At 40.8% G+C, this 57,671-nt stretch carries 44 protein-coding genes (1 of these 44 only partly in view); 17 read left to right on the forward strand and 27 right to left on the reverse strand.

Going from position 1 to position 57,671, the window contains the following annotated elements; genetic code table 11:
• Positions 1 to 461 carry the end of an ATP-binding protein gene (locus H6G69_RS13815; protein WP_190687604.1) on the forward strand. 832 nt of this gene lie to the left of the window's left edge, so only the last 461 of its 1,293 coding nucleotides appear in the window; the start codon falls outside the window, past its left edge; its stop codon occupies positions 459 to 461.
• Complete coding sequence (locus tag H6G69_RS13820; RefSeq protein ID WP_190687607.1) at positions 451 to 1,953, forward strand: tetratricopeptide repeat protein; 1,503 nt, start codon at positions 451 to 453, stop codon at positions 1,951 to 1,953. Before H6G69_RS13815 ends, H6G69_RS13820 begins: the two co-directional genes overlap by 11 nt.
• On the opposite strand, the gene H6G69_RS13825 is transcribed toward H6G69_RS13820, so the two are convergent.
• The 3 genes from H6G69_RS13825 to H6G69_RS13835 form a co-directional block, all read right to left on the reverse strand.
• Positions 1,884 to 2,204 (reverse strand): hypothetical protein, encoded by a 321-nt coding sequence (locus tag H6G69_RS13825; RefSeq protein WP_190687609.1) that lies wholly within the window; start codon positions 2,202 to 2,204, stop codon positions 1,884 to 1,886. The genes H6G69_RS13820 and H6G69_RS13825 overlap by 70 nt on opposite strands.
• Before the next feature lie 78 nt (positions 2,205 to 2,282).
• Positions 2,283 to 2,675, reverse strand: a complete 393-nt coding sequence (locus H6G69_RS13830; RefSeq protein WP_190687612.1) for a type II toxin-antitoxin system VapC family toxin — start codon at positions 2,673 to 2,675, stop codon at positions 2,283 to 2,285.
• Entirely contained in the window at positions 2,675 to 3,079 is a 405-nt protein-coding gene (locus tag H6G69_RS13835) for a type II toxin-antitoxin system Phd/YefM family antitoxin (RefSeq protein WP_190687615.1), read from the reverse strand. Before H6G69_RS13835 ends, H6G69_RS13830 begins: the two co-directional genes overlap by 1 nt.
• Positions 3,080 to 3,929: 850 nt before the next feature.
• On the opposite strand from H6G69_RS13835, the gene H6G69_RS13845 reads away from it, so the two are divergent.
• The 3 genes from H6G69_RS13845 to H6G69_RS13855 are packed head-to-tail and all read left to right on the forward strand — an operon-like array spanning position 3,930 to position 7,382.
• Positions 3,930 to 6,041, forward strand: coding sequence for a TIGR00300 family protein (locus H6G69_RS13845; RefSeq protein ID WP_190687621.1), 2,112 nt, complete (start codon positions 3,930 to 3,932; stop codon positions 6,039 to 6,041).
• A 43-nt stretch (positions 6,042 to 6,084) separates the two neighbouring features.
• Positions 6,085 to 6,606: a DUF2085 domain-containing protein gene (locus H6G69_RS13850; protein ID WP_190687624.1), complete on the forward strand. Its 522-nt coding sequence runs from the start codon at positions 6,085 to 6,087 to the stop codon at positions 6,604 to 6,606.
• Positions 6,603 to 7,382 carry an Rpn family recombination-promoting nuclease/putative transposase gene (locus tag H6G69_RS13855; RefSeq protein WP_190687626.1) on the forward strand — a complete coding sequence of 260 codons (780 nt, stop codon included), beginning with the start codon at positions 6,603 to 6,605 and terminating at the stop codon, positions 7,380 to 7,382. Before H6G69_RS13850 ends, H6G69_RS13855 begins: the two co-directional genes overlap by 4 nt.
• Positions 7,383 to 7,575: 193 nt before the next feature.
• Here the strand turns inward: H6G69_RS13855 and H6G69_RS13860 are convergent, their stop codons facing one another.
• The gene (locus H6G69_RS13860; RefSeq protein WP_190687629.1) at positions 7,576 to 8,481 is read right to left on the reverse strand and encodes a pentapeptide repeat-containing protein; all 906 of its coding nucleotides are present in this window, start codon (positions 8,479 to 8,481) and stop codon (positions 7,576 to 7,578) included.
• A gap of 409 nt (positions 8,482 to 8,890) precedes the next feature.
• Positions 8,891 to 10,717, reverse strand: coding sequence for an N-acetylmuramoyl-L-alanine amidase (locus H6G69_RS13865; RefSeq protein ID WP_190687633.1), 1,827 nt, complete (start codon positions 10,715 to 10,717; stop codon positions 8,891 to 8,893).
• Between the two features lie 225 nt (positions 10,718 to 10,942).
• Here H6G69_RS13865 and H6G69_RS13870 point away from each other — a divergent pair, with 225 nt between their 5' ends.
• The 3 genes from H6G69_RS13870 to H6G69_RS13880 all read left to right on the forward strand — a co-directional run bounded on the left by H6G69_RS13870 (position 10,943) and on the right by H6G69_RS13880 (position 14,437).
• Positions 10,943 to 12,583 (forward strand): CTP synthase, encoded by a 1,641-nt coding sequence (locus H6G69_RS13870; protein WP_190687637.1) that lies wholly within the window; start codon positions 10,943 to 10,945, stop codon positions 12,581 to 12,583.
• Between the two features lie 115 nt (positions 12,584 to 12,698).
• Positions 12,699 to 13,121 carry a hypothetical protein gene (locus H6G69_RS13875; RefSeq protein WP_190687639.1) on the forward strand — a complete coding sequence of 141 codons (423 nt, stop codon included), beginning with the start codon at positions 12,699 to 12,701 and terminating at the stop codon, positions 13,119 to 13,121.
• A gap of 176 nt (positions 13,122 to 13,297) precedes the next feature.
• Entirely contained in the window at positions 13,298 to 14,437 is a 1,140-nt protein-coding gene (locus H6G69_RS13880) for a glycosyltransferase family 9 protein (protein ID WP_190687642.1), read from the forward strand.
• Between the two features lie 24 nt (positions 14,438 to 14,461).
• Here the strand turns inward: H6G69_RS13880 and H6G69_RS13885 are convergent, their stop codons facing one another.
• The 5 genes from H6G69_RS13885 to trxB all read right to left on the reverse strand — a co-directional run bounded on the left by H6G69_RS13885 (position 14,462) and on the right by trxB (position 19,852).
• Positions 14,462 to 15,358, reverse strand: coding sequence for an ROK family protein (locus H6G69_RS13885; RefSeq protein ID WP_190687645.1), 897 nt, complete (start codon positions 15,356 to 15,358; stop codon positions 14,462 to 14,464).
• Positions 15,359 to 15,627: 269 nt separating this feature from the next.
• Positions 15,628 to 17,073 (reverse strand): tetratricopeptide repeat protein, encoded by a 1,446-nt coding sequence (locus H6G69_RS13890; protein ID WP_190687647.1) that lies wholly within the window; start codon positions 17,071 to 17,073, stop codon positions 15,628 to 15,630.
• Between the two features lie 16 nt (positions 17,074 to 17,089).
• Positions 17,090 to 17,287 carry a hypothetical protein gene (locus tag H6G69_RS13895; protein ID WP_190687650.1) on the reverse strand — a complete coding sequence of 66 codons (198 nt, stop codon included), beginning with the start codon at positions 17,285 to 17,287 and terminating at the stop codon, positions 17,090 to 17,092.
• Between the two features lie 68 nt (positions 17,288 to 17,355).
• Positions 17,356 to 18,252, reverse strand: a complete 897-nt coding sequence (locus H6G69_RS13900; RefSeq protein WP_190687653.1) for an ABC transporter permease — start codon at positions 18,250 to 18,252, stop codon at positions 17,356 to 17,358.
• A 229-nt stretch (positions 18,253 to 18,481) separates the two neighbouring features.
• Positions 18,482 to 19,852 (reverse strand): thioredoxin-disulfide reductase, encoded by a 1,371-nt coding sequence (trxB, locus tag H6G69_RS13905; protein ID WP_190687656.1) that lies wholly within the window; start codon positions 19,850 to 19,852, stop codon positions 18,482 to 18,484.
• Positions 19,853 to 20,094: 242 nt separating this feature from the next.
• Here trxB and H6G69_RS13910 point away from each other — a divergent pair, with 242 nt between their 5' ends.
• From H6G69_RS13910 to H6G69_RS13930, 5 genes are all read left to right on the forward strand, one after another.
• On the forward strand, positions 20,095 to 21,420 hold the full coding sequence (locus H6G69_RS13910) for a class I SAM-dependent methyltransferase (protein ID WP_190687659.1): 1,326 nt from the start codon (positions 20,095 to 20,097) through the stop codon (positions 21,418 to 21,420).
• A 119-nt stretch (positions 21,421 to 21,539) separates the two neighbouring features.
• The gene (locus tag H6G69_RS13915; protein ID WP_190687661.1) at positions 21,540 to 22,094 is read left to right on the forward strand and encodes a type IV pilin-like G/H family protein; all 555 of its coding nucleotides are present in this window, start codon (positions 21,540 to 21,542) and stop codon (positions 22,092 to 22,094) included.
• A gap of 101 nt (positions 22,095 to 22,195) precedes the next feature.
• On the forward strand, positions 22,196 to 24,439 hold the full coding sequence (locus H6G69_RS13920; RefSeq protein ID WP_190687664.1) for a tetratricopeptide repeat protein: 2,244 nt from the start codon (positions 22,196 to 22,198) through the stop codon (positions 24,437 to 24,439).
• 667 nt (positions 24,440 to 25,106) lie between these two features.
• Entirely contained in the window at positions 25,107 to 26,183 is a 1,077-nt protein-coding gene (locus H6G69_RS13925) for a M4 family metallopeptidase (protein WP_190687667.1), read from the forward strand.
• A 131-nt stretch (positions 26,184 to 26,314) separates the two neighbouring features.
• Positions 26,315 to 26,614 (forward strand): protealysin inhibitor emfourin, encoded by a 300-nt coding sequence (locus H6G69_RS13930; protein ID WP_190687670.1) that lies wholly within the window; start codon positions 26,315 to 26,317, stop codon positions 26,612 to 26,614.
• Between the two features lie 30 nt (positions 26,615 to 26,644).
• On the opposite strand, the gene H6G69_RS13935 is transcribed toward H6G69_RS13930, so the two are convergent.
• A complete protein-coding gene (locus tag H6G69_RS13935; RefSeq protein WP_190687673.1) occupies positions 26,645 to 27,571 on the reverse strand; it encodes a cobalamin-binding protein in 927 nt (308 codons plus the stop codon).
• 603 nt (positions 27,572 to 28,174) lie between these two features.
• Here H6G69_RS13935 and H6G69_RS13945 point away from each other — a divergent pair.
• Positions 28,175 to 30,286: an ATP-binding protein gene (locus H6G69_RS13945; RefSeq protein ID WP_190687679.1), complete on the forward strand. Its 2,112-nt coding sequence runs from the start codon at positions 28,175 to 28,177 to the stop codon at positions 30,284 to 30,286.
• Between the two features lie 132 nt (positions 30,287 to 30,418).
• Here H6G69_RS13945 and H6G69_RS13950 read toward each other — a convergent pair whose 3' ends face one another.
• From H6G69_RS13950 to H6G69_RS13985, 8 genes are all read right to left on the reverse strand, one after another.
• Positions 30,419 to 31,912 carry a hybrid sensor histidine kinase/response regulator gene (locus H6G69_RS13950; RefSeq protein ID WP_190687681.1) on the reverse strand — a complete coding sequence of 498 codons (1,494 nt, stop codon included), beginning with the start codon at positions 31,910 to 31,912 and terminating at the stop codon, positions 30,419 to 30,421.
• Between the two features lie 10 nt (positions 31,913 to 31,922).
• Positions 31,923 to 33,617: a histidine kinase dimerization/phosphoacceptor domain -containing protein gene (locus H6G69_RS13955; RefSeq protein WP_190687684.1), complete on the reverse strand. Its 1,695-nt coding sequence runs from the start codon at positions 33,615 to 33,617 to the stop codon at positions 31,923 to 31,925.
• 708 nt (positions 33,618 to 34,325) lie between these two features.
• Positions 34,326 to 35,858 carry a SagB/ThcOx family dehydrogenase gene (locus tag H6G69_RS13960; RefSeq protein WP_190687687.1) on the reverse strand — a complete coding sequence of 511 codons (1,533 nt, stop codon included), beginning with the start codon at positions 35,856 to 35,858 and terminating at the stop codon, positions 34,326 to 34,328.
• Positions 35,859 to 36,058: 200 nt separating this feature from the next.
• Complete coding sequence (locus H6G69_RS13965; protein WP_190687690.1) at positions 36,059 to 36,934, reverse strand: DUF4349 domain-containing protein; 876 nt, start codon at positions 36,932 to 36,934, stop codon at positions 36,059 to 36,061.
• A gap of 277 nt (positions 36,935 to 37,211) precedes the next feature.
• Positions 37,212 to 37,829 (reverse strand): hypothetical protein, encoded by a 618-nt coding sequence (locus H6G69_RS13970; RefSeq protein WP_190687693.1) that lies wholly within the window; start codon positions 37,827 to 37,829, stop codon positions 37,212 to 37,214.
• Positions 37,830 to 38,391: 562 nt separating this feature from the next.
• Positions 38,392 to 39,666, reverse strand: a complete 1,275-nt coding sequence (locus H6G69_RS13975) for a dihydroorotase (protein ID WP_190687697.1) — start codon at positions 39,664 to 39,666, stop codon at positions 38,392 to 38,394.
• A 297-nt stretch (positions 39,667 to 39,963) separates the two neighbouring features.
• The gene (locus tag H6G69_RS13980; RefSeq protein ID WP_190687700.1) at positions 39,964 to 41,316 is read right to left on the reverse strand and encodes a histidine phosphatase family protein; all 1,353 of its coding nucleotides are present in this window, start codon (positions 41,314 to 41,316) and stop codon (positions 39,964 to 39,966) included.
• A gap of 227 nt (positions 41,317 to 41,543) precedes the next feature.
• Entirely contained in the window at positions 41,544 to 42,410 is an 867-nt protein-coding gene (locus H6G69_RS13985; RefSeq protein WP_190687703.1) for a mechanosensitive ion channel family protein, read from the reverse strand.
• 134 nt (positions 42,411 to 42,544) lie between these two features.
• On the opposite strand from H6G69_RS13985, the gene H6G69_RS13990 reads away from it, so the two are divergent.
• Positions 42,545 to 43,534, forward strand: a complete 990-nt coding sequence (locus H6G69_RS13990; RefSeq protein WP_242072060.1) for a hypothetical protein — start codon at positions 42,545 to 42,547, stop codon at positions 43,532 to 43,534.
• A 197-nt stretch (positions 43,535 to 43,731) separates the two neighbouring features.
• Here the strand turns inward: H6G69_RS13990 and H6G69_RS13995 are convergent, their stop codons facing one another.
• On the reverse strand, positions 43,732 to 44,445 hold the full coding sequence (locus H6G69_RS13995) for an N-acetylmannosamine-6-phosphate 2-epimerase (RefSeq protein ID WP_397326926.1): 714 nt from the start codon (positions 44,443 to 44,445) through the stop codon (positions 43,732 to 43,734).
• Between the two features lie 117 nt (positions 44,446 to 44,562).
• Positions 44,563 to 46,557: a GAF domain-containing sensor histidine kinase gene (locus tag H6G69_RS14000; RefSeq protein WP_190687705.1), complete on the reverse strand. Its 1,995-nt coding sequence runs from the start codon at positions 46,555 to 46,557 to the stop codon at positions 44,563 to 44,565.
• Positions 46,558 to 46,693: 136 nt separating this feature from the next.
• Here H6G69_RS14000 and cobN point away from each other — a divergent pair, with 136 nt between their 5' ends.
• Positions 46,694 to 50,623 carry a cobaltochelatase subunit CobN gene (cobN, locus tag H6G69_RS14005; protein ID WP_190687709.1) on the forward strand — a complete coding sequence of 1,310 codons (3,930 nt, stop codon included), beginning with the start codon at positions 46,694 to 46,696 and terminating at the stop codon, positions 50,621 to 50,623.
• Between the two features lie 18 nt (positions 50,624 to 50,641).
• Positions 50,642 to 51,832, forward strand: coding sequence for a peptidoglycan-binding protein (locus H6G69_RS14010; protein ID WP_190687711.1), 1,191 nt, complete (start codon positions 50,642 to 50,644; stop codon positions 51,830 to 51,832).
• A 230-nt stretch (positions 51,833 to 52,062) separates the two neighbouring features.
• On the opposite strand, the gene H6G69_RS14015 is transcribed toward H6G69_RS14010, so the two are convergent.
• The 6 genes from H6G69_RS14015 to petN form a co-directional block, all read right to left on the reverse strand.
• Complete coding sequence (locus H6G69_RS14015) at positions 52,063 to 52,518, reverse strand: Fur family transcriptional regulator (RefSeq protein WP_190687714.1); 456 nt, start codon at positions 52,516 to 52,518, stop codon at positions 52,063 to 52,065.
• Positions 52,519 to 53,060: 542 nt separating this feature from the next.
• Positions 53,061 to 54,311, reverse strand: coding sequence for an RNA polymerase sigma factor SigC (gene sigC, locus H6G69_RS14020; RefSeq protein WP_190687719.1), 1,251 nt, complete (start codon positions 54,309 to 54,311; stop codon positions 53,061 to 53,063).
• A gap of 834 nt (positions 54,312 to 55,145) precedes the next feature.
• Positions 55,146 to 56,069 (reverse strand): NAD(P)H-dependent glycerol-3-phosphate dehydrogenase, encoded by a 924-nt coding sequence (locus H6G69_RS14030; RefSeq protein WP_190687722.1) that lies wholly within the window; start codon positions 56,067 to 56,069, stop codon positions 55,146 to 55,148.
• A gap of 47 nt (positions 56,070 to 56,116) precedes the next feature.
• On the reverse strand, positions 56,117 to 57,025 hold the full coding sequence (gene lipA / locus H6G69_RS14035; RefSeq protein WP_190687868.1) for a lipoyl synthase: 909 nt from the start codon (positions 57,023 to 57,025) through the stop codon (positions 56,117 to 56,119).
• 264 nt (positions 57,026 to 57,289) lie between these two features.
• Positions 57,290 to 57,454, reverse strand: a complete 165-nt coding sequence (locus H6G69_RS14040) for a hypothetical protein (protein ID WP_190687726.1) — start codon at positions 57,452 to 57,454, stop codon at positions 57,290 to 57,292.
• A 7-nt stretch (positions 57,455 to 57,461) separates the two neighbouring features.
• Positions 57,462 to 57,551, reverse strand: coding sequence for a cytochrome b6-f complex subunit PetN (petN, locus tag H6G69_RS14045; RefSeq protein ID WP_083468698.1), 90 nt, complete (start codon positions 57,549 to 57,551; stop codon positions 57,462 to 57,464).
• Positions 57,552 to 57,671 lie beyond the last annotated feature (120 nt).

Here is a 57,671-nt window from a genome sequence, read left to right on the forward strand (position 1 = left end):
TTGGTGCAAAGCCTCGACCGCAAGCAGAGAATATTTTGTGTGAAATCTTACAAAGACGAATTACCTCTGAACTTATAGAAGCACAAACGGCAGAAAAGATTGTTTTAAATAGTGGTGGTGTGTTGCGAGAGTTAGTAAGAATTGCTAATGAATGTTGTCGCATTTGTTTGCGATTAATTAGGCGTAAACCTGGACAAAAGGTGGTTATTGATGAGCAAATTTTAGATGAAGCAGTCAATAATATCCGTAATGATTTTGCTGTACCTTTGGGGAAACTAGATTATGGCATCTTGCAAACTACATATAATAACTTTATGCCCGATGATCCCAGAGATTCTGAGTTTTTAGATTTGCTCCACGGGCTTTATATTTTGGAGTATCGCAACCGCAAGAACTGGTATGATGTTCATCCAATAGTTGTAGAACTCTTGAGAGACCAGGGGTTAATCAATGACAGTTAATAAACTATTTGAAGATGCAGAAAATCGAGATGTTTATGATGATTTAATTGTTTCTATAGAGGCTAAAGCACATCAGTTAAATTTGCTGATTGCTGTTTGTGATGATGCTAGTTTTCGGGATGAGATTATTGCTCAGTATGAATCTGAATTACAGAGGGAAATCCGTCCTTATCGGGTGACATTGGCAAGGGGTGAACCGAGTTTGAGGGCTGCTGTTGCTCAACTAGTGGAAGGTGAAGAGTATTTGCAGCAACATAACCCGGCAGTAATTACGGTAACAGGGATAGAACAGCTTTATTTTCTCAAACTGGGACAGAAACGTTCAGAACAAGAGATTTTTTTCGGTTATTTGCAGTGGACTAGGGAAGGTTTGCGGGCTTTTCCTTTTGCAATTGTTTTGTGGGTGACTAATCAAATATTGGTTGAGTTAATTAAAAAAGCACCTGATTTTTGGAGTTGGCGCAATGGTGTTTTTCGGTTTGCGTCTAGAAGGAAAAACACTGTTTCTGCTAGAGAATTAGAGCCGATTCGGTTTGCATTTACAGGTAATGAATTATCAGGTTTCGATGATGACAATGATTATTTATTACCTATAGAAGATTTGCAAGGATTTATTCAAGATTTAGAACAGCGTGGTGTTAAAGATACAACTTTAGCGACTTTATACTTTAGCTTAGGAGATATTTATAGAAAAAGACTCAACCGGGGTGAGTGTCAAGATTATAAAAAAGAGCAAGAATTAGGCATTAAGTATTTAAGCAAAGCTGTAGAATTGCAACAAGAATTAGGTTTAGAAAAAGACCTAGTTACCAGCCTCAACAATTTAGCATTACTCTACGAATCCCAAGGCAGATACAGCGAAGCCGAACCTTTGTACGTTCAAGCTTTGGCACTGTGGCGCAAACTTCTGGGCGAAGAACATCCCAATGTCGCTACCAGCCTCAACAATTTAGCATTACTCTACGAATCCCAAGGCAGATACAGCGAAGCCGAACCGTTGTACGTTCAAGCTTTGGCACTGTGGCGCAAACTTCTGGGCGAAGAACATCCCAATGTCGCTACCAGCCTCAACAATTTAGCAGGACTCTACGAATCCCAAGGCAGATACAGCGAAGCCGAACCTTTGTACGTTCAAGCTTTGGCACTGAGGCGCAAACTTTTGGGGGAAGAACACCCCAATGTCGTCAGCAGCCTCAACAATTTAGCCGCACTCTACTATTCCCAAGGCAGATACAGCGAAGCCGAACCTTTGTACGTTCAAGCATTGGCACTGTGGCGCAAACTTCTGGGGGAAGAACATCCCAATGTCGCTACCAGCCTAAACAATTTAGCATTCCTCTACCGTTCCCAAGGCAGATACAGCGAAGCCGAACCTTTGTATATTCAAGCTTTAGATATTTGTGAGCGAAAATTAGGGGTAAATCATCCCAATACTATTACTGTGCGTAAAAATTTAGCATATTTACGCGATCGCCTATCCTCAGAATCATAACAGCGATCACCTAATCGCAGCTTTTCAAGTTCCAAGCAAGAATATTTTGGTTTCAAATAAGAGTGTTCCTGTTTTAAGTGAGAACATTCTTGTTTCAAGTGAGAACGTTCTCGTTTCAAACTAGAAGTTTCGTGTTCTGAAGTGGAATGATGAGGTTTTGAAGGCGATCGCTTGACCTTTTTACTCGACGTTTCGTGTTCTGAAGTGGAATGATGAGGTTCTGAGGGCGATCGCTTGACTTTTTTACTCAAAGTTTCGTGTTCTGAGGCGGAATGATGGAGTTTTGAAGGCGATCGCTATCGTTGAAAACATCCTCTGTAAACTGTCATCTATTGCAGCAATAAAATGCGATCGCCAAACTTAGCTGCTAGTTTCTGATCGTAAGTTAGCACCTGAGTATCATATTGAATTGCTGCTGCCACGAATAACGTATCGTAGAATGAATGACTTGCCTCAACTGCCAGTTTTAAAGCTGCATCTCGAATTTGAGAACTAGGAATCATCACATCAACAAGTGCCTCAGCATCTTGCAGTGTATCTAAACCTAATTGCAATGGCAGTTGCCGAAATTGTATCCACTGCCAAATCACATTTCCCAACTCGGCAAACAATGAATCTGGTACTACAATCTGATCTACAGTTTCTAACGCAGCGATCGCTTGTTCATACCTATCCTCTACGCGTAAGAGTGCATAGGCAAATACCATCGTATCAATCACCATCAGGTTTGCTCTGCTGATTTCCAAGCCTGTACCTGAATTTCTGCTTCTATCGGTAAAGCTTCCACCCGTTGACGAATACGAGCCAGTACTTCATCACGTTTTTTATAGCGTTTTGGTAACAAGTCGTGGATTTCTTGTTCTAGTTCCTGAAAAAATTCTTCTGCTTTTATCCCTTGTCCTGGTTGCATTTGTGCCAAACTAAGTTTAATTTCCTTTAAGGTTTCTACTAACTCAGCAGCATCTAAAAGTTCTTGATAAGATTCTGCATCTTGAACAACTAACTCGGCTTTTCCATTGACAGTAAGAATTAAGGGATGTTTTGTTTGTTTAATCCGTTGCAAAAACTCAGTAGTATTACGTTTAAACTCTGTAAGAGAATGTATATCTTTTGATATGTTTATCACGATATAAGCATTGAACTAGCATTTAATTAGATGCTAATAAGTATGTGCGAAGTTTGTCAACCTAATTATGAAGTGTTTGCGGTCTAATGATGAAAGCGATCTCTCTACTTGTGAACTCGGAGTTTCGTGTTCTGAGGTGGAATGATGATGTTCTGAAGGCGATCGCTTGACCTTTTTACTCAAAGTTTCGTGTTCTGAAGTGGAATGATGAGGTTCTGAAGGCGAGTTTTCAGGAGAAACGCACCTTAATTTCCTAATAAAAACTAATTAGGACTTGAAAATGGTGTACATAACGCTCTTTCATAACTCTAGATGAATGTGAAAACAATGATCTTTATCGAAGCAGAGTGAGCAAAGAGTGATAGCCAGGAGAGCGTAGACATATTTTTCTACCTAGCTATTGTTGTATTTCACTAGTTGATCAATGAGAGTGCTTACATCCTGATCCCCAGGATGATTGTCTATAGTAATTTTTAACTCTGTCATTTAGTGAACCAAATGGCGTTAAAATAACACGGAATTACAAGGCATAACTTTTTTTCCGGTAATAAAATAGGAGCGGAAGCCTCTGTAAATTCTTCAACTATCTAAAGGTAGAAGTTTGTAACAGTCCGTCAAGAACAAGGGTGTGGGGTGTTGAGGGGATAGGGTGCAGGGAAGACGGTGTTGTTAGGGGCTTGTATCCCCTACCAATACAATTGCCCTTAAAGGCAAGGAAGCTGTTAACCACTGGTTTTTGGGGCTTTTTCTTTCCAACACCCCACACCCTACACCCTACACCCGCCCCAACGGGGCTTGGTCATTTTGCCCAGATTAGGCTTGTAGCATCTATAACGCTAGTAAGATTTTTATGAATTCCCGGATTCGCTTTTTAATGTGTCCTCCTGACCACTATGATGTGGATTACGTGATTAATCCTTGGATGGAAGGGAATATTCACAAATCCTCACGAGATCGCGCCGTCGAACAGTGGCAGGGTTTATACCAAATTCTCAAAGAACACGCCATTGTAAATTTAGTAACACCCCAAAAAGGTTGGCCGGATTTAGTTTTTACTGCCAACGCAGGTTTAGTCCTCGGAGATAATGTAGTTCTAAGTCGCTTTTTACACAAAGAACGTCAAGGTGAAGAACCATATTTCAAACAATGGTTTGAAGAAAATGGTTACACAGTATATGAACTACCCAAAGATTTACCTTTTGAAGGTGCGGGCGATGCACTTCTAGATAGAGAAGGGCGTTGGCTATGGGCGGGATACGGTTTTCGCTCCGAATTAGATTCGCACCCATACCTGGCTAAATGGCTGGATATTGAAGTGTTATCTCTGCGTTTAATTGATGAGCGTTTTTATCACTTGGATACTTGCTTTTGTCCTTTAGCTAACGGTTATTTACTTTACTATCCTGGTGCGTTTGATTCTTACTCCAACCGCTTAATTGAAATGCGTGTAGCATCAGAAAAGCGCATAGCCATAGAGGAAGCCGATGCAGTCAACTTCGCTTGTAATGCGGTGAATGTAGACAGTATCGTGATTATGAACAAAACCAGCGATGCTTTAAAATCTCGTTTGACGGAAGTAGGTTTTCAAGTCTTAGAAACACCTCTGACAGAATTTCTCAAAGCTGGTGGTGCAGCTAAATGCCTAACGTTGCGGGTAACAGAACCAGTACGTGAAGAAGTTCATGCCAATGTTTCGGTAGAAAGCCGAATTATCCGTCTAGAAGGGCATTTGCTAGACTCTGGTTTAATTAATCGCGCCTTAGATTTGATTGTTGACACAGGCGGAAGTTTCCAAGTTTTGAATTTCAACTTGGGAGAACAACGGCAAAGCACCTCGGCGGCTGAGGTGAAGGTATCTGCACCATCCCACGAGGTGATGGAAGAAATCATCTCCCAGTTAATTGATTTGGGTGCGGTAGATTTACCCCAAGACGAACGAGATACCAAACTAGAACCTGTCATTTTGGCTGGTGTCGCACCTGATGATTTCTACGTCAGTACAATTTATCCCACAGAAGTGCGGATAAATGGGCAATGGGTGAAGGTAGAAAATCAGCGTATGGACGGTGCGATCGCCATTACTCAAACTGCCAATGGTATAGTCGCAAGATGTAAAATTCTCCGCGATTTAGAAATTGGCGAACAAGTTGTAGTGGATGTTCTCGGTATCCGCACCATCCGCAAAACCGAATCACGAGAACAACGCAACGCCCAAGAATTCAGCTTTATGTCTGCGGGTGTTTCTAGCGAACGCCGCGTTGAGTTAGTGGTGGAACAAGTCGCTTGGGAATTACGTAAAATCCGCGATGCAGGCGGTAAAGTAGTTGTCACAGCAGGGCCAGTAGTAATTCATACTGGCGGCGGCGAACATCTTTCCCGCTTGATTCGAGAAGGTTACGTGCAGGCGTTACTGGGCGGAAATGCGATCGCTGTCCACGACATCGAGCAGAATATCATGGGAACATCCCTTGGTGTAGACATGAAGCGGGGTGTCGCAGTGCGTGGTGGACACCGCCATCACTTGAAGGTAATTAATAGCGTCCGTCGTTATGGCAGCATTGCCAAAGCTGTAGAGGCGGGGGCAATTAATAGCGGCGTGATGTATGAATGCGTCCGCAATAACGTGCCGTTTGTCTTGGCGGGTTCTATTCGGGATGACGGGCCTTTGCCTGATACCCAAATGGATTTAATTAAAGCACAGGAAGAATATGCTAAACATCTTGAAGGTGCAGAGATGATTTTAATGCTGTCATCGATGCTGCACTCGATTGGTGTGGGGAATATGACCCCATCTGGTGTAAAAATGGTTTGTGTGGATATTAATCCAGCTGTGGTGACTAAATTGAGCGATCGGGGTTCGATTGAATCGGTGGGTGTGGTAACAGATGTGGGATTATTCCTCAGTTTGTTGATTCAGCAGCTTGATAAGTTGACAAGTCCTTATCGAGCGGTGGTAGGTTAAAAGAATAGTTTCGCGCAAAGGCGCAAAGGCGCTGAGAAAGGAAATGGCAAGAGTAGCTTTCACAAGAGAGTTGCAAGTTAATTGGGTCAGTTTTATTGCTGATTTTCTGCTGGTGGGAATGGTTTTTGGCCCGCCAGTCGCGCCTTTCTTAGCTGCATCTGGAGTATGGTTACTTGGGGGTATTGCGAACATCATCTATTTCATGGGAAATCATGTATGTCCGCAACCAGAAATGGGCTTAGATTTAGCACCCCCATTTATCATGGCTGTTTGTATGCGGTGTTATGGAACTGTGACGGGTTTGTTAATTATTCGCTTGCTGTATGTTGTGACTGGCGGTAAAGGTTTGTATTGGTTAAATCAATATGGTTGGAATGGTGCTGCTTTAGCCAGTGTGTTGATGATGGCTTACCCGTTAGAATTAGCAGCGCAGATTTTTGGCTTATGGGATTTTAATAATTATTTAGTTACGCCTTTTGGGTTAATTACAGGTGTGGCTTGGGGGCTGTTTACAATGCCAATTTTGCATGGTGGGTTAAGAAACAACAAAATCTTCAGCCGATGAAAACTGACTCTATTTTTTATCAATTATTTCAAAACTTCCCCAGTATATTTTTTGAGTTAATTGGTGAGTCAGCTGTCACTGATGAAATATACAAATTTTCTTCAGTTGAAATTAAGCAAACTGCCTTTCGCATTGATGGGATATTTTTACCGGATGTAGATTTTGTCAACCAGCTAATTTACTTTGTAGAAGTTCAGTTTCAATTAGATCCAAGATTTTATTCACGTTTCTTTAGCGAGATTTTTTTATATTTTCGGCAATATGACTTACCCAATGATTGGCGTGCAGTCGTGTTGTATCCTCAAAGAAGTTTAGAGCCACCATTACCAATTCAATATCGTGGTTTATTGCTAACCGAGCAAATACAGCGTGTGTATTTAGATGAGTTAGGCGATAATACAAACAGTTCGCTAGGTGTAGGTGTGGTGCAATTAGTTGTCGAATCAGAAGAAACAGCAGTTGCATCAGCAAGAAAGTTAATAGACAAAGCTAGGCAAGAACTTGCTGATGAATTGACTCAGGGCAAAATTATAGAATTAATAGAAACAATAGTATTCTACAAATTCCCGCAAAAAAACCGACAGGAGATAGCAGCAATGTTTGGGTTAAGTGAATTGAAGCAAACAAGAGTGTATCAAGAAATTAAAGAAGAAACTTTGCTAGAAACAGTACCCCGATTATTAGCGATGGGTCTGACTGTAGAACAAATAGCAGAGGCTCTTAGTTTGTCGGTTGAGCAAGTTCAGCAAGCTGCCACTAAGCAAACTTCTGATTGATATAGCAGGCAATAGGGAAAAGGGAACAGGTTTTAAAGTTTCTTAGTGTCTATGTTTGATAATTAGTCTTTGTCATTATCTATGCTTTGACTGCTATGTAAGTTTAGATATTGTTTTGGCGTTTCACGAACCTTAAATACGCCAATTTACTGAGTTTGGAAGTTAGTCAATACAGTTATTTCAAGACAACCTATCAATTAGGAGATTTAGCATCATCGGGCAAAATAGCCCCAGCCAAGTCTGCTCCTTCTAGGTTAGTATCAGATAAGTCAGCACCTGTCAAATCAGCACCGCGCAAGTTGGCAGTTCTTAAATTCGCGCCTTTGAGGTTAGCACCACGTAAGTTGGCTCCTTGTAAGTCAAAAAATGCACAACTACGGCTAAAACCACGTAGGTCTGCACCACTAAGATTAGCTCCGTTGAGACGAACACAACCACGAGCGCCTCTCAGATTAGCACCTGACAAATCAGCCCTTTCTAGGTTTTCACTACCCAAATCAACACCAACCAGATAACATTTTGAGCATTTCTTAGTTTTGAATAAAGTTTTTAGATTCTTATCTGCATCATCAGGTGAACCATTAGTCGTATTTGCAAAAACTGATGGTGAAGAAGTAATTTGAGGCTGTGTTGAAACAGATGGAGTTGAAGAAGCAGGAGCAATTGCTTTAACTTCTGGCACACCTGATTCTTGAAATCTTATACTTCTGGTTCTGGTTTGATCATTTGCTAAATTAATCGTAAAGTTTTGAGTTGGGTAATTTGGTTTACTCAGAATGACATCAATATCCCCTTTACTGGGAATTTGAACTTTGGCATAACCATTATTATCTGTCCATTGAACTTCAGGCGCGCCTTGACCAATAAATTGAATTTTTACTCCCTCTAAAGTTTCTCCTGTTTCTTTTTTTGTAATAAGTTCCACTACTTCTTTTGGAACTACACAAGCTTCAGATTTTAGCCCCACAGAACACCTAAACTCTGGAACTGTCAGTACAGCAGCCATAGTTCCAGCAATAGCAATTGGAGTTCCTATAACAAAGCCCCATTTAGTAAAGTTAAACTTCTTTTTGTTTTGATTACTGGCATTTTGGCTCATGTTTTGTTTTGCTTTTAAATTACAGTTTTAAAATCTAAAAGTTAGGCATCAGCTTTATTTTCAAGGCTGGGATGTGGTTTTTCTTAATAGTTAACTCTTAAGCATTAAGTAAGACACACTGAACTAATACTACTGATAGTTTTTGATTTTTGTTACTTTATAAAAAGTGTATAACGAACTATATTTCCTGTAAATCCTATGAAATATTAGTTATGATTCATTCATTAACTAATATTTCAGTATCATCGGATACATAAATTCAGGATTTAGAGTTAATAGGAAATCGCCTTTACTTTCAATACAAAGTTTGAGTATTAATTGAGTTAAAAATCAACGTTAAGAGTTAACAGTCATTTTGTATGAGTTATTGATTCATCTGTTTTGCTCGTCCTTGTCCCACTTGATGCTTTTACTTAACACTACTAAACCACTCAACGATTCCGTCTGCTAAAACTTTCGCTGTCTTTTGCTGTTCTTGGGGATTTGTCACTAACTCAAATTCACTCGGGTTACTCATAAAACCTAACTCTAGTAAAACTGATGGTGCAGCGGCTGGACGTGTCAAGGCTAAGTTATCCCAAAATACACCGTAGGAAGGTCTACCGAGTTTTTGCACAACATAGTTCTGCAAAAACATGGCTAAACTATGAGCTTGAGTTTGATACCAAAAAGCAGCAAATCCTTTGGTATTTTCTGCATCGCCATCATCTGGTAAAGAGTTATGGTGGATGGAAATTGCGATCGCTGGGTTTTCTTGACTGATAATTGCTTGACGCTCTGCTAAAGAAACATCTTTGTCAACATCTCTTGTCATGACGACTGTTGCACCAAGTTGCGTCAAATTGTCTCGCAATAGCTTGGATACTGCCAAATTCAAGTCTTTTTCCAGATATCCCGTCGGCCCAGACGCACCAGATTCTTTACCACCATGTCCTGGATCAAGTACAATCTTGATACCAGATAAAGGCTGTCGTCTGCGATTTCCAATTGTCGGTGGATGACGCAAGCTTAAAACCAGGGTTGTACCCTCATATCTCAACTGATATCCCCACTGTTGAGATTTTTTGAGGTTAAAAGTGTATTGCACTTGTCCAGGAGCTACCTGTTGCCAATCGAGGCGAGAAATTATAGGGTCATCATCCAAACGAATAATATCTGTTTGGGCAGTAGTGTTATAAAGTGTCAGGGTAAATGTGTTATCTCCCTGCTGCACGCTTGTTGGGACAGGAATTTCTAGTGGGAAAACCATCTCTGTCGCCCCAGCAACTCGCCGATAGCCAACACTGCGAATAATTGTTCGTGGTGGGGTAGAACCTGGTAAAATACGAATTTCCTTACTATTAATCCAAGCACCGTAGTCCAAGCGCAACCACTCACCTTCTTTCCCTGTAACTGTAGCTTGTGTTCCTTTAGGTAGCGGGGTAAGCCTCGAATAATCGGTACTAGGGCCAGTGCGTGCTACACCTGCATCTACAGTCACCTCAACAACTGGTAACTGTGCAGGTGAGAGGATGGCAATTTTGCCAGTTCCTGGTTGAGTAATCGTCTTCCCATTCAGAGATAGTTTAAACTGAGGTTGGCCTAAATCTATCTCTTTATTAGCATCTGCCACAACAGCACCAGAAATGATGTTGTTACCGTACATTAGGCTCATAACAGTAGGTTCAGGTTGTCTAACTGTTGTACAACCCGCGTATTTTCCTGCTGCTTGGGCGGTGGGTTGATTTTGCCCCGTGAGTGCTGCCAAATTACTCGGTAGTTGTACTTGCTGGGGTTGGGGTGCTAGGGCAACAGTTTGATTCGCTAAATTCACCCAAACGCTAGCATTAGGGGGAGCAACAGCACTAAAACAAATTAGTTCCCCTGGTAGTCTGGCAATATCCACTGCTGGAGTCAAGGAATTTTTAGCAAAACCTACCCCCTGCGGTAGTTCCGGTTGACTCGCAAGCCTTGTGACTTTGATTTGAAGGGTTTGATTTTTGTGGCGTACAGTAAAAAGATTCTCGCCCAATTGCAAAGGAAAACTTGGGGAAAAATGACCAGCCTTGCTGCGGTTAATTAGCTTACCATTGATCAGAACTTGCCCATCGGGTGATGCTGTACCAATAAAAAAGATTTTTTCTGCACTGGTTTGGTAGTTGGATGGAGGAAAAACAACTAATACAGATGAGTCTGCCAATGCTACAGAGGAGGTGGCAATTAAGCTGATTAATATTAATCCTAGAAATTTTTTCACGGCAAAATCACAGAAAATTTCACAATAGTGACTGTGGCACAATGACCAGGATAAGGATAAATCAAGTATGAAGTATGAAAGATGAAGTCTGAAACTTGAAGGAGAAAAACTAAAGATTTAATTAAATTTATATTGATTACTTCCCATGTCAGACTTCACACTTTATACTTCACACTTTCGACGATGTACTTTGAGAAGGCGCAAGAGAGAAATTCAAAAATTACTATGACTAAGTTTATTTTCGTCACTGGAGGTGTAGTTTCCAGTATCGGCAAAGGAATTGTAGCAGCAAGTCTAGGCCGTTTACTCAAATCGCGCAATTATTCGGTGTCGATATTGAAATTAGACCCCTATATCAATGTTGATCCTGGTACTATGAGTCCCTTTCAACATGGGGAAGTTTTTGTTACCGAGGATGGTGCTGAGACAGACTTAGATTTAGGGCATTATGAACGTTTCACCGACACTTCCATGTCGCGCCTCAACAGTGTAACGACAGGATCAATTTACCAGGCGGTGATTAACAGAGAACGGCGTGGTGAATACAATGGTGGCACGGTACAGGTAATTCCTCACATCACCAATGAAATCAAAGACAGAATTTTGCTGGTAGCCCAAGATGCCAAACCTGATGTGCTGATTACAGAAATTGGTGGAACTGTGGGCGATATTGAATCACTGCCATTTATGGAAGCAATTCGCCAGTTACGTAAGCAAGTGGGACGACAGAATGTTTTATATATGCACGTTACCCTACTACCTTACATTGCTTCGGCAGGGGAGATGAAGACTAAGCCGACTCAGCATTCTGTTAAGGAACTGAGATCGATTGGCATTCAACCAGATATTTTAGTTTGTCGCAGCGATCGCCCCATCCCCACAGGCTTAAAGCAAAAATTGTCTGAGTTTTGTGATGTTCCCGAAAAATGCGTGATTACTTCGCAAGATGCGCTCAGTATTTATGAAGTACCACTGATATTAGAACGGGAAGGATTAGCAGAACAAGCACTATCCCTACTACAAATGGAACCACGCCAACCTGATTTAACTCAGTGGCGGACAATGGTAGAAAGGCTGTACAGTCCAAAACGGACGATGGAAATTGCCATTGTCGGTAAATATGTGCGCTTAAGTGATGCTTATTTATCGGTTGTAGAAGCATTGCGTCATGCGGCAATTGCCACCCACGCTGATTTGCGTTTGCGATGGGTAAATTCCGAAATTTTAGAAACTGAACAAGCGGAAAATTACCTTGATGGCATTGATGGCTTGGTTGTGCCTGGGGGCTTTGGCACACGGGGGATAGATGGTAAAATTGCTGCCATTAAATATGCCCGCGATCGCCATATTCCATTCTTGGGTTTATGCTTAGGAATGCAATGCGCTGTGATTGAATGGGCGAGAAATATATGTGGATATACAGATGCCAATAGTGCAGAATTTGACCCTTATACTACCAATCCAGTGATTAACCTCTTGCCTGACCAACAGAATGTAGTTGATTTAGGCGGAACAATGCGCTTAGGTAAGTATGCTTGTCACATTTTGCCTGATACTTTAGCTGCCAAACTTTATCAAGCAGAAGTAGTGGATGAAAGGCATCGTCATAGATACGAATTCAACAATAATTACCGCAAACTACTCTTAGCATCTGGCTACGTCATTAGCGGCACATCTCCTGATGGGCGCTTAGTAGAAATTGTGGAATTACCAAATCATCCTTTCTTTTTGGCTTGTCAATTTCATCCTGAGTTTAAATCGCGTCCTAGCCAACCGCATCCTTTATTTAAAGGATTTATGGAAGCTACGATCGCACGTATCCATCCTAATGCTAGTCTACAAACACCTGTAGAGGTGTTGAAATAAACTCAAAGTCAAATTTTGGCATTTTGAGTTCGCCCACAGCAACATTCACTTATAATTTACAGATTTCGTTATACAGGGTAAGCATCATTTTTCAATTTGGACTTAAGGAGATGTTGTGGCGTACTGGATAAAAATATTTTACGAGAGGAAAGAATATGTGATTAATATTGACCGTGTGAATGCTTTTTGCTACGAAAAAAACGGTAGAGTAACCTTCTGGTTGCCTGATAGCGCAATTCCCATTGTCATTAGCCCCCAAAATAACCTCGAAGACTACCAAAAAGTTCTGCAATATCTCGAACAAGTCACTGATTTAGAAATAGAAAATGCCCACTGGGTAAAAATAGTTGACGATAAAAATGAATATATTGTTAACCTCTATTGTATTAGTTCCTTTTGTCGAGAAGCTAACGGTAGAATAACTTTTTGGTTGCCTGATGGCACTATTCCTATTATCATCAACCCCTCAAATAACCCAGATTCTTATCAAAAAGTGGCACAATTTGTCCAAAAAACCACAGGCTATTCTCTTTCGTAAAAGTATTCAGTAATTTCAAATCATATCCACCAATTAAGCGCATCTACCTCCAGAACATTATTAGTCAAGTATTCTGTTCTCTAGACATTTCGTGGCTCTTGACATTATCTCAAACAACTGCCAAGGTGTTGGAGAAAAATTCCATTCTTGGTATAAATTGAGCGAGTGTCCACGAGATGCAGATTTTTACGAATCAATCTCTACGAGCTAAACCTCATATTGCTGTGTTTTCTTCCACAAAAGTGGGCAACTTCGTTGTTACTACACCGCTATTAAGAGGGCTAAAAGAGAAATATCCTGATTGTACGCTAGATTTTTTTGGTAGTGAAACTACTAAGGATTTTGAAATTCATTGTCCTTATATAGACTGGCGATTTTCCATATATACGCAGCGTCCTGATTTTTTAGATGCCCTAGCACAAGCAGTGCGGCAACGTCAAGAATTAGCAGGAATTTATGATTTAGCGATTAATTGTGATGGATTTAGCGAAATCAATTTAGTTATGATTAGTGCTATCCGTCCGACTTACATTGCTGGAGTTGCTTTATCTCTAGATTTTCGTGACAAACTCAAAGTAGAAAATCATCCAATTCACAAAATCTTACTCGACAAAGATTGGAATAGTAAAGAGTTTCTGCACAGACATCAAGATATCTTACAAAGCAACTATATCAGCGAAATATTCTGTCGAGTTGCATATATAGAAACTGATTTTTATAAACTAGAATTACCCAGTCAGGAACCTAATTTTTCAGTTCCTGATGTTTTAATTCATGCGACAGCTACACGTCCGGCAAAAATGTGGCCTGCATTTTATTGGCAACAAGTTATTAAGTGGTGCGAATCTCAAGGATTAACGATTGGCTTAATTGGCAGTCATCCTCAAGCGCAACAAACTTTATACAATGCTGGTCATACTGAAGAATATTTGTTAGAAACAACAAATATTATTGACTTCAGAGGAAAAACTTCTTTAATTGAACTAGCAGGTGCTTTTCGCCATACTAGAGTATGTATTTCTGTAGATTCTGGGCCACTACATATTGCAGCTGCTGTCGGTTGCCCAACATTGGCAATTTTTGGTAATGATGCTGATGGTGATGGTGCAAGTCCTCTGAGACTGTGGGCATCTCGGCAACCACACGTCAAACTGACGATTTCAGAATTTAAATGTACTTTATGTCAGGAGAATGCTTTTAAAAATAAAGAGTGTTTATTAGATAATCATCCTTGTATGGCTTTTCTTTCTCCTGAGTCAGTTGTCAATCAACTCAACAATATTTTGGCTAATCAATTAAGCGTAAATCAAATTTAATCAATAGTTTAGGTTGTCATTTATCTATTTAAAATTAAATTTTTCCCATGCTAATTTTGCCGCCCCGGCCATTCCCGCAGAGTTGCCTAATTCGGCTGGGAGAATTTGTAATCCTGTACGGGAAGTATACATAACTCGCCGCTCAATTTCTGCTTTGACTGCGGGTAAGAAAAATTGAAAACTCGCACTCACACCACCACCAATAACGATCGCTTGTGGTGTTAAAACATAAATTAAACTAACTAAACCAATACCTAAATCTCTACCGTATTCTTGCCAAAAGGCTAAAGCCTCAGCATCTCCAGCTTGGGCTAGAACACCTAACTCCGCAGGATCTTTACCAGTGCGGCGACGAATGGCAATGAGTGAGGCATATTGTTCTAAAGAACCTTGATTGCCACTATTACAGATCGGCCCTTCAGGGTTGAAGCTAATTAAACCTAATTCTCCTGCTGCTCCTTGATGTCCAATGAACAGCTTACCATCAAGTATGATTGCGCCCCCAACCCCTGTTCCCAAAGTCAACATAATAAAATGTTGAAAGTTGCGCCCAGCACCTAACCAAGCTTCCCCGACTCCCGCACAGTTAGCATCGTTAGCTATCACAGTCGGTTTGCCTGTTTTCATCTCTAACCATTCAGCTAAAGGGACATCCTGCCATTTAGGTAAGTTAATTGCTATTTTGGCAATTCTGCCAGCCGCATCCGCAGGCCCAGGCATACCCACACCAATAGCTATAATTTGATTATCAGGGTCAATTTGGGCGATCGCATCTACTACCACAGCCAAAACGGCTTCTGGTTGAGATGGTTGAGGAGTGGCTACAGTTAAGCATTTTAAGCAAGTACCATCTTGGCTAAACCGCCCTAACTTAATTGCTGTTCCCCCGATATCAATCCCAATTACTTCCGGTTTATCCACAATTGCACATCCAAAAAAGCTGAAGTATGAAGTATGAAAAAGTCTCAAGTATGTAGACTGAGAGCGAAGTGCCGCTAGTCTCAAGTCTGAAAGCTGGGTTGCAAAACTAAAGAATTAAATTTACACCTAATCCTAGTCTGCGGCAAGCCACCCAAAGGCTGTCTACACATTTCATACTTCACACTTTATACTTCATACTTCATACTTCATACTTCACACTTCATACTTCACACTTCATACTTCACACTTCATACTTCATACTTCATACTTCACACTTCATACTTCAGAATTTCCTGCGCTACTTTAGCAAATACTCCCGCCCAATCACCAGCCACTTCTTGACGAAACAGTTGCATTGTAGGATACCAAGGACTGTTATCTCGGTGCAATAGCCAACGCCAGTCAGGAATGAAAGGCAGAACTACCCAGGTTGGTTTACCTAATGCGCCTGCGAGGTGAGCCACTGAAGTATCTATAGTTAAAACTATATCTAATTGAGCGATCGCCGCAGCTGTATCACTAAAATTATGTAAATAACTGCTTAAATCCTGAATTTTGATATCAGTAGGTAGTTGTGCTAAATCTTGGGAACTTTTACCTACTTGGAGGCTATAAAACTCTACATCTGGTAATTTGAACAACGGTATAAATGGCAGGAGTCCAGAAGTACGGCGAATATTATGACGATTGTCAGGATTTCCCGCCCAAACAATGCCAATTTTAAGTTTGGTGTCTGGTGCAGCTGCTAATCTGAAATTATGGGACGACGGCGCAGATATATAAGGTATGCTGGCGGGTATCGTTTCCACCGTTGTTCCCAACAGATAGGGTAAGCTCATCAGTGGTGCTTGAGTATGAAACTCTGGTAATTCTTCATCCAGAGCAAAAACTTCTTCTACGCCAGGAACCGTTTTGATTAATTCTACTTGAGCAGCCAAACAAGCAACGATAACTCGACCACCCTGATCGCGCACTAAGTCAGCGTAGCGAATAAACTGAAATGTATCCCCCAAGCCTTGTTCGGCATACAGCAAAATAGTTTTACCCTTTAAAGCAGAGCCATCCCAAGCTGGTGTGGTAAAGTTCGGCAGTTGTTCGGGGGCAAATACTCGCCAACGCCATTCGTATTCGGCAAAACCACGGTCAAAGTCGCCTATTAATAATAGTGCTTCGGCTAAGTTTTGGTGGGCTTCGGCAAAATTTGGCTGCAATTCAATCGCTGTTTGATAGTAAGAAAGGGCTGCTTCTATTTCCCCCAATTGGAGCGAAACCAGACCTAAGTTATTGTAGGCTAAAGCATAATTTGGCTGAATAATCGTAGCTTGGCGATAGTAATTTTGTGCCGTTGCTAAGTTTCCTTGTTGTTGAAAGACCAAAGCTAAGTTGTAATGAAACTGGGCAGCGTTAGGCTGTAGTGCGATCGCTTCTTGATAATGTTGAATTGCTTCTTGTAATAAACCCTGCTGTTTTAAAGCAATACCAAGATTGCTGTGAACTGAGGCCAAATCTGGATTAACGGCTAAAGCTTGACGGTACAATGCGATCGCTTTTTCTGTTTTTCCTGATTGATGGGCAAGTGTACCCAATAAATACAAAGCATCAACTTGATTTGGTTGCTCTTGTAAAATTTGAGTATATATTTGTTCAGCTTGGAAGAAGCGGCCCGCTTGTTGATGTTGAAAAGCGATCGCTAAACTATCAGAAACATTATTCATTAATTTACAACTAGGCTTATTTATGTTCTTCTAAGTTGTAATCAACTTTTTCATCAGAACGCACAGAAGTAACTTGTAAATTAACAACTGGGTAACTAGTCTGTGATTGACCTTGCATAGCCATAACTGGTGTACCACGCAGAATACCAGTCAAAGCCATCGATAGCACAAATCCACCAGTAGCAGCAGCAATTAAAGTCAGGTTATCTTTCACAAAAATATCTCCAGTTATCAGTTATCAGTTAACAGTGAACAGTTACCAGTCTGTTTACTGTTAACTGACTATTTCCGAATCCCATTTTCTCCCCGCAAACGAGGATTGACAAATTCATTTAACCCTTCACCAAGTAGGGATAACCCTACTACCATCAATGTCATTGCTAAACCAGGAAATAAAGTAGTCCACCAAACACCTGTCGGTAGGGCTTCAAGTGCCTGTTTTAGGTCATGTCCCCATTCTGGAACTTCTTCTGGAAGCCCTAATCCCAAAAAGCCTAAACCGCCCAATACTAAAATTGCATCGGCGGCGTTGAGGGTAAATAGTACAGGTACACTTTGAATGACGTTGAAAAATAGGTAGCGTGATAGCACAATCCAAGTAGAAGCTCCCATTGCTTGCGCCGCTTCGATGAATACCTCTGTTTTTACGCTCACTGTGTGGTTGCGTACCACTCGGTAATATTGGGGAATATAAGCAATACTAATTGCGATCGCTGCATTTAATATTCCTCTGCCCACCACAAATGCCAGTGTTACAGAAAGTAATAGTCCTGGTAAGGTGTAAATGCTATCCATCAAAAACAGCAGGATTTTATCTAACCTACCGCCAAGATAGCCACTCAGCATTCCTAACGGCACGCCGATAATCATACTTAGCGCGGTGGCTAAAATCACCACCTGTAATGCAGCTTGCGCGCCAAATAAAGTGCGAGAAAAGACATCATGACCCAAACGACTAGTACCAAACCAATGTTTAGCTGATGGTGCTTCTTGAATTGGGTTAGAAAGAAAATCTTTTGGGTTTTGTAGCCATCCCCAAGCCTGCAATACAGGAGCAAAAAACGCTAGAAAAATAAAAAATAGGGTGATGGCTAACCCAATAATCATTAATTTCTGGGAAAGATTAGAACTTTTGGCAAAACGTAAGAAATTTGGCAGCTGTCGTTTAGTGATGGTCATGTGCGATCGTCTGCATAAAGCAAGATACGCTGACCATTATAGAAGTGTGAAGTGTGAAGTATGAAGTATGAAATGAAGTGTGAAGTATGAAATGAAGTTAGGACTTACGCAAAAAATCTCTCAAACTCTTATTTAACAAGGGTTTAATTGGTTCATTTGGTAAGCCCCAGAACGATGAAAGATAAAATCTTTCTTACATTTCAGACTTCAGACTTCAGACTTCACACTTTTAAATATTGCTTTCAATCAACTGGCGATACTCGCTCTTTTGCTTCACACCTTTGACTTCCTTCAACAGGTCTTTATCCTTAAAGAATTGCACTGTTGGTGTACCTGTTACGCCAGCGTTTTCGGCAATTTCGCGGTCTTTATCGATGTCAATTTCCACAAAGTGAATTTTGCCATCGAATTCATCCACTACTTTATTTAGTATCGGCTTCAAGGTATGACAAGGGCCACAACCGGGAGCGACATATTTAACAATGAGTAGGCGATCGCTTTCGTGGAATAATTTACGTAAAGCATAACCACCTTCATGACGGGTCGCATTTAAATTAAACCCTGCTTCTTGTTCAGCTTCAGTTTTTTGCTGTACTGGCTCATGCTCTAACTCATTATTAATTGTTGGCTGTTGATGGAACTCTTGAATCAAAGCATTAGAAGATAACCACCGTTCTGCTAACAACGCCGCCATACATCCAGTACCTGCAGCTGTGATTGCTTGGCGATATTCATGGTCTTGCACGTCACCAGCCGCATACACGCCTTCGACACTAGTTTCTACAGAACCGGGCTTGGTGACGATATAACCCACATCATCTAATTCCAGCTGTCCCTGAAATAAAGAGGTATTAGGCTTGTGACCAATAGCGTAGAATAACCCCCTTGCATGGATTTCGCTTTCTTCACCCGTTTTATTATTGCGGACTTTCACCCCATCCATATGACCATTGCCGAACACGTCTACAACTTCAGTATTCCAATGCACTTGGATTTTAGGGTTACTCAAAACTCGGTCTTGCATAGCCTTAGAAGCCCGCATCTTATCAGACCTCACTAACAAATTCACCTTAGAACCATATTTAGTTAGGTAAATCGACTCTTCCGCAGCCGAGTCACCAGCACCAATTACCGCCAACTCTGCACCGTGGAAAATTGGTGTCGCCCCATCACAAATCGCGCAAGCAGAAATACCCCGACTCCAAAATAGATGTTCGCTATTTAAACCCAGACGCTTTGCTGTTGCACCAGTGGCAATAATCACACTGTGGGCTTTAACTTCTCTTTCTTCTGAGCGCACAGTAAACGGACGCTGACTCAAATCAACAGATATCACATCCTCAGTATATAACTCTGCTCCCCAACGCTCGGCCTGTGCCTTCATCCGATCCATCAGTTCCGGCCCAGTGATTCCTTGCGGAAAGCCAGGAAAGTTTTCCACCTCAGTTGTGGTCATTAACTGTCCACCAGGTAAACCCCCAGCTTGGAAACCTTCAAAAACCACAGGTTTTAAGTTAGCCCGTGCTGCATAGATAGCCGCAGTGTAACCTGCAGGCCCAGAACCGATAATCACTACGTTTTCTACTGTTTGGTTAGACATATATTTATGTGAACTCATAACGACTACGCTTAATATAACATAACCATCGCGTGAGAGCAAAGGTACATAAATGGGAATACTCAAACTTAAGCCAATTTTTCAGTTGTGCTATTGCCGAGGGATTTCCCACAAATAAACTATCCACGCCAAAAAAACTTGGAATATTTATTTTTTATTGGCAATCTCACAACACAGGCTATTCAAGCAGATGGCGAATCTGCACTAACAGGAGCATCTTACCGATGAATAACCCAACATCAGACTTAAAAGAAAAAATTCGTCAGCAGTTTGAAGCAACTCCATATCCTAATAATTCCCTAGAGGAAACGCCAAAAAACAAGCTGAACTTATTGTATGTCTATAATTTTGTCACACCTTTCTATTTAAGAAACCAAGAACTTATAAATACTAAAGATAAACTTATTTTAGATGCTGGCTGTGGTTCAGGTTATACATCCTTAGCTTTAGCCCAGGCAAATCCTGATGCCAAGATTGTTGGCATTGATTTATCGGCAGAATCAGTCAAATTAGCTAACCAACGCTTTCAATATCATGGCTTTGACAATGCAGAGTTTTATACACTTTCCATTGAAGATTTACCCCAATTGGGGATGAAATTTGACTACATTAACTGTGATGAAACCCTTTATCTACTGCCAGATCCAGTTTTGGGTTTGCAAGTGATGAAATCGGTTTTAGAACCTCATGGAATTATTCATACTAACCTGCATAGTTATCGTCAGCGATTTTATTATTATCAAGCGCAAGAACTGTTTCAACTGATGGGATTACTAGATAGTACGCCCCAACAATTTGAGGCTGAATTGGTGAGAGAAACTATGCGTTCTTTGAGAGATGACGTAGTTCTTAAACAAAAAGCCTGGGATAATACCTTTGACCAAGCTCCTAACTTAGCCTTAATTAATCATTTGCTACAAGGCGATAAAGGCTATACAGTTAAGCAAATGTTTGCCATGTTGCAAGCAGCTGACCTCGAATTTATCAGCATGGTGCAATGGCGACATTGGGAATTAATGGACTTATTCAAAAATCGGGATGATTTACCAGCTTTTTTAGCGATGAGTTTACCCGAATTGTCTATTGAGGAACAGTTACATATATTTGATCTGTTACATCCGGCTCATCGCTTACTGGATTTTTGGTGTGGTCATCCTCACCAAGGAAACTGGTCTGAACCTGTGGCTGAGTGGATATTAACAGACTGGCAAAATACAAAAGTATATCTGCACCCTCAATTAAGGGCTGAACAAATTAAACAAGATTTAATTAACTGCATTGCTCAAGGTAGCGTATGGTCAATTGGTAACTATATAAATCTTCCTTTAAAAGGGCCATTCGAGTTAGACAGCACCTTAGCTGCTTGCTTGCTACCTCTATGGGAGGGAGGACAACCATTTGACTCTTTAGTACAACGCTGGCTATTAATTAAACCTATAGATGTCGTCAGCTTAGAGCCGATGAGTTACGACAAAGCTTCCTATCAAGTGCAGAATCTTTTGAGTAGGCTAGAAGTCTTTCTGTATGTGCTTTTGGAGCGTGGTGCATAGAATTCCTAGAGACATTTCTAGAATTTTTTAGCGTGGGTGATATGAAACTGAAACCAAGTGGGTAAATTAAGCCCAGAGGTTAAGAATAATACATCTCACCCCCCTAAGGAGCCACTATAATGCCTGCTATCAAACCAGAGCTTCAAGCTAAATTTTTACAACACCTCAACAACCGTAAGAAGAAAGCCGAAGAAGGTTTCACTTTGATTGAATTGCTCGTGGTAGTAATTATTATCGGTGTTCTTGCGGCGATCGCGCTACCTTCCTTGCTCGGTCAAGTTAACAAAGCCAAACAGTCAGAAGGTAAGAACAACATCGGTGCTATCAACCGCGCGCAACAAGCTTACTACTTGGAATACCAAGCCTTTAATACTGACTTAACTCAGTTAGGTATTGGTATCAAAACCCAAACTGACAACTACGACTACACAAGCGTAATTAACGGAGATACCAGTGGCTCTAACTTGGCTGTGATTTCGCACAACGCAATGGCTCGTAAAGCTGCCCTGAAGAGCTACGTAGGTATAGTAGGAACCACCAAAGGAGATGGTGCAACCAGCGAAGCTTTAACACTAGCTTTTGCTTGTGAGTCTAATGACCCAGGCATCAGAACTACCGGTATCACTGGTACAGCCCTTGGTTGCCCTGCAAACCACAAATCTCTAGCTAGATAAGCTAACAACAACCAAGCAACAGTTGTTGATACTGATTTTTTTACAAGTGGGTAGTATTCCTTTCAACTACTCACTTTATTTTATTAGGAGCTTTTCAAATTATGTTAATAGAAGCAACTAAGACTTCAGAAAGTTGGCAAGAACAAGCCTACAACTATCTAGTTCAAGGTAATTATTATCAAGCAGCAAATTGCTATGAACAAGCAATTACCTTGGAACCAGATGTGAAGTCAAATTATTTATATCTGGGGCTAGCATTGTTTTTGCAAGGGCAACAGGATGAAGCTCAAGCCACTTGGCTCATGGTATTGATGGAGGGTGATGAAAGCCAAATTAATGAATTAGTGGCTATTTTAGAGCAGGAAGCGGCGAGGCAAGAAGCTAAATCAGAGTTAGAAAAAGCCATAATTATTAGACAACAAATTCAGGAATTTGTTCCTACAGATATTCACAATTTATTAAATATAGTATTACTGAAAATTCAGCAAGAAAGTTTCACTGGTAATGACTTAAAAGATTTAGCCGTCATAGAACTGCTTGAGCATTTACAGGCTGAATTAGAAAAAGTTGATTGGGAAACATTAATTTCTGTCCTCAAAAATGTGTTAGAGGCTGCTCCTTTACATTCGGCATCTCTAGAACTAGCAAAAACTATTATTCCATATATTAACGAATCTGAAAAAATCACAAGTTTTGTTGCTGTTATTATCCCTTATAGTGTGAGAATTGCATATTCTCTCAAAGCTCCAGACATTGCCAGAAATTTTATAGACTTAGCCTTAATAGTAGATGGTAAAAACCAAGAACTGCTGTTTCACAAGGCAGGTTTCTATTATATGGACTCTAAATATGCACAAGGAATAGAAACAGCTAAATTAGCTTATTCAATAGCTCAACGCCTAAGCGATATAATTTTTGCCCATTATTTAATTTTAAAAGGGCTGATTAGTTCTAGTGGTACGAATTGGCAAGCAGCCGATCAAACTTGGTACGAACATGAATTATTACTCAAGGAATTAATCAACCAAAAATCTGAAGATTTACAAATTCTCCAAGTATCACGAGTTTTTAATTGTAATTACTTTACTCCCTATTTACAAGATCAGCCGCAAGATTATCATAAAATCCGCGCTCAACTAGCTGAAATTTGCCAGAAAAATATTAATGTTTATTATACTGATGCTGTGGAGCGTTATCAGCAAGGTCATATCAAACGGCAAAAATTAATTACTCCTACTAAAAAATTAAAGATAGGTTACTTATCTCATTGTTTAAAAAGCCATTCTGTGGGTTGGTTAGCCAGATGGTTAATTCAGCATCATAACCGCGATCGCTTTGAAATCAACGGCTATTGTCTGTATACTAATCCAGTATTTGACCCTTTACATGAATGGTATTTAAATCAATTCAACAACACACATAAAAGTGAAAATGTCCAGGCATTAGCCAATAAAATTTATGAAGATGAAATTGATATTTTAATTGATTTGGATAGCATTACTTTAGACTTGACTTGTATATTGGTATCTCTCAAGGCCGCACCAATTCAAGCGACGTGGTTAGGGTGGGATGCTTCGGGTATTCCCACTGTTGATTACTTTATTGCTGACCCTTATGTTTTGCCAGACTCAGCTGAAACATATTACAACGAAAAAATCTGGCGTTTACCACAAACTTATATAGCGGTAGATGGTTTTGAGGTTGGTGTTCCCACATTACGGCGTGATGATTTAAATATTCCTGCTGATGCCGTAGTTTATTTTAGCGGACAGCGAGGTTTTAAGCGACATCCCGATACTGCACGCCTGCAAATGAAGATTATTCAAGAAGTACCTAATAGCTACTTTTTGATTAAAGGTGATACCGAGGAAGAGTCAATGCAAAACTTCTTTTATCAATTAGCCGAAGAAGAAGGCGTAGCAATTGACAGGTTAAGGTTTTTACCCAATGCACCATCGGAAGCATCTCATCGCGCTAATTTAGCTATTGCTGATGTAGTACTAGATACTTATCCCTATAACGGCGCAACAACAACTCTAGAAACTTTATGGATGGGTATTCCTTTAGTAACGCGTGTTGGTGAACAATTTGCAGCGCGTAATAGCTACACGATGATGGTTAATGCTGGTATTACAGAAGGTATAGCCTGGACAGATGCAGAATATGTGGAATGGGGTGTGCGTTTAGGTAAAGATGAAAGTTTACGTCAACAAGTAGTGAGAAAACTGAAAGTATCTCGACAAACTGCGCCTCTATGGAATGGTAAGCAATTCGCCCGTAACATGGAAACAGCTTACGAGCAAATGTGGCAAAGATACATTGATGCTCATGAAACGAGTCGATAATTGCAATTATTTTTGCTTAACAATTTTTGATAAATTCTCCATAAGCAGTAGCTCAAACTAACTATGGAGAATTTATTATTTGAGACTGTTTAAACAGCGAAATTTGAAAATAATCAGAGATGATTATAAAGTAAATATTAAATTTTATGGTGCGTTATCGGAACGCTGAACGCACCACAGTTCTTAGTGCTTTACAGCTAATCCTAGTTCTCTCAAGCTCCCGAATTATTACATAGCCGTAACACACCCTACTTAATCTTTGCTGGATGTGAAAACAATAATTTAAGACTAGTTCTAAGCAAAAAACTATTATTTTAACAAACTGCTAAAAGGTTCAAAGTAAGTATAAAAATTTAACAAATTATTTAGAAGTTTGTCAGTAATCAAAGGCGAAAAAAGAGCATAATTTCAGTTAACAGCAACTATCATGTTAATCTGTTGACTTGTTAAGGAGATTGACTTGTTTATAGTCTTCGCCTTAAACCTGTGGAGTGCAAATTTATTCAAGATTATCAATACTAACTAGATATATCTAGAAATAAATTTTAGAACAATCCAAATTTACAGATAAAAGACATTTAATTTGCATGAGTTAGTCTACTGATTTTGACAGTAGGGTTAATGCAAATTTTAGCCATCACGTAGTTTTTAAAGGAGAATATCTCAGATGGCTCGGAAGAAAAAATCATCGGGTTCTCAATTTCGGCATTCACTACATAATCGATGCCCTATTTGTTGTATTGTTCCACCACATATGCTGGAACACGTAGCTGTAAATGGTAATCCCCAACAGCGTAGCTGGGCTTTTCGTACTTTAAATGTTTCGGCACAGTTTCAGGGTAGGCGAAATGTTGTGGGAAACCTGTTCTTCTCTCCCTCCCCAGGGGAGAAGCGACGCACTATTTACGATGCGAAAAATGGACAACAACTTCCTGGTACTTTGGTGCGTGGTGAGGGCGATCCTCCTAGTGCTGATGAAGCAGTGAATGAAGCTTATGATGCGGCGGGTGCTACCTATGACTTCTTTGCTGGGGTGTTTGAACGCAATTCTATTGATAACAAGGGTCTGCGTTTAGATTCTACCGTTCATTATGGCGTTAAGTATGACAATGCCTTTTGGAACGGCGATCAAATGGTTTATGGTGATGGTGATGGCGACCTGTTCCAACGCTTCACAAAATGTATTGATATTATTGGGCATGAGCTAACGCATGGAGTAACTCAGTATGAAGCTGGTTTGCAATATTATGGTGAACCAGGTGCATTAAATGAGTCTTTCTCTGATGTTTTTGGTTCTTTAGTAAAACAAAAACTCAAAAATCAAACAGTAAACCAAGCAGACTGGTTAATTGGAGAAGGTCTTTTAGCACCTGGTGTTAAGGGTGTTGGTATTCGTTCGATGAAAGCACCAGGAACATCGTATGACGATCCTGTGCTAGGGAAAGACCCACAACCGGCACATATGCAGGATAAGTATACAGGCTTAGAAGATAATGCAGGTGTGCATATTAATTCAGGTATTCCCAATTATGCTTTTTATTTAGCGGCTATGGAAATTGGGGGTTATGCCTGGGAAAAAGCTGGGAAAATTTGGTATGTAACTTTGCGCGATCGCCTGCGTAATCAGGCACAATTTAAAACAGCCGCACAAGCAACCATTGATGTTGCTGGCGAACTCTACGGTAATGGTAGTCAAGAACAGCAAGCCGTACAGAATGCTTGGCAAAAAGTAGGAGTGATTTAAACTAATTCATCAAGCTAGATTTACCCTGACACCCTATACCCCTTTTTGTTGCTGCTAAACTGGGAGATGATAGTTTTTATCTCCCAGGTTTTGTCTTTATATTGATAAATCATGCAACGGAGAGCAAAAAAATGCGGATCTCTTTTGAACGCACGGGTGGCTTTGCTGGGATAAGGCGGACAAAAACCGTTGACACAGCAAATCTTCCAGCGAATGAAGCTAATGCTTTGCCGAGATTAGTAGAAGTAGCAGATTTCTTTAATTTACCTGCACAAATTCCTACGCCGAATGTCCAGGGCGATCGCTTTGAGTATAAGCTAACTGTAGAAGACCACGGTAAACAACATACAGTAATTGTCAGTGAAGCAGCTTTACCTGGGACTTTAAGACCATTAATTGAATGGTTAAATAACGTACCAGTGCAAAGATAATCTAGAATTTTTACTCAGCACCTAGCACTTTTACAAGGGTTCCCAAGCTTTACCTTTATAACCATAGTCAAAAATTTCTGGATGTAAGATTTCTGCCAAAATTTCTAAAGAGTCTACAAGCCTTGGCCCTGGGCGGTTAAAGTAAGAATTGCCATCAGTAATATAAACTCTACCAGTTTTAGCGGCGTGAAGTTTTTGCCACTCTGCACGCTGAGTTAATAAGTCGGCATCTTTGCGAGTGCGAGATAAATCAAAACCACAAGGCATAAAGATGATAATATCTGGGTCGCTGGCAATCAGTGTATTCCAATCTAACTGAGCCGAAGGTTTACCCATCACGCTAAATAAGGTTTGTCCTCCTGCTAAGTTAACTAGTTCGGGAATCCAATTTGCTCCTGTCATTAAAGGATCTGTCCATTCGATACAAGCGACAGTGGGTAATTCTGTGAGTGAAAGTCCCTGAATTTTTTGCTGACAAATTTTTACACGAGCTTGTAAATTTTCTAGTATTGTTACTGAATCCACTTCAAAGATGTTAGCCACTCGTTCAATATCAGCCCAAACATCTTGTAAAACAGTGGGTTGCAGAGAAATAATCTTTGGTGAAGTAGTGACAAACTGAGCAACTGCTTTTTCTACTTCTTCAAAGCTCACAGCACAGACATCACACTGGTCTTGCGTCAGAATGTGGGTAGGCTGTAACTGCTCTAAAATATCTGTTTTAATTTGATAGATACTCAGTGCTGATTGTAACAAATTATTAACTTTATCGTGAATTTCGCTGCTAGATACATCAGTATTGAAGCGTGCTGCAGTACAAACAGGGCGATTTTGAATTTCTGGAGGGTAGTCACATTCGTGAGATCGCCCAACAATTTCCTTAGTTAACCCTAGTGCAGCTAAAATCTCCGTGGCACTCGGTATTAAAGAAACAATTTTTACACTATTATTAGTCATTGTTCCACCTCTGTGACAGCTTTTTATAGCTTAATTCTCACAAATTTTGAGCAATTCAGTATCTTTCTCTAGGGGAATTTGCAACGTTAGTGCAGTCAATAATCACCTAGAAGATTGACTTTAAGTATATTTGCATAAATAAACACAATATTAAATTGATTAACTATTATTCTCCTAGATATCTTCTTTGAGAGTGATGGTATTTTTAGGTTTTATGTGTTATCTCGATGTAAGTATAAATAATGCTGTTTAATACCTTTAGTTTGTGCTAAATCAAAAACGAAAATTATCGGAGGTTACAAATACCTTGTCAGATCAATCGCCAATCCAAATTGACTGTATGGCAATCATTTATTCATCATTGTGAATTTTTTAACAAGCAGCTATTACACACTTAATGAGATGGTAGATTGTTGAAATACATAGATAACTTTTAGTTCAACGACTTGAGTAATGACTGTTGCAATAAAGACAGAAATTTTGATGAAAAAAAATATACTATCCGGGTATGAAAAACCCTATGGAGTAACTGTAGTTATAAAATACGGTGCTAATTTGGCAACCGATACGTCAGCTAAAGAGATTCCCTAAAAGAGGCGAAGAATGCAGGTGGTAGTAGTTAATGATGATACACAAAGGATAGTGTCAATTAAAGATTGTCAGCCGCAACAATACAACCAAACTTTAATACAATTGGGAAGGAGTCAAAACTTCCAAAAAGGTAATCTTATTCAAAAATTACAAGAAATCACAGAAATAGCAGCTCAAACACTGTATGTGAAGCGAGTAGGCGTTTGGTTATACAATCAAGACCGCACAGCACTTGAATGTGTTGAATTGTATGAGGCTGGGAAAAACGCACATACATCAGGGCAGATATTATTCAAAGCAAGTTATCCTAATTATTTTCTCAGTTTAGAAACTGAAGTTAGCCTGGCTGTTGATGATGCGATTCATGACAAAAGAACCCAGGAATTGTCTACATCTTATTTAGATGTATTGGAAATTGCATCATTACTGGATATACCCATCTGGTTAGGAGGGCGTGTAGTGGGAGTAATCTGTCATGAACATTGTGGTATGGTGCGCCAATGGACTGTAGAAGAAGAAAGCTTTGCCAGTGCCATTGCAAATTATGTAGCCTTAGCGATTGAATCAAGTGACCGCCTTACTGCCCAAACAGCACTACAAAAAACTGAAGCAAAATTGCAAGCAATTTTTCAGCGTTCTGGAATTGGCATTGGGATAGCAGATATCCAAGGCAAGATAGTAGATATTAATCCAGCATTATGCCAATTGCTAGGTTATAGCCGGGAGGAATTATACGGCAAATGTTTTCAGGATTATATATCTTCTCAAACAGAAGATATAGACATTTATCAGCAACTCCTTTTGGGAAGATGCGATCGCATCGAAATCGACAGACCATTAATTCACAAAGATGGTAAGTTAATTTTGGCTAATATCTCCATTTCTCTGATTTGGGAAAATCAAGAACAACCAGAATTTTTGTTAGCCATTATTCAAGATATTACTGAACGGCAAAAAACTCAGTTAAAGTTACGTGCTTCAGAAACAGCAGCAGCAGCAGGTAATAAAGCAAAAAGTGAATTTTTAGCCATCATGAGTCACGAACTGCGGACTCCCTTAAATGCCATTATGGGCTTGTCACAATTATTACAACAAGAAATGGTTGGCTCGCTCAATGAAAAGCAACAAGAATATATGAGTTGCATTTACAGTAGCGGCGAACATTTACTGGCACTGATTAATGATATTCTTGACTTATCGAAAGTCGAAGCAGGTAAAGAAGAATTAAATATATTGCCTGTGTCAGTCACAGATTTATGTAATTATGTGATTTCGAGTTTACGCGAGCGGGCGGCAGAAAAAGGATTACAGCTAACACTGGAAATCGACCCCCAAGCCGATACCTGCTTTGGAGATGTGCGGCGCATTAAACAAATGCTGATGAATTTGTTGACCAATGCCATTAAATTTACTTCATCGGGGCAGGTATCTTTAGAAGTTAAAAAGGTTCTTCAAGGAATTACTTTTACAGTTATCGATACAGGTATTGGCATTGATAGCAATCAATTCCAATTTTTGTTTGAACCATTTAAACAGTTAGATAGTCAATTAAATCGTCAGTATGAAGGTACAGGATTAGGTTTAGCACTGACGCGGAAATTAGCACGCTTACATGGTGGAGATGTGACAGTGGTATCAACCTTGGGAGAAGGTAGTCGGTTTACGTTGTTTTTGCCAGAAAATGCCGATTTAATCGCCCAGTTTCATCAAGAAAAGGAAGTAATCACTTCACCCAAAGTATTACCAGATTCGCCCCTAAAAAAACGCATTCTGTTAGCTCAACCAGAGCAAAATACAGCTATTTTTTTACAAGATTATCTAGAAATAATTGGCTATCAAGTAGAGTGGTTAAATAACTCGGAAAATTTTTTAGCAGCAATGAGAAATTTTCAACCAAACTTATTGCTACTAGATGAACAGTTATTTCCTGGTATATATCGCCAGGAATTACTCAATATTCTCAAACAAGAAGATGATTTACGCAGTATTCCAATTGTGATTATCTGTGATAATCAAGAGGATGTTGTAGAATTTGCTAATTTGCAATTAAATAATTATGAGTATCTAAATAAACCCATAAGGATTGCACAATTAGAATCAATTTTGAGGCAATTTTTGAGCTAGCAAGAGATAAAAAGTAAGCTATAGATTTAGTTTTATAGAAGATAGGAAGTCAAGCGATTTACAAGCTTTGTCTGTTTCTGCACGATATCTTTAATTAGGACTAATTAACTTTGAGATAATCGGGAATTTTCATTAAGAACTTAATGGTAAGGTCACTGTAAATGTTGTACCGACATCAAGCTGACTAGTAACACTGATTTCACCTTGATGGGCTTCTACACATTTTTTGACAATGACTAACCCTAAGCCTGTACCAGGAATCGAGCGGACATTAGAGGCACGATAAAATGATTCAAATAATCGCCTTTGATCGGCTTCAGGAATACCTATTCCCTGGTCTTGAATGCTAAAAATAGCTACTTTATTTGTAGTGTCACAAGTTAAATTAAACTGAATATTACCACCTGCTGGAGAGTATTTAATCGCGTTAACCAGTAAGTTAGTAAATATGTAATATAAAAGCTGTTCATCCATACAAGCGTCAGTGCGCTCGCTCTGACAATTAAAAACAATTTCTGTCTGATGATTGTGAATTGTATTAAATTCTCCAATTAATTCCCGACAAAATTCTTCTAGATACAAAGGCTGAGGATAAAAATCTAATTGTCCAGCTTCTGATTTACCGACAAATAGTACATCTTCCATCAATTGTTTCATAGACTTAATCGCGCCTTGAATGCGAGTTAAATAAGTCTTTCTTTTTTCTGCTGTTAAGTTATCTCCTTGCAGTTCAATTAGTTCGACGGATGATTGAATTACACTTAAGGGAGTACGAAATTCATGAGAAACTGTAGAAATAAATAAAGATTTTAATTGATTGAGTTCTCGTTCTTTTTGTAGTGCCTTTTCTAGTAATTGTGTTTGTCTGCGTTCACTCAAATCCCAAAAAACGACTACGACTCCATTGATTTTGTTATGATGCCGCATAATTGGTGATGCACTATCACCAATCGGAATTCTCGCACCGTTTTTAGTAATTAAAGAGGTATACTCATTTAAATAGACTACTTGTTGTTCTCGTAAAACTTTTGTGACAGGATTCTCTAATGAAGTTTCAGTTACTTCATCAATAATCTGAAAAATCTGAGATATTTCTTTACCTAGTGCATCGGCTTGCTGCCAACCAGTGAGTAATTCAGCAGCTGGATTAATGAAAGTGACAATTCCTTTTTCATCAGTAGCGATTACCGCATCACTCATGGAATTCAAAAGAGTTGCTAATCTGTCTCGATTTTCTTTTAAATCCCGTTCTAGCTCGTATTTTAATAAGCCAATTTCAATCGCAATACGTAAATCTTTAGGCGTGAAGGGTTTGACAACATAACCAAAGGGTTGTGTATATTTGGCCCTCTGCACAGTATTATCATCGCCATAAGCAGTCAAAAAAATGACGGGAATATCTAACTGTTCTCGAATCTGCGATGCTGCTGTAATGCCATCCATTTCACCTTTTAAAATGACATCCATTAAAACTAGTTCTGGTTTGTTTTCTATCGCCTTGCTAATGGCTATTTGACCAGAAGAAGCTGTCCCAATAACTGTATAGCCTAGTTGGTTTAATTGGCTGACAATGGTTCTCGCAACTATTACTTCGTCTTCTACAACTAAAATTCTGACTTGACCCATTTGAGATTTATCACTGCAACATTAACTGCGGAAATTGAATTTTGAACACTGTGCCATGATTACGTTCTAAAGTAATGCTGCCTTCCAGTTGTTCTGTAACCAAGTCGTAAACCAGAGATAAACCCAAAGACTCGGTATTATTCCAATCTAAATCATCTGGGATACCAATCCCATCATCTTGAATCATCATTTCAATGTTATTTCCAAGATTATGGAGATTTATGCTAATAGTCCCATTTTCGGCGTTGGGAAAGGCGTGTTTCAGAGAATTAGAGATTAATTCATTAATAACTAACCCACAAGCGATCGCTTGGTCAAGGTTCAAGCTGACTGATTCGACATTAGTTAGGAGATTGATTCTTTCTGGGCCTAACTGATAAGATATCATGATGCTAGTTGCCAGATTTTCAATATAGTCAACTACATCTAATTGGCCAATGTTCGGTACAGTATACAAATTTTTATGTATAAGGCAGATAGAGTCAATCCGATTTTGACTTTCTCGAAAAATTTTAATGACTTCTGGGTCTTTGAGAGTATGAGACTGAAGTTGCAACAAACTGGAGATAATTTGCAAATTATTTTTGACGCGATGATGTACTTCTTTGAGGAGAACTTCTTTTTCTGCTAAAGCATTTCTGAGTTGAATTTCGGCTTTTTGACGCTCGGCTAATTCGTTTTGAGCTTGTTGAAAAATGGTAGATTGTTGAATAGCGATCGCAATTGTGACAGAAAGTTGATCGAGTAAGTCTAATTGATGTTCTTCCCATTCGCGCGGTTGAGAACATTGATGAGCTACCAGTAATCCCCAAAGACGACCCACATTATTGTCTGCGACTTCTAATAAAATCGGCACGACTAAATTTGCTTTGACCTCAAACTGTTCTAACAGCTGAATATGACAGTCTGTGAGTCCAGCTTCGTAGATATTAGCAATTGCTCTTTTACGTCCTTGAGCATACTCGATTCCTGCCCCTTCTTGAAAGCAGGTATCTTCAATTTGCAGGTCTAAAGATTGCTTCCATCCAGGCTCTAGGGATTCTGCCACAACTGTACCACTCATATCAGCCGCAAACTGATAAACAATTACTCTTTCTACTTGGAGTAAATATCTGACTTCTTCAACTATGGTATTGAGGATATCTTGCAGATTTAAAGATTTATGAATCCGCTGCATCACATTTCGGATTAATCGCTCTCTTTCCAACTGACTTTTTAATGCTTTTTCAGTTTCTTTAAGATTAGTTGCTAAATTTTTCTGTTCAGTCAGCTTCGAGAATTGTGACATCATGGAAGGAGATGGAATCGCTGCTAATATTTTCTGATATTCTACTTCTCTATCTTGAGCATTGTGCTTGCTTGCTTGAATATCTGTAATATCTTGAATGTAAACTAAATGAGCATTTCGAGATTCATACTCTATACTATGTGTTGCCAGACTTACATCAATTATTTGCCCATCTTTGCACAAATGTTGACTTTGACTGTTAAAGCTTAAATTTTGCTGATTTTGGGCGATAATTTCTAAAAATTGCGGTCTGCATTCGGCGACATATAAATCAGTAATCTGCATCTGCAAGAATTCAGCTTTTGAATAAGCATATTTATTCACAGCCGCTTGATTAACATTAAGAACTTGTAATTTATCTGGGTCGTAAATCAAAATAGGTAAAGGGCTATAAGTGAATACTAAATTTTCCTGCATACAATTGTTGATGTCAAAGTTGATTGAACAGAACTCATAAATATAGTGATAAAAGAGTTGGAGCAGCTTCTAATATATTTTAAATTCCAATTCTTTTGTCTATAGCACATCTTTAATCTATGAATTTATCTTTCCTAAACTAAAATATTGACTAAAAATATTTTAGTTTCTTCTTTAAAACAGCTAGCGGATTAACTATTGATACTTGCAAAAAAGTAAGTAAATTTATTGGTGTAGCAGTAGCCACAGTGCTGAGAATATTAGTAAATTACCAAATTTAGACAGTCAAAAACTTTTAACTGTGTTATCCATCACTGTTTACTGCCATAAATCCCACACTAACTGCTATAAATTTTGAGTGATGTTATTCATCATTTTGCTGTTATAGATTGACACAGTTAAGTAAACCGCAAAAGTAAAAAAGCAATCTGTTCTTTTTGCAGTTTATAGGAGAGTAAGCATTGACTATTTTTGAAGATTAAGACAATAGCAAAAGCTTTCTCTTGATCTCCTAGAGGACTGACGCATGAAAACAAAAAATCACAGGATTTGGAGTAGGGTGTAACGGTGTGTTGGTGTATAGGTTAATCGAGGTTTTCAAAACCCATTTACCCTAGACCCAAAAAATCATACACCCGGTCTCCACAGATAATTTTTGAGCGTAAGCCCTGTCTTAGTTATTCATCAGCAACCAAACACAATAATATATTACCTTGGTCTTCCCAAAGTGGTGATATACAAAACAGCTTCGTCGGCTGGTATACCTAATACTTCATTCACATGGTCGTCAAAAAAACCACCAATACCGCTAACACCTAAATTCAGATTGACTGCGGCTAAATTTAAACGCTGACCTAAATGACCTGCATCCATATGTAAGTAACGATAAACGCGATCGCCATATTGGGCAATCGCCGCTTTTAGGTCGGCGGTATGAAAAACTACTGCAGCTGCATCCCTACCTAACTCTTGCCCCAAGCAGAGAAAGTGTAACTCCCGCCGGAAGTTTTTAAACCGAATCTGGCGCAATTCTTGAGCTTTGGGTGCGTAATAATAACAACCTGCTTCCAAACCTTTGACTCCGCAGACAGCAATGAATGTTTCAATCAAATTTAAGTCAAAGTAATCTGGTGCAGCGTCGAGATGTTGGTCAATATAATTTTGGGGTTGGTAGGTAAAATCAATGACAGCTTTGAGTTCGTCAAAAGTTAAATCCTCCCCACTGTAAGCACGGGTAGAACGGCGTTTGTGAATGGTATATTCCAACCCAGAAAGATTTTCGCTCCAGTCAATTGGTGTGGTAGCTGTGGGAATTTTTAAACAGAAAGGAAAATTATATTTATCTTCTAATGACCTTTCTTGTTTGATTGTCGGTAAATTTAGCTTACCTGTAACACCTGGTTGAATTTGAGTTTGACGGTGAAAATATTTCAGCAATTCGCCGTCAGGAACCTGGGGATAGTTGGTTTCTGTCGCTGAAGGTAAAGCGGTGCATCCTGTAGGCAAATTTTGTTTGATATCTAATAAGTCTGCCAGAGCGAGGACTGCGATCGCACCTTCTTGTTGGGGATCAATATATAACAAGTCATTTACCGCCTCATCCACAAAACCACCAATCAAATGAGGACGATAATCAACAATGGCGCTCGCTAACTCAATATTGCCTAACAAATGCCCAGAATCAAGAAAAATCCGCCGATAAGCTCTATCTTCATAGCGCCAAGCGGAACGATAAAAAACCGCCGTCACCACAATTGCCAATTGAGTACCTTCCAAAGCCGGATGCCAAAAACAAGCATCTTGTAAAGCTTGCCAAACATCGCTTTCCCAATACAGCATCAAAGAGTGAGTCCGACATTGATAGTTGTATAGCCCGGCTGGTAGTAATGGTGTACCACGAGACACTACATAAACCTCAGCTGGATATAAACCACCCGCACTAGGAGCAGAGCGCAAATATACCGCACTACCCATAGAGGGCATTCTCGCGGTTAATCCGTAGCTACGTAACAATAAACGAGATAGCCTTTGCCACCATTGAGCATCTGGTTTTGCCGCAAGCTCTTCTGGAGACTCTTGCAAATAAGCCTTGAGATCAATAACCGAACCGATTTTATACTCCTTAAAAGGTACTGGCTGTTTAGCCCAATCTAGCCTTTGGCTTTTAGCAGCTAGAGTATCAGGGTCATATTTAGTACGTTCGTGGTAGTGCTGTGCAATAGATTGGTGTATTTCTGGCATAGTACTTTCAATACCCTTAGGGCTTTCTTATTTGATCTTGGCATTCATCTGCTTCATTGTTTCGTGTTCATCAGTACAATCTTAGTAAACAGTTAATGGTCAATGGTGATTTGTCATAGTGAAAAAAGCAGTATGAAATAGCGACTAGCATCTTGACTCAGCACTTCAAGCGAGAAGAATGAAATTACCAACTTGACACTTCATACTTCCCTGCGTCGCCAACGAGTAAAACCATAAAAACCCATAGCAATAATTAATAAATAAGGACTGTACACCATTAACCAAATACCTAGCTTGAGTAAACCAACGGTAAATGAGCCTAGAGATTGGGTAGATTTATTCCAAGTTTCCTGAATTTGTGTACCCACTGCGCGTTGAGGAGCCGTCCCAGAGACGGCTGCTTCTAGGTTGAGGGTAATAGTAGAGTAGGCAACTTGATTTTGTAAATTTTTGAGTTGTGCGTCAATTTGTTCGATAGATTGCCTCACTTGACTGAGTTCTTGTGCAACACTTAACACATCTCTAACGGAACCTGCCCGATCCATAATTTTTTGTAAATTTGCTTCTGTCTTTCGCAGGTTAGTTAATCTTGCTTGAAAGTCTATCAAGCGATCGCCTACATCTTCTGCTGTAATATTACGGCTTTCTACTGTGCCTAATTTAGCTAATTCTGTTAAAGTTGGCTCTAATAAGTTTTGCGGAATTCGCAATTGAATAGATGCAGTATGGCGGAAATTTTCTTTTGTTGGTTGGCTTTCGTTTAATCCAATTAAATCACCTTGCTGTTTAGTAATAATTTGTGATATTGCATCAATACTTTGAGACACAGAGTTGACAACTACAGTCATAGCCGCCTTTTTAATTAACTGCGGCCGCGCCCGGGTTACTGGTGCAGTTTCTTGGGCAACATTCCCATTCGGGACTGATTCAGGTGCGGCTGCTTTATTAGCAACAATATCACTAGCGGCTCGATTAGTTGGTAAAGGTGCAGAAGCACAACTGGTAAAAATTAAACCTCCCAATAAAACACTTACCAATAAAGTAGAGTTACGCGGCAATAATGTAGAACAAATCATAATCTCACGCCCGATAGATGAAGTTAATCTCAGTATGTCTGAGAAAAAAATCAAAGCTGGGATTGTTGCGGTTTATGTAACGGAACGGGGAATAGTGATAACCAACTAAAATAGGACTTACGCACAAAGATTGTCTGTGGAGGCTGGGTTAATTGGTTTTGGATACATACACCCCTACACCCTTGCCCCCTTCTCCAGACCCTTGATTTTTCGTTTTCATGCGTAAGTCCTGTAAAAAAAGGCGATCGCGGGTTTGGGGTATAATCGCCTTCGTCCTCTAAGAAATTAGTGCAGCATCAATAGCATTACTAATTTCTTGATGTTCCAAATTCCTGGTATGCAGTGCCGCCGTTGTAGCAGCTTCCGCAATGATGGTGTAAAGCACGGGAGAATCTGGAGTTGCTTTAGTTAGATAGAGTAAAGCTTTGATTAAATGATCCTCTGGGTTTTCTTTCTCTAATTCCTTCAGTGCATCATAATTAGTTCTAGAAGCTAGAGCTAATTGATGATAATCAGTTCGAGGCGTAAGAAATTTTAAAATATTGGTGGTGGCATTCCCTACTAGGTCAGCAGACTCAAAAGCAATGGCATTACCACTGCTAATTTGCTCTAAAGCTTTGACTTGTGCGTAGTCAGCCACCGCATTAGCAGCAGCAGCCAAAATTTTGCCTAAGTTGGGATTTGTGCTGGTTGCACTCACCAAAAATCCTAAGCATTTGCTGTAATAATCTCTGAGATGGCTGGCATAAATTTTTTTAACTGCCTTGACATCACCTTTTTTATATTCTTCTAATGCCTGATGTTGCCACTCATTAGTCGGTTCGCCCAATTTTTCTAAAAACAGATCAATCACCGTTTCCAGTGTGATGTTGGTAGATACTGATGCTTGCACCATTGTTATTGACTCCTACTAAAACCAGACTTGAGTTTGATTTGCTTGCACTTGAGTTAAGTACAAAGTTTTCCAATTGCGCTGTCAGTGTTCTTTCACAACGCGAATTACATACCTAACTGTGCTGTCACCTTCATAAAGTACAGCTATTCGTAGCAGACATAGATTCTGTTTAGGGATTTCCAAGAAATAAGTTATTTATCTAGGACTTACGCAAAATATCTCTCAAACTCTCATTTCTCCGTGAACTCTGCGCCTCTGTGGTAGCCTGCGGCAAGCCGCTATCGCGTCTACGATTTTCCGTAGCTTGTGCGTAAGTCCTGTTATCTTGTGGGGTGGGCCGGACAGCCCGCCCTCAGGACTGGACGGGTGAGGACACCCATCCCACAAGAAAATTTTGGATATTTTTATTACTTGTAAGTAAGTCGATGCAATAAAACCAAACTATGTGAAGAAAAGTAAATAAGGCTCAAACGCTTTTTCCCCCTGCTCCCTGCCCCTGCCCCCTGCCTTATTCCAACAATAATTATTTACACCGACTTACTTAAGTCCCTTATCACCTGCTTCAACACCAAATTTGCACAACACGACCTTGTAATTCTTTACCTAACCAAGGTGTATTACTAGAAAGTGTATGTAGATTTTTCCGTTCAACTTTCCAGGTTTGTTGGGGATCAAATAAAGTTAATTCAGCTGTTTGTTGAGGTTGAATTGTATTTAATTTCTGCCCTATACACTCGGCGGGATTTTTACTTAATGCTTGCCATAATTCTAGGGCTGTCAATTCGCCAGTCTCCACCAGATTTTGCCACAACAAAGGCAAGGCTAACTCATAGCCAATTGCGCCAGTTGGTGCTTCTGCAAATGCTTGGACTTTTTCTTCATAAGTATAGGGTGCATGGTCGATCGCAATCGCATCAATTACACCTGTACGAACACCTGCACGCAAAGCTTTTAAATCGCTAGGAGTACCTAAAGGCGGATCTAAATGCAAACTGGTATCGTAACTTTTAACGGCTGTCGTGTCTAACAATAAATGCATCCAAGTGGTGCTGGCGGTGATGGGTAAACCAGCCGCCTTCGCCGAGGCGATTAATTCTACACTCCGCGCAGTAGAAACCCGCATGATGTGAACTTGTGAATTACCACTAGCTGCAACTAATTCTAACAAAGCTGCGATCGCAGTTGTTTCGGCACTAGCGGGGATGGGTGGTAAACCAAAACGCAATGCATCCGCCCCTTCACGTATGACACCATTAGCTGTAAGCTGGCGATCGCAAGGCCAAAAAGCAATAGGTTTACCCAACGGTTGCACATATTCCAGCACGCGCCGCAGCAAACCAAAATTATCTAAAGGGTGACTATCAGTAAAACCCACAACTCCCGCCGCAGCTAAATCGGCTAATTCTGTCATTTGCTTTCCCTCCACATCTAAGGTAATTGCACCCCAGATATGAAGCAGGGGTGCGGGGGTACGGGGGTGCAGGGGAGATATGTTTCTGATATTCTGCAACTGTGCTACCAGTGCAGGGTTATCAATAGATGGGGAAGTATCGGGTAAAATGCCAATTCTCGTAAAGCCACCAGCAGCCGCCGCCTGCAATAAAGAAGAGAAAGTTTCGCGTTCTTCAAATCCTGGTTCACCAGAATGACTGTATAAATCAATTAACCCAGTCCCGAGAATTAAACCCTGACAATTTCTAACTTGCGTATCTGTACTAATATCAGAAATTGTTGCGGCGATCGCTTGAATCTGACCATCCGCAATCAAAACATCTGCGATTTGGTCAATTCCCGAAACTGGATCGATTATTCGTACTTTTTGTAAAAGTTCAGTCATAAAAATCATGAGTTAGGAGTAACGAGTTAGAAGTGATAGCAGAGAACAGATAACCGCTATATTTAGGTTTTCCGTAGGTCGGTAGAAATAAACATAACCAGCTTACTAAACGTAAATACGTCTAAAAACCATACCAATGAACGCCAGTTGCTACAAGTCGGCAAAGCGCAAGAGCGCACTGGCTCCCAAAGACAAATCACCACCTTCTCCTGTCGCAGACGCTACGCGAACACTAGTTAACTTTATTGGTAACGGCCTACTGAGTACCTCGCTCGTTACTTTTCACTCCTCAATGTTTTATAATGCTCCAGCTGCGGTTTTATCTAGCACACCACCACCCAAATGAGCCGTGATATTCATTGCTTGTAATACTGGGAAACCGTCAAGTCCGTTAGGGTAGTCAATTACACTAACTGCGCCATTACCTTGGCGGAAATTCCAAAAGTTGTCTGCTGGTAAACCCAAAATATGACAAAGCAAAGTTTTATTAGTAGCGTCGTGAGCGACGACTAATCCAGTTTTGAGTTGATTATCTAATGCAGTTTGCACAATAGATTGCCAAGCGACAACACTACGATCCCATACTTGTTGTAAATTTTCCCCTTCTGGCATTTGTACCTGGGCAGGTATTGTCCGCCAACGGTGCAACTCCCCAGGAAATTCTTGCTCAATTTCTGCTTCTAATTTGCCTTCCCAAAGCCCATGACTAATTTCTCTTAAACCATCTTGCAGGTCTAACTGAATGTCGGGATGTTGACGCAAGATAATCTCGGCTGTTTCTTTGGGACGCTGCATTGAACTACTCACAGCAAAGTCAATGGCGACATCTTTGAGAAATTCACCTGCTTTTTGGGCTTGATTTCTCCCATTGTCATTCAAAGGAACGTCAATTTGACCTTGAAATCTCGTTTGGCGGTTCCACTCTGTTTCACCATGACGCACCAACAGCAACCGCACGCCCTGATGATGAGGACGCAAAGAGGGTAGAGTTTCACCCATATGTTGCGTTTGATTCATTGATTCTAGTTGGACTGGTTCACCTAATCCTCCAGCAAAATTTAAGACTGTGACACCACAGTTAGATTGCTGAATAGAATGATAACGGCTGGGGGGAATACCAAGTGCGGTGCTAATCAAAGCGCGGTTAATGCCGTTATGCCCAACGATGAGAATAGTTTTCCCTTGATGTTGAGGGAGAATTTCTTGCCAAAATTGCTGTGCTTGTTCGTACAAAGCCAGAACAGGAAAATGTTCTTTTGTCCCCTCACCATCTTTGACAAGCATTACCAAGTCCTGGGGATGTTCGTGCCAAATCTTGTAATCTTCAGCAAACTTCTGCTCGACATCAGCCGTGAGCATTGTCTCCCACAAAGGTAGGTCAATTTCTAATAATTGATCGGAAGTTTGCACAACAGCAGAAGACCCTTGAGCATTAGCTAACTCGCTTTGAATAATCTCGGCTGTTAGTTTAGCTCGTTGCAGCGGACTGCTATAAATTGCTTGAAACGCAATATTGCTGAGGGCTTTGCCTACTTTACTGGCATCATTACAACCTTTTTCTGTTAATTGTGACGCATTTGTGCGTCCTTGAATTCGCCTTTCGGCGTTGTAGCTGCTTTGCCCGTGGCGCACAATGATGACACGAGTCATCGGCTTTGCCCTCCTCTATCTAAAGCATTAATTTTACCAGGACTTACGCACAAGCTACGGAAAATCAAACCACTCCAGACGCAGAGTTCATAGAGGAATGAGAGTTGGAGAGATTTTTGCGTAAGTTCTAAATTTGTACCTCATACAAAAGTAGATAAGGCAAATACCTTATCTACTTTGTTTTGATGAAATTATTGATAGATTCAATTGTGTTGAATAACACAAACTCAACTTATCAAAGAAGCAGAGGAAATAATAGAGGATGTGTCATCTGGTCTGCCATCTGGTGATGGGCCACTAAATGCGTAGCGTTGTTCAGGAATGGGATAACCAGCTTCACCAAAGGCTTCACGAATAGCTTTGTTAGTGTCAAAATAAACTTGCCAGTAGTGTTCATTATTACAGTAGGGACGAACTGCTAATACTGGCCCTGCTAAATTGAATGTGATAATTTCAACATCAGGTGCAGGATTATTTACGACGTTAGGAATTTGAGTGATTTTGGTTTTTAACCGAGCGATCGCATCGTTATGATCGACATTATGATGCAATTGTGCTAGCAAATCAACTCGACGGTAAGGATTAGCAGAGAAATTTTGGATATTGTCAGAAAAAATCTTGTTATTGGCGACAATTGTTAACACATTATCGGGTGTGGTGATATTAGTGGTGAACAGTCCAATTTCTGTAACTGTACCTGTAACACCTGCGGCTGTGATAAAGTCGCCAACTTTAAATGGACTAAACACAATCAAAAACGCACCAGCCGCAAAGTTAGCTAACAGTCCACCCCAAGCTGCACCAATAGCTACACCTGCTGCGGCTAATAATGCTGCAAAAGAAGTTGTTTCAACACCGAAAAAGCCAAGAATTGCCACAATTAAAACAATTCTTAAAGTGACGGAAATAATGTTGAGCAGGTAGTTAACTAGAGTTGGGTCAACGTGTTGACTGCGGAAGCCACGCCGGATTAGTCTAATAGCAAAATCAATCAATCGCTGTGCAATAATCCAAAGAGCGATCGCACCAAGAATTTTCAAGCCAAAAGTTGTTAACAGTGCAATAGCAACTTGTCCAATTTGATTAAAATTCATAAACTTTTTATTTTTGGCTAGTTTTAATCCAAAACATACAAGAAACTCAGTCAAAAACTATGATGATCAGTTTTTTTTTAATCTTTGGGTAGATGCCAAAAATACTTTTAGTAATAATTTAGTCAGCAAGTTCCATGTCACAAGACAACCAAAATCCACAACCCCCTACTTCCCCTGAACCAAATAGAAATCGGTCTCGCCAAGCACGCAACCAGAGACAGCAGCCGTTTTGGAAAATGGCAATTATCCGAGTTCTGCGGGGAACCATTGGGGTGTTAGAAACAGCAGTGGTCAAACTAGAGACTGCACCGCCTCCAGGGACAGAGACTTTAGGTTTTTGGGGTGGACTGTTAGCCAAAATTCGGTCTTTATTACCAGTAAATCTATCAAGACAGTTGTCAGACACGGCTTTGACAGGAATTATTGCCGGAATTGCTGTGATTTTGGTTTGGACAACTTCTAACTTTTTGACGAATAAACCTCCTGAAATAGCCACAGTCCCCCCAGTTGAAGAAGTTCCTATACCTACGCCAACCCAAGCAACTCCACCAGAACCTCAACCGCTAGAAGCCACTCCCACGCCAACATTAGAACCAGAAGTAGATGTCACACCGGAACCAGAAGTAACTCCCACACCGGAACCAGAAGTCACACCTTCAGCAGACCCAGAACCAGAAGTAACTCCCACGCCGACACCAGAACCAACGCCGACACCAAAAGTAGAATTAACCCCAGAACAAATTTTGATTGCGGCTATTGAAAATCAAGTGGCAGAAATTAGCGATCGCATTGCCTCCGGTCTGATACAGTCAATTCAAGCTAACTTTCGCACTCTTCATCTCACTGTCAAAATTAGTAACGATTGGTACGCACTGAAAGAATCTCAACAAGACAAACTCGCAGCAGATATTTTACAACGGTCGCAAGAACTCGATTTTACTCATCTAGAAATTGTTGATCCTCAAGATAAATTGATTGCACGCAACCCAGTTGTCGGTAATCAGATCATCATTCTCAAACGACGAGCGACAAATCTCATAGGACTAAAGGACTCATCAATGCAATTCTTTCCCTACACCCCACACCCTACACCCTACACCCAGCCTCAACAGAGAACTTTGTAATTTACTGACTATCTCATCCCTAGGATAGAGTTCCTCATCTTAAATGATTTATGTGAAATCTTTCCTGATATAACAAAGAACAAAGCTAAAATAAATGTTGAGTTTTTCAGCCAAATTTTGGAAAAGCCTGCTCTTGTCATTCAAGAACAGGCCGGGTAATTTGTATCAGGATTTTTCTGAATTAGTATTAGGCATTATCAGGAATTTTGGAGTGCTTGTTGATAAATCTTCACTTGTACATCAATTCCCGTGATGGCAGTGCCAACTACAACAGCATAAGCACCCAAGTCTAAAGCTTGACGTGCCATCTGTGGCGAAGCTATACCGCCTTCACATATTACTGGTGTGTCTAATTCCGCCACTATCTGTCTTAACAGTTCCCAGCCAGGAGGAGAATCGTTGTTAGTTTTGGCAGTATAGCCATATAGAGTTGTACCTAAAATATCTGCGCCTGCTATTGCAGCTGCTCTAGCGGCCTCAATAGTATCGACATCAGCCATAACTGGTTTACCCAATTGCTGATGAATGCGGTTAATTATATCCGCTACTGTCTCACCATCAGGTCGATGTCTTGTCGTTGCATCGATCGCAATTATATCGGCTCCAGCCTCAGCCACCGCCGCCGCATGGTGGTACTGAGGTGTAATATACACATCATAATTAGATATTATTTGTTTCCACAGCCCAATAATTGGGGCTTTCACCCGCTCCCTAACTGCAACGATGTGGCTTGGTGTATCTATCCGTACACCAACTGCACCATTATTAACCGCAGCCTGCGCCATTGCCGCAATTATCGTTGGTTCATGCAGAGGTGAATCAATAGGTGCTTGGCAAGAGACAATTAGCCCTTGTTTTAGGGTTTTAACTGAATAGTCATTTGTCATTTGTCCATAGTCATGATTTGTCATTGGTCATTGGTTATACCATTTCACGAAAATCCTGATACAAATAAATTGGTTTTTAATTCTTTCTCCCTGCCCCCTGCTCCCTGCCCTTGAAAGACACCCTTACCCCCCTGCACCCACTCAGCACTCAGCACTCAGCACTTTGCTTAACTGAACAGGTATCCATACAGTAAAAATCGAGCCGATGCCCACTGTGGATTCTACTTCAATTCGGCCACGATGCAGTTCTACAAGTTGTTTTGTTAAAGCTAAACCCAGTCCCGTACCTTCGTAGCGGCGACGATAGGGTGTATCGAGTTGCTGAAATTTCTCGAACATTACAGGTAATTGGTCTTCAGGAATGCCTATGCCTGTATCTTCGACTTGAAAAATGGCTGTATCTTCTTCCACCCAAAGCCGCAGAGTCACGCTGCCACCTTCGGGGGTAAATTTAATGGCATTGGTTAATAAATTCCAGAGAATTTGTTCTATACGCTCGGCATCGGCACTAAAGCGATCGCGTTTTGGATCGATTTGCAAATCTAATTTGAGACTTACTTGTTGATTGTTTGCTTTATCTATTAACGCAGCAATAGCATTTTCGCCGATCTTTGCCAAGGAAAATTCACTAATATTTAAAACCGTCTTACCCGCCTCAATTTGTGATAAATCGAGGATGTCATTAATCATTTCTAATAAATGTTCACCACTGTCGTGGATTGTCTGCAAATAATCTCGCTGTCGTTGGCTCAATTCACCAATTGGCCAGCGTAACAGAGTAGAAGACATGCCAATCACATAAGTTAACGGTGTCAGTAATTCATGGCTAATTGTGGCGAGAAATTCATTACGTAAGCGACTAGCGGCTTCTGCGGCTAGTAAAGCATCACGTAAAGCCATTGTCCGTTCTAGTACCCGTTGTTCGAGAGTTTGTTTTTCTTGCGTGAGAGATCGCATCAATTCCGATTGATGAATTGCGATCGCTAATTGTTCAGCAATAGAAGTCAATAAATTTTTTTCGTTATCATTCCATTGACGGGTACTGTCACATTGATGAGCGATTAACAATCCCCAGAGTTTTTCTTCAAACATAATTGGTGCTGCTAACTTGGCTCTGACTCGGTTAGCGCGGAGAAAATTCAACAAGCAATCTTCCAAGGCATAAGTTTTTTCCACATCCTCAACAACTAAGGTAAAACCTTGACGATACTTATCCCAACAAGCCGAATGGCGTGTAAAGCAGGTTGTTTCGTGACAATGTAAAACCGACGGAATCGCATCTGTCGCCTTAGCTTCATAGACAATACAACCCCCGTAATTTTGGCAGTCTTGTGTGAGGGGTTGATGATTATTTTGCTGTTTAAGCGTTGAGTTTTGGGTATTAACTTTTGAAGCTTCAAATTTATATATTACTAACCTGTCCAACTTCAAAAAATCACGCACTTGAGCGATTGCTGTTGCCATAATAACTGGCAAATCTAAACTTTTACGGATTTGAGTTGTGACTTGATTTAATAATCTTTCTTGAGATATTTGTTTTTGCAAAGCAATTTCGATTGCTTGACAGAAATTTTCGCCCTGATTTGCGCTTACAGTTTCGGTTACTGCCTGATTCTTGTGTGATAGCAGATATTCTAATAATAATAGTGTGAATTGACTTTGAAGCGTAGCATCATTAGGACGAAGAATTTGACTGTAGAATTCCAGATTGTGATGCGTATCAGAATCACTCGCAAACAAATCCTTCAATTTGCCAATAAAAGAAGCGATCGCTTCTGAATTAAAGGTAAAGTGAGTGTTAAGTGCTGTTAGCGGTAGCGGGAGTTGAGCAGCGTGTTGAGTGCTGTTAGCGGTAGCGGGAGTTGAGCAGCGTGCTGAGTGAGAGTTTTCCTCCGTTTCCGACTGCTGCTGCTCAAAGCAACCGAACAAAAGCGCACTAAACTGCTCAGAAACAACCAATGTAAATCTTTGGATTTGCCATTCTTCAGGTATGATAATTCTCGCTAGCACGGCTTCTGTCAGTACTAGTACAGAACTTTCCACAGATTGAGCCATTTGCTGTAATAATTCCCCAAGCTGATTAAATACAACTAAAGGCAAACTTTGAGAAAAGCTCAAATCAGGTGAACTAAGCATTTTCAATGGTCGGGTGAGAGGGGGTAACTAACCAGTGTCTAGGAAAAATGACTTTCCTTTCAGCAGCTGGTTTTGCTAGGCTGAAATGTTTTTTAATCGTGTTCTAACCAACAGTTTAAGACGGTAAGGCGGGATCATGCATCGAATAAATGCTAAATCAGTCGGATGGAATCAGTCAGAAGGGTTAATTTTTCTAGAACAAACTCCCGCGCCGTTTGTATTTATTACAGCTGCGGATACTGACATTCAAACTTTGGCAGCAGCAGTTACCAAATTACCGACAAATTTTCCTGCATTAAGAGTCGCTAACTTATTGCAGTTACAACAACAAATTACTATTGATACATATAGCGAGCAAGTGTTAGAACTTGCTGAGGTAATTATTTTACGTCTTTTAGGCGGACGTGCATACTGGGCTTACGGTTTAGAAGTAGTGCAGGAAATTGTACAACGTAACGGTACAACCTTAATTGTAATGCCAGGAGATGACGCGCTTGATCCTGAATTAGTAGCTCAATCTACTGTTTCTGTAGATATTGTTAACAGAGTATGGCAATATTTCCGCGAAGGCGGTGTTAATAATTTTGTTAATGCTTTAAAATTTATCGCTGATACTTGCTCAAATACATCCTTTCATCCCCTACCACCGCAAATTGTTCCTCGCGTGGGTTTGTATGAATGGAAAATAGGGAATAGTGAGTTGGGAGATAAGAGAGATATTCAGGAAATTTTCACCCTTGCCCCCCTGCCCCCCTGCCCCCCTGCCCCCCATCCTCCACTCCCCAAAGTCGGTATTTTGTTCTATCGCGCGCATTATCTAGCTGGCAATACTAAGGTGATTGATGCTTTGTGTGCAGCCTTAGCTCAAAGAAACTTACAACCAATCCCAGTTTTTGTTTCTTCCCTACGTGACCCCAGCGTTCAAGATGAATTGAGCGAATTTTTCCAGCCCAAAGATGCAGAACAAATTACAGTACTTTTAAATACCACTAGTTTTTCTCTAGCCCGTCTAGATACTGAAACACCAGAAACAGACCTGTGGCAAAAATTTGATGTGCCAGTGTTCCAAGTCATTCTGAGCGGTGGTTCCGTTGAGACGTGGGAATCGCAATCTCAAGGGTTATCTCCCCGTGATATCGCTATGAACGTGGCACTACCAGAAGTAGATGGCAGAATTATTAGCCGTGCTGTATCTTTTAAAGCTTTGCAAACACGTAATCCTGACATAGAAACAGATGTAGTCGTTTATGAACCAGTGAGCGATCGCATTGATTTTGTCGCTCAACTCGCTGCTAATTGGGTCAGATTGCGTTCCAAACCAACCCAAGAACGCCGCATTGCCCTAATTTTGGCTAACTACCCCAACCGCGACGGTCGCCTTGCTAACGGTGTGGGTTTAGATACACCAGCAAGTTGTGTAGAAATCCTCAAAGCCTTACAACTTGCTGGTTATGAATTAGATAACGTACCAACTGATGGAAATGAGTTGATTCAATTCTTGACAGATGGTGTCACCAATGACCCCGAAGCCAGAGAATTACGCCCAATACATCAGAGTCTTTCAATTGAAGCATATCAGGAATATTTCGCCTCATTACCAGAATCAGTCAAGCAAGGTATTAATGAACGATGGGGAGTCGGGAGTCGGGAAGAGGCAACGGGGGAGGGGGTAGGGGGCAGAGGGGAAAACAGTTCCCCCTTTCCCATTCCCGGCATTCAACTCGGCAACATTTTCGTAGGTATACAACCAGCGCGGGGTTATGACCTTGACCCTAGTTTGAATTATCACGCCCCAGATTTAGAACCAACTCACGCTTATCTAGCTTTTTACTATTGGGTAAGAGAATGCTTTGGTGCTGATGCTGTCGTACACGTTGGTAAACATGGCAACTTAGAATGGCTACCAGGCAAAAGTTTAGCTTTATCCAGCAATTGTTATCCCGAAGTTGCCTTCGGTGCAATGCCCCATTTTTACCCGTTTATCGTCAACGATCCTGGCGAGGGTTCCCAAGCTAAACGCCGCGCCCAAGCCGTGATTATCGACCACCTCACCCCACCAATGACCCGTGCAGAATTGTATGGGGCCTTGCAACAGTTAGAAAACTTAATTGATGAGTTTTACGAAGCCGAAAGTTTAGACCCTTCAAGATTACCAGCCATCCGCGATCGCATCCGCGAACTCGTCATCAAAGAAAACCTGCACCTAGACTTAGGACTAGAAAACAAAGAAGCAATCTTCAACTTTGAACTATCAATATTAAACTCATTAGATGGCTATCTATGCGAACTCAAAGAAGCCCAAATCCGCGACGGCTTACATATATTTGGGCAATGTCCCCAAGGTAGACAACTGCGAGACTTAATAGTTGCGATCGCCCGCATCCCCAACCGCCACTCCATCGGCATCACCCGCGCCCTAGCCCAAGCCTGGGGACTAGACATAGACCCCCTCACAGACGAATTTAGCTCCTTATTCATCTTCCCCAACTCCCACTCCGCGCGGCAGTCGCTACAACGGGGGGAACCCCCGCAACGCGCTGCCTTGCCTTTGCGCCTTTGCGCGAAACTCCAATCCTGCCGCACCATCGGCGATGTAGTCGAACTCCTAGAACAACAAGCCGCCGAACTAATAGAACAACTCCCCACCCTCCCCCCTTCCCCCCTCTCCACTACCCTAGACTGGATCAACACCAAACTCCTCCCCGCCCTTCAACAAACCCCCGCCGAAATCACCAACTTACTCCACGGACTTGAGGGCGGATATGTCCCGAGCGGTGCTTCCGGCGCACCCACACGCGGCAGACCAGAAGTCCTGCCAACTGGCAAAAACTTTTACTCAGTAGATATCCGCGCCTTACCCACAGAAACAGCCTGGGATGTTGGCAGAAAAGCCGCCGAGAACTTAATCGAAGCCTATACTCAAGAGCATGGTGAGTATCCCAAAACACTAGGATTATCTTTATGGGGTACAGCTACAATGCGAACTGGTGGCGATGACATTGCCGAAGCCTTAGCATTGTTAGGTGTGCGTCCTGTGTGGGATGGGGCAGCGCGGCGAGTCGTCGATTTTGAAATTTTACCGTTGTCGATTTTGGGTCGTCCGCGAGTGGATGTCACCTTAAGAATTTCTGGATTTTTCCGCGATGCGTTCCCTAATCTGATTGACTTATTTGAACAAGCGGTGACAGCAGTTGCCGCCTTAGATGAATCTCTAGAAGAAAATCCCTTAGCGGTGCAAGTTCAGCAAGATACTGAGTATTGGATAACCCAAGGTTTAACACCAGAGGCGGCCCAAGTGCGATCGCTTTATCGCATTTTTGGCTCGCAACCTGGTGCTTACGGAGCAGGAATTCAAGGTTTAATTGAATCGCAAAATTGGACTGATGACCAAGATTTAGCCCGTGCTTATATCAACTGGAGTTGTTACGCCTACACCAGCCTGACTGCTACCCAAGAAAAGGGTAAACTCACAGGAATCGCTGCACCAGAAGCATTCCAGCAGCGTTTACAGCAAATGCAAATTGTTCTGCACAACCAAGACAACCGCGAACATGATTTGCTCGATTCTGATGATTATTATCAATTTCAAGGTGGTTTAGCAGTTGCTGTCCGTTCTCTGCAAGGCAAAAATCCCCAAATTTACTTTGGCGACAATTCTATTCCCGCTAATCCCCGCATTCGCCAACTGAAAGAAGAAATTGCGCGGGTGTATCGTTCGCGTGTAATTAATCCTAAGTGGATTGCCGGAGTCATGCGCCACGGTTATAAAGGTGCATTTGAAATGTCAGCAACCGTTGATTTTCTGTTTGCCTACGATGCCACAACCAAATGCGTAGAAGATTATATGTATCAAGGCATAGCAGAGTCTTATCTGTTTGATCCAACTGTTGTAGGCTTTATTCAGTACAATAATCCTCATACGTTGCGTGATATTGCTGAAAGATTACTTGAAGCACACCAGCGTGGTTTATGGGAAAATGTGGATATACTGACACTAGAAAATTTAAGAAGTTTAGTACATCAAGCCGAAGCAGCCATCGAAGAAAAATATATTCCAGATAAATAAATGGTGTAGGAATCTACTATGGACAACCTTGCATATTTGCACCTAGCTTTCGCCTATGAAGACTGTGAACCCAGTGAATTAATATCGCTGAGTGCTTTGTTAGACCAAGCATCTGCGCCAAACTGGAGTAAGCTTTCAAGTAAGGCTTGGAAGTATATGTTACCTCTGGCGCTTACCTTGTCTATTCTCAGTATGGTCAATAGTGTCTTGGCTCTAGAAAGAGGTGATCAAGGCCCCTCTGTGAGAAATCTGCAACAAAAACTACAACAAGCTGGTTATTATCAAGCTCCGATTACTCAAGTTTATGATTTTCCCACAGAAGAAGCTGTTCGACGTTTCCAAAAAGCCGCAGGTTTACCAGTTGATGGTGTAGTGGGAACCACCACTCTGCAAAAATTAGATAACTGGCGCAAAACATCTGCAAATAGCCAACCCAAAAAAGCAACTTTGGTGCGGACAACTCAAACAACTAAAGTTGCAAATACGAGGACACCAGCCCAAAAAACTAGGGTTGCAGCTGCTAGTGCTAGTACACCAGTCCAAAACACTCCAACCCAAGCTACCAAGCGTAGCAATTCCCAATACCTGATGAAAGGTGATGAAGGGGAAGACGTAAGAGTTTTACAAGAAAAACTGCGCGTGGCTGGTTATTATTACGGAAACGCCACAGGTATATTCGGGCCAATCACCGAAGAATCAGTTAAACGTTTCCAAGATGCTTATAATTTGAATGTTGATGGCATTGTTGGCCCGGCAACTCTTAGCAAACTCCCCCAAAGTGGTGTAGGCTATGGCGAGGATTCTCCAGCAAAAAAAGCAGCTGATAGAGATAATCTTCGCATGGGCGATCGCGGTGAAGCAGTCAGAGTTCTCCAAGAACAATTAATCAAAGCTGGATACTTACAGGGAGAGCCAAATGGCTACTTTGGTTCTTACACTTCCGATGCAGTACGTCGCTTCCAGTCTGACAATTACTTAGCAGCCAGTGGTGTAGCAGGCCCTACGACTCGCGCTCGCTTATATAGCAAAGTGAACACCGCACCAAAAAGCAACTTTAGTGTGTTGGAAATTCAAAGAAGACTCCGAGACAAAGGCTTTTACAAAGGTAAGCTAACGGGTGTAATGGCAGACGACACAAAAAAAGCAATCAAGCAAGCCCAAGAATTTTATGGTGTCAGCCTCAGTGATATTAGAAGCGGACGGTTTTAACATCCGCTTAGGTTTGCCAATGTGAATCCCCAAATGGTTACTTGCCTCCGATAACTCTACCAATTTTAGATTTTAGATTGCTGATAGCGCAGCAAAACGCAAGTGTGCAAAAGCCTTTGAGATTTTTTGGATTCATAACCTAGAAAACAGGAGTTTAGGTAATTGCTCAATCCAAAATTTAAAATCCAAAATTGATTTGAGTAACTTCTTTTGGTTATCCAGCCCCAATGTTAAAGCGGCATCAGTGCGCGTTGACATTTGGGGCATACTGCATGAATTGTCATTTGACAGTCAAGCAGATGAAATCCTTCTTTTTGAGCAGTTTTCGCACCAATTTTTAAAATCGAATCGTTTTTAAACTCAATGGTGCTGTTGCACCGAACACAAATTAAATGATGGTGATGGTGGGGGTAAGGTTGGTTAATTTCGTAATGTTTATGACCTTCCCCTAATTCCAATTCGCGCAAAATTCCCATTCGTGCCATCAGTTTCAACGTACGATAAATAGTTGAAAGACTGATGCCTTCGCCGTCAGCTTCTAAGCGATGGTAAAGATCCTCAGCACTGAGGTGTTCACCTTGCGGAAGTTCTTGAAAAATGTGTAAAATCACTTCGCGCTGGGGTGTTAAACGCCAACCTCTTTCATTTAATTCTGCTTTGAGTGAAGTAGTTGTGTAGACTGTCATACTAATTTTTCTCAACAAAGCCCATTAGTTGAGAATATAACAAATGTGATGAGCAATTTGCAACAAACAAAGCTTATTGACAATATTTATTAAGTTCTCATGAATAATTAGTCAGCTTCTCAACCCAATTATCCAATAGCGATCCCATTCGCTAGCAGCATTCAGCAGTAGGCTAGATCAGCATAGGGAAATCTAGCTGCAAAAGTTTTGCATAAGCCAGGAAATAGCAGAAGGTAAAAACATTACTGTTCTTAACATTCACGCTTGCAGAATGTCCTAATTTCTTTGCTTTTGGCGATAAATTCTATAGTAGGAGGCAGCTATGCTAGAGGTAAAAGTCTTACTCTGCCTGGCTTCGTCCTTTTTAAATGTCTTCACGTAGACTTCGACTGCTATACCTGTGGACAAGCAGGTTAAGTTTGCTATAACTGAGTAGTCCAATTTCAATCATGGTGAGAAATGTAAAGAATAAAGAATGAAGGATAAAATTGCACACTTCAAACTTCATACTTTACACTTCATACTTTACACTTCATACACAATTAGCTCAGAGACTCTAAATAGTCGCGGATAAGGTTACGACGCTTGGGTTGACGCAGCTTTTGTAAAGCTTTTGATTCAATTTGACGTACCCGTTCCCGTGATAAATCAAGAGCGCGGCCAATTTCGGCTAAAGAGTAAGGATGACCATCCGCTAAACCAAACCGCATCAAAATTACATCTCGTTCGCGGCTAGTTAAATCAGCTAATAGATTTTGCAAGTCTCTTTGTAAAGATTCTCGCATTAGCATTTCTTCAGGAGTAACGCTATCTGTTTCTAGCAATTCGCCTAACTCTGTATCTTTATCTTTACCAACTTTGGTTTCTAAAGAAACAGAACGTGGAACTCTTAACAACACTTCTCTAACTTGAGATGGTGTCATTTCTAATTCAATTGCCAAGTCTTCTAAAGTTGGAGTCCGACCTTTTTCTTGAGCAATTTTGCGTTGCGCTTTTTTAATTTTGTTTAATTTTTCGGTGATATGGACTGGGAGGCGAATTGTGCGACTAGAAGTAGCAATAGCTCTTGTAATCCCTTGACGAATCCACCAGTAAGCATAAGTACTAAAGCGATAACCTTTAGTAGGGTCAAATTTTTCTACGGCTCTTTCTAAACCAAGGGTTCCTTCTTGGACTAAATCTAATAATTCCAAACCCCGATTTTGGTATTTTTTGGCAACAGAAACCACAAGACGCAAGTTTGCCTTGATCATGTGTTCTTTAGATTGCAGTCCTTGAGACTGAATTTGCTCCAGTTCTTCGACTGTAATCTTGGCAATTTCCGCCCAACGGCGTTTGCCTTCTGACAAAATCGGCTTAAGATCCGACACCTGCACACCAGCAGTAGAAGCCCATCTTTCTAAAGATGGACGGTGGCCTAGTTCAGATGCTAAACGTTCTTGAACTTCAATTAATCGCAGGTAAGGCGAAACTACAGCATCCCCTTGCTTGGCAGCATTGGCTAGTACAGTCCGCATCCGTAGGTAGCGTTGAACTTTTTGAGCTTCTGAAACTTCTTCATCACGCCCCAACAACCGGACTCGACCAATTTCCTGAAGATACAAACGTACTAAGTCTGTGCTACGACGGTTAGTGTTTGCACCAAAACTAGCAGGATCAACAGAAACTATTTCCAGATCTTGTAAATCTTCGACCGACAAATCACCGTCGTCAACCGTGATATCTGGGTCTAAAACCTGGCGGGACTTTTGGGAATTGTAGGCGGCATCCGGGTAGAAAGATGTTGCTGGCATATCGTCTCAATGGCTCCAGGTAACAATAGATTACGGTCAGCTAATCAAAATCAACTGTTGCTATTGTTCCCGTGATTCAAGATGAAATAACACGGTATGAGGTTCCAATACAATTTTTTTTCAAAAACTGCACTAGTGTTTCCAACATTAATGCCGAAATGCTTCGGCTGCTGAACATTTTGATTGAACCAATAGCTATTCAAATCTACAGATAGGCTTTAATTTCTGAGCTACCTAATCAGTATTTCCAATCAATATGTATAACTTGTTACTTTTGAGCTTGTATAAACATTGGTTAGTAAAGTTATGTTTAACATCTGGTTAGTCATATCTACATGGCTATAAAAGTAATTTCCTGACGATTTAGTATTTTTTGTCTAAGGATTTCTCAGGAAATTATGAAGTTAAAATAAAGGCAGAGTATAGAAAATCAAAGTAGACAATCAAGGACAAAGCACTGATGAAAGACCTTTAATATAAGTCAGGTGGCTACATCAATTTTCCGCGATCGCACCCTGGACATTATTGTTGTATTTCTCTAGACAACAAAATGCAATGTCTTCAGCCTCGTTGCCAACCTCGCTTGAATTGTCTATTTTCTGGAGTTTATAGCTGAAACTACTGTCTAATTCAGCAGAGTTTCATACTCATCATGATTACCAATCGAGAACCAATAATAATCTTCACCCTTCTTTAAAGCTAATGCGCGATAAGCACCACTAATACGTGCAGACCACATATCCTTGTCTACTTTTTTGAAGTGTAAAGAAAGTACATTAACCCACTCTCAAAGCGGTGAAAGTCCTAACTTTTGACTTTTTCCTTTTAACTTACTCAGTGATATTCCGGCTTTATATCCCGTAGCATCAATTCATCGAGTGCTTGTTGGGGAGTAACTTCACCTTGGAGTAAGCGATAAACTTGCTCTGTAATTGGCATATATATATTTTGCTGCTTGGCTAATTGCATCAATACTTGACAAGTGTTGACACCCTCGGCGGTTCCTGGCAAATTAGCGAGGACATCTGTCAGGGTTTTACCACCAGCCATTTGATAGCCCACTTGGTAGTTACGGCTCAAAGGACTATTACAGGTGGCTAACAAATCTCCCAGACCTGACAAACCATAGAAAGTTTCCGTTTTCGCACCTAAAAAATTGCCGATGCGAACCATTTCTGTAAGTCCACGGGTAACTAAAGCAGCTTTGGCGTTAGTCCCCAATTGTAAGCCATCGCAGACACCAGCTGCGATCGCCATCACATTCTTGAGTGTTCCTCCTAATTCCACACCCAAAGGATCGGGATTTGTATAAACTCGGAAACGTGGTGCAGAAAATACCAGCTGCACTTTTTCGGATGCAGTGGTGATGTTGCTGGCTACTACGGTTGCAGCTGGTAATGATTTTTGAATTTCTGCTGATAAATTCGGGCCAGATAATACCACTACTGGATGATGCGGAAATGCAGCTTGCCAAATTTGCGACGGCGTAGCAGTGGTTTGTGGTTCTAACCCCTTGGTTGCTGTGACAAAAATTGTTTCTGGTGAAAGGGGACAAGATTGTACTTGCACCGCAACATCTCTTACCCCTTTCATAGAAATAGCAGATAGCACTATTTGAGCATCTTGAATAACAGCTTCTAGTGTTTCTGTGCCATGACGCGACCATAGTCTAACTTTGTGACCATTGGCCGCGGCTAGATTTGCTAAAGCTGTACCCCAAGCACCTGCACCTAAAATTGCAATGGTAGTTTCTTGCACCACTTTATATCAGTTATCAGTTATCAGTTATCAAGTCTACTCCCTGTTTACTGATGACTGATAACTGATTTATCAGCACTCAGCACTTTTCTGGGATAACGTTCCATTAATTCCCGGACTTGTTCTGCATGATAGGAGCTTCTGGTTAAGGGAGAAGAAACGACTTGCAAAAATCCGAGTTCTTTGCCAAAGGCTTGCCAGGCGGCGAATTGTTCTGGAGTAACGAAGGCATCGACTTGCAAATGTTTTTGACTGGGTTGGAGATATTGCCCAATTGTCAAAATATCGCAATCGACTGCCCGTAAGTCTTGCATCACTTGGCGAATTTCGCTATCAGTTTCGCCTAAGCCTACCATGATGCCCGATTTAGTGTAGACCCAAGGTGCAATTTGCCGCGATCGCTGCAATAATTCGAGTGTGCGATCGTATTTTCCTTGGGGACGCACCCGACGATATAAGCGAGGAACCGTTTCTGTATTATGGTTAACTACTTCTGGGTTAGCTTGTAAAATTATTTCCAAAGCATCCCAGTTACCACATAAATCAGGAATTAATACCTCAATTGTGGTCTGAGGTGAGACATTTCGCACCGCCGTAATGCACTCGACAAACTGCGAAGCACCACCATCTGGTAAATCATCTCGGTTAACAGAAGTAATCACCACATGATTGAGCCTCATACGGCGCACTGCTTCTGCTAATCTGGTTGGTTCTGTAGGGTCTAGAGGTTTAGGCTTTTTCTCAAAATCAATATCACAGTAAGGACAAGCACGGGTACAAGCTGGCCCCATAATCAAAAAAGTGGCTGTACCCGCCTTGAAGCACTCACCAATATTCGGACAGGATGCTTCCTCGCAAACCGTATTGAGTGCTAAATCCCGCAAAATTTCTTTAACGTTACCAACGCGCTCCCATTGAGGAGCTTTAACTCGCAACCAGTCTGGCTTTATCATAATTACGCTAAATCAACACTTTCAGCCCGATACAACCCTAAAATGCTCATTTAATGCTCAACAAATTTAAATAGCAAAAAACTAACTTGCTAGAAGCTAGGAAGACTTAAATTTGGGAAGCCTAACTATTTTAATCTCGCCTCATACCCCTTGGATAAAACAGGCTCTTAAATCCACAATTTTATGAGGCTTTCTAGCATGAAAAATTGCAGGGATGCGATATTAATGATCACATCCCTGCAACAAGATAATTTAACTGCGATCGCATCATCGCTTTTTGGGTGATGTGGTGCGTCGCTGTTCGCGTTTTTCGACTTCTCGCCGACGGCGATCTCGCCAGTCTGCCACCGTCAAGTAGCCTACACCTCCAGTGACTGCTACAAGCAGTACCAGAGCAATTAAAGCCAAAATACTCAAAAATGGACTTTCCACGTTTACTCTACAGTCCGTTACGGCCCCAAACTACCATTGCAATTGACCAAGTAAACACGACTAACAGCGATACCCATCCCAATGTCAAAATTCCCATAGTCTTATCTTTGCAAATAATTACGAAACGTCTCTAATATTTATCATACCGGGAACGGTAAAGTCTGAAGTGAGAAGTCTGAAGTCTGAAGTAGGAAGTTTAAAAATCATTGTAATTTCT

It is taken from the genome of Nostoc sp. FACHB-110 (assembly GCF_014697425.1).
Classification (GTDB): domain Bacteria; phylum Cyanobacteriota; class Cyanobacteriia; order Cyanobacteriales; family Nostocaceae; genus Nostoc_B.

Excerpts from the sequence above, each read along its gene's own strand:
- sigC (WP_190687719.1), bottom strand. The coding sequence starts at position 54,311 with ATGCCAGCAACATCTTTCTACCCGGATGCCGCCTACAATTCCCAAAAG.
- H6G69_RS13900 (WP_190687653.1), bottom strand. The coding sequence starts at position 18,252 with ATGACCATCACTAAACGACAGCTGCCAAATTTCTTACGTTTTGCCAAA.
- H6G69_RS13960 (WP_190687687.1), bottom strand. The coding sequence starts at position 35,858 with ATGCCAGAAATACACCAATCTATTGCACAGCACTACCACGAACGTACT.
- H6G69_RS13980 (WP_190687700.1), bottom strand. The coding sequence starts at position 41,316 with ATGACTCGTGTCATCATTGTGCGCCACGGGCAAAGCAGCTACAACGCC.
- H6G69_RS13930 (WP_190687670.1), top strand. The coding sequence starts at position 26,315 with ATGCGGATCTCTTTTGAACGCACGGGTGGCTTTGCTGGGATAAGGCGG.
- H6G69_RS13850 (WP_190687624.1), top strand. The coding sequence starts at position 6,085 with ATGGCAAGAGTAGCTTTCACAAGAGAGTTGCAAGTTAATTGGGTCAGT.
- H6G69_RS13860 (WP_190687629.1), bottom strand. The coding sequence starts at position 8,481 with ATGAGCCAAAATGCCAGTAATCAAAACAAAAAGAAGTTTAACTTTACT.
- petN (WP_083468698.1), bottom strand. The coding sequence starts at position 57,551 with ATGGGAATTTTGACATTGGGATGGGTATCGCTGTTAGTCGTGTTTACT.
- H6G69_RS13890 (WP_190687647.1), bottom strand. The coding sequence starts at position 17,073 with ATGAATAATGTTTCTGATAGTTTAGCGATCGCTTTTCAACATCAACAA.
- H6G69_RS13880 (WP_190687642.1), top strand. The coding sequence starts at position 13,298 with ATGCAGATTTTTACGAATCAATCTCTACGAGCTAAACCTCATATTGCT.
- H6G69_RS13925 (WP_190687667.1), top strand. The coding sequence starts at position 25,107 with ATGGCTCGGAAGAAAAAATCATCGGGTTCTCAATTTCGGCATTCACTA.
- H6G69_RS13985 (WP_190687703.1), bottom strand. The coding sequence starts at position 42,410 with ATGAATTTTAATCAAATTGGACAAGTTGCTATTGCACTGTTAACAACT.
- H6G69_RS13830 (WP_190687612.1), bottom strand. The coding sequence starts at position 2,675 with ATGGTGATTGATACGATGGTATTTGCCTATGCACTCTTACGCGTAGAG.
- H6G69_RS13945 (WP_190687679.1), top strand. The coding sequence starts at position 28,175 with ATGCAGGTGGTAGTAGTTAATGATGATACACAAAGGATAGTGTCAATT.
- H6G69_RS13820 (WP_190687607.1), top strand. The coding sequence starts at position 451 with ATGACAGTTAATAAACTATTTGAAGATGCAGAAAATCGAGATGTTTAT.
- H6G69_RS13995 (WP_397326926.1), bottom strand. The coding sequence starts at position 44,445 with ATGACAAATCATGACTATGGACAAATGACAAATGACTATTCAGTTAAA.
- H6G69_RS13990 (WP_242072060.1), top strand. The coding sequence starts at position 42,545 with ATGTCACAAGACAACCAAAATCCACAACCCCCTACTTCCCCTGAACCA.
- H6G69_RS13920 (WP_190687664.1), top strand. The coding sequence starts at position 22,196 with ATGTTAATAGAAGCAACTAAGACTTCAGAAAGTTGGCAAGAACAAGCC.
- H6G69_RS13950 (WP_190687681.1), bottom strand. The coding sequence starts at position 31,912 with ATGGGTCAAGTCAGAATTTTAGTTGTAGAAGACGAAGTAATAGTTGCG.
- H6G69_RS13845 (WP_190687621.1), top strand. The coding sequence starts at position 3,930 with ATGAATTCCCGGATTCGCTTTTTAATGTGTCCTCCTGACCACTATGAT.
- H6G69_RS14015 (WP_190687714.1), bottom strand. The coding sequence starts at position 52,518 with ATGACAGTCTACACAACTACTTCACTCAAAGCAGAATTAAATGAAAGA.
- H6G69_RS13870 (WP_190687637.1), top strand. The coding sequence starts at position 10,943 with ATGACTAAGTTTATTTTCGTCACTGGAGGTGTAGTTTCCAGTATCGGC.
- trxB (WP_190687656.1), bottom strand. The coding sequence starts at position 19,852 with ATGTCTAACCAAACAGTAGAAAACGTAGTGATTATCGGTTCTGGGCCT.
- H6G69_RS13855 (WP_190687626.1), top strand. The coding sequence starts at position 6,603 with ATGAAAACTGACTCTATTTTTTATCAATTATTTCAAAACTTCCCCAGT.
- cobN (WP_190687709.1), top strand. The coding sequence starts at position 46,694 with ATGCATCGAATAAATGCTAAATCAGTCGGATGGAATCAGTCAGAAGGG.
- H6G69_RS13915 (WP_190687661.1), top strand. The coding sequence starts at position 21,540 with ATGCCTGCTATCAAACCAGAGCTTCAAGCTAAATTTTTACAACACCTC.
- H6G69_RS13970 (WP_190687693.1), bottom strand. The coding sequence starts at position 37,829 with ATGGTGCAAGCATCAGTATCTACCAACATCACACTGGAAACGGTGATT.
- H6G69_RS14000 (WP_190687705.1), bottom strand. The coding sequence starts at position 46,557 with ATGCTTAGTTCACCTGATTTGAGCTTTTCTCAAAGTTTGCCTTTAGTT.
- H6G69_RS13910 (WP_190687659.1), top strand. The coding sequence starts at position 20,095 with ATGAATAACCCAACATCAGACTTAAAAGAAAAAATTCGTCAGCAGTTT.
- H6G69_RS13975 (WP_190687697.1), bottom strand. The coding sequence starts at position 39,666 with ATGACTGAACTTTTACAAAAAGTACGAATAATCGATCCAGTTTCGGGA.
- H6G69_RS13965 (WP_190687690.1), bottom strand. The coding sequence starts at position 36,934 with ATGATTTGTTCTACATTATTGCCGCGTAACTCTACTTTATTGGTAAGT.
- H6G69_RS14010 (WP_190687711.1), top strand. The coding sequence starts at position 50,642 with ATGGACAACCTTGCATATTTGCACCTAGCTTTCGCCTATGAAGACTGT.
- H6G69_RS13955 (WP_190687684.1), bottom strand. The coding sequence starts at position 33,617 with ATGCAGGAAAATTTAGTATTCACTTATAGCCCTTTACCTATTTTGATT.
- H6G69_RS13935 (WP_190687673.1), bottom strand. The coding sequence starts at position 27,571 with ATGACTAATAATAGTGTAAAAATTGTTTCTTTAATACCGAGTGCCACG.